Source organism: Meiothermus sp. CFH 77666 (assembly GCF_017497985.1).
Classification (GTDB): Bacteria; Deinococcota; Deinococci; order Deinococcales; family Thermaceae; genus Meiothermus.
Genome location: NZ_JAGDFV010000003.1, coordinates 1 through 54674, shown reverse-complemented (window position 1 = coordinate 54674; position 54674 = coordinate 1). Strand labels below are relative to the sequence as shown.

General features: G+C 61.1%; 59 protein-coding genes and 4 tRNA genes (1 of these 63 running past the window's edge). 34 read left to right on the top strand and 29 right to left on the bottom strand.

Annotation, left to right across the window (positions count from 1 at the left end; translation table 11 throughout):
- On the bottom strand, window positions 1-253 hold the 5' end (the start) of the coding sequence (locus tag J3L12_RS02630) for an endonuclease V (RefSeq protein WP_208013490.1). It extends 446 nt beyond the left edge of the window; the window shows 253 of its 699 coding nt (coding positions 1-253); it begins with the start codon at window positions 251-253; the stop codon falls past the left edge of the window.
- Between the two features lie 207 nt (window positions 254-460).
- Window positions 461-536: transfer RNA gene (locus J3L12_RS02625), tRNA-Arg, on the bottom strand.
- A gap of 43 nt (window positions 537-579) precedes the next feature.
- Here J3L12_RS02625 and J3L12_RS02620 point away from each other — a divergent pair.
- Window positions 580-2433, top strand: a complete 1854-nt coding sequence (locus J3L12_RS02620) for a peptidyl-prolyl cis-trans isomerase (protein WP_208013489.1) — start codon at window positions 580-582, stop codon at window positions 2431-2433.
- Window positions 2434-2562: 129 nt separating this feature from the next.
- Window positions 2563-2979, top strand: a complete 417-nt coding sequence (gene ndk / locus J3L12_RS02615) for a nucleoside-diphosphate kinase (RefSeq protein WP_208013488.1) — start codon at window positions 2563-2565, stop codon at window positions 2977-2979.
- A 54-nt stretch (window positions 2980-3033) separates the two neighbouring features.
- Here the strand turns inward: ndk and J3L12_RS02610 are convergent, their stop codons facing one another.
- The 3 genes from J3L12_RS02610 to uvrB are packed head-to-tail and all read right to left on the bottom strand — an operon-like array spanning window position 3034 to window position 5775.
- Window positions 3034-3375, bottom strand: coding sequence for a DUF86 domain-containing protein (locus J3L12_RS02610; RefSeq protein WP_208013487.1), 342 nt, complete (start codon window positions 3373-3375; stop codon window positions 3034-3036).
- A complete protein-coding gene (locus J3L12_RS02605; RefSeq protein WP_208013486.1) occupies window positions 3372-3755 on the bottom strand; it encodes a nucleotidyltransferase domain-containing protein in 384 nt (127 codons plus the stop codon). The genes J3L12_RS02610 and J3L12_RS02605 overlap by 4 nt, the downstream gene beginning before the upstream one ends.
- A gap of 19 nt (window positions 3756-3774) precedes the next feature.
- The gene (gene uvrB / locus J3L12_RS02600) at window positions 3775-5775 is read right to left on the bottom strand and encodes an excinuclease ABC subunit UvrB (RefSeq protein WP_208013485.1); all 2001 of its coding nucleotides are present in this window, start codon (window positions 5773-5775) and stop codon (window positions 3775-3777) included.
- Between the two features lie 78 nt (window positions 5776-5853).
- Between uvrB and J3L12_RS02595 the strand changes: the two genes are divergently transcribed.
- Window positions 5854-6087, top strand: a complete 234-nt coding sequence (locus tag J3L12_RS02595; RefSeq protein ID WP_208013484.1) for a CopG family transcriptional regulator — start codon at window positions 5854-5856, stop codon at window positions 6085-6087.
- A gap of 115 nt (window positions 6088-6202) precedes the next feature.
- Entirely contained in the window at window positions 6203-6607 is a 405-nt protein-coding gene (locus tag J3L12_RS02590) for a PIN domain-containing protein (protein WP_208013483.1), read from the top strand.
- Between the two features lie 45 nt (window positions 6608-6652).
- On the opposite strand, the gene J3L12_RS02585 is transcribed toward J3L12_RS02590, so the two are convergent.
- On the bottom strand, window positions 6653-9382 hold the full coding sequence (locus tag J3L12_RS02585) for an S-layer homology domain-containing protein (protein WP_208013482.1): 2730 nt from the start codon (window positions 9380-9382) through the stop codon (window positions 6653-6655).
- A gap of 758 nt (window positions 9383-10140) precedes the next feature.
- Here J3L12_RS02585 and glmS point away from each other — a divergent pair.
- Together glmS and J3L12_RS02575 are read left to right on the top strand one after the other, a co-directional pair.
- Complete coding sequence (gene glmS / locus J3L12_RS02580) at window positions 10141-11955, top strand: glutamine--fructose-6-phosphate transaminase (isomerizing) (protein WP_208013481.1); 1815 nt, start codon at window positions 10141-10143, stop codon at window positions 11953-11955.
- 143 nt (window positions 11956-12098) lie between these two features.
- Entirely contained in the window at window positions 12099-12908 is an 810-nt protein-coding gene (locus J3L12_RS02575) for a DUF72 domain-containing protein (protein WP_208013480.1), read from the top strand.
- 5 nt (window positions 12909-12913) lie between these two features.
- Here J3L12_RS02575 and J3L12_RS02570 read toward each other — a convergent pair whose 3' ends face one another.
- The 4 genes from J3L12_RS02570 to J3L12_RS02555 all read right to left on the bottom strand — a co-directional run bounded on the left by J3L12_RS02570 (window position 12914) and on the right by J3L12_RS02555 (window position 16106).
- A complete protein-coding gene (locus J3L12_RS02570) occupies window positions 12914-14089 on the bottom strand; it encodes an MFS transporter (protein WP_208013479.1) in 1176 nt (391 codons plus the stop codon).
- Window positions 14090-14533: 444 nt separating this feature from the next.
- Window positions 14534-14628: transfer RNA gene (locus J3L12_RS02565), tRNA-Ser, on the bottom strand.
- Window positions 14629-14721: 93 nt separating this feature from the next.
- Window positions 14722-14811 (bottom strand) — tRNA-Ser (locus tag J3L12_RS02560).
- Between the two features lie 77 nt (window positions 14812-14888).
- Window positions 14889-16106 carry an MFS transporter gene (locus J3L12_RS02555; protein WP_208013478.1) on the bottom strand — a complete coding sequence of 406 codons (1218 nt, stop codon included), beginning with the start codon at window positions 16104-16106 and terminating at the stop codon, window positions 14889-14891.
- A 97-nt stretch (window positions 16107-16203) separates the two neighbouring features.
- On the opposite strand from J3L12_RS02555, the gene J3L12_RS02550 reads away from it, so the two are divergent.
- From J3L12_RS02550 to J3L12_RS02500, 11 genes are all read left to right on the top strand, one after another.
- Window positions 16204-16890 carry a hypothetical protein gene (locus tag J3L12_RS02550; RefSeq protein ID WP_208013477.1) on the top strand — a complete coding sequence of 229 codons (687 nt, stop codon included), beginning with the start codon at window positions 16204-16206 and terminating at the stop codon, window positions 16888-16890.
- A gap of 450 nt (window positions 16891-17340) precedes the next feature.
- Complete coding sequence (locus J3L12_RS02545) at window positions 17341-17736, top strand: hypothetical protein (protein WP_208013476.1); 396 nt, start codon at window positions 17341-17343, stop codon at window positions 17734-17736.
- Between the two features lie 66 nt (window positions 17737-17802).
- The gene (locus J3L12_RS16880) at window positions 17803-18003 is read left to right on the top strand and encodes a helix-turn-helix domain-containing protein (RefSeq protein ID WP_208013475.1); all 201 of its coding nucleotides are present in this window, start codon (window positions 17803-17805) and stop codon (window positions 18001-18003) included.
- A 12-nt stretch (window positions 18004-18015) separates the two neighbouring features.
- Complete coding sequence (locus tag J3L12_RS02535; RefSeq protein WP_208013474.1) at window positions 18016-18606, top strand: hypothetical protein; 591 nt, start codon at window positions 18016-18018, stop codon at window positions 18604-18606.
- Window positions 18573-19847, top strand: coding sequence for an AAA family ATPase (locus J3L12_RS02530; RefSeq protein WP_347708817.1), 1275 nt, complete (start codon window positions 18573-18575; stop codon window positions 19845-19847). Before J3L12_RS02535 ends, J3L12_RS02530 begins: the two co-directional genes overlap by 34 nt.
- Window positions 19844-20203 (top strand): hypothetical protein, encoded by a 360-nt coding sequence (locus J3L12_RS02525; protein ID WP_208013472.1) that lies wholly within the window; start codon window positions 19844-19846, stop codon window positions 20201-20203. The genes J3L12_RS02530 and J3L12_RS02525 overlap by 4 nt, the downstream gene beginning before the upstream one ends.
- A 15-nt stretch (window positions 20204-20218) precedes the next feature.
- Entirely contained in the window at window positions 20219-20890 is a 672-nt protein-coding gene (locus J3L12_RS02520) for a hypothetical protein (RefSeq protein ID WP_208013471.1), read from the top strand.
- A 36-nt stretch (window positions 20891-20926) separates the two neighbouring features.
- On the top strand, window positions 20927-21157 hold the full coding sequence (locus J3L12_RS02515; protein WP_208013470.1) for a hypothetical protein: 231 nt from the start codon (window positions 20927-20929) through the stop codon (window positions 21155-21157).
- Complete coding sequence (locus tag J3L12_RS02510) at window positions 21157-21582, top strand: hypothetical protein (RefSeq protein ID WP_208013469.1); 426 nt, start codon at window positions 21157-21159, stop codon at window positions 21580-21582. Before J3L12_RS02515 ends, J3L12_RS02510 begins: the two co-directional genes overlap by 1 nt.
- A gap of 64 nt (window positions 21583-21646) precedes the next feature.
- The gene (locus J3L12_RS02505) at window positions 21647-21874 is read left to right on the top strand and encodes a hypothetical protein (RefSeq protein ID WP_208013468.1); all 228 of its coding nucleotides are present in this window, start codon (window positions 21647-21649) and stop codon (window positions 21872-21874) included.
- Window positions 21855-23000, top strand: coding sequence for a tyrosine-type recombinase/integrase (locus J3L12_RS02500; RefSeq protein ID WP_208013467.1), 1146 nt, complete (start codon window positions 21855-21857; stop codon window positions 22998-23000). Before J3L12_RS02505 ends, J3L12_RS02500 begins: the two co-directional genes overlap by 20 nt.
- Before the next feature lie 85 nt (window positions 23001-23085).
- On the opposite strand, the gene J3L12_RS02495 is transcribed toward J3L12_RS02500, so the two are convergent.
- Together J3L12_RS02495 and J3L12_RS02490 are read right to left on the bottom strand one after the other, a co-directional pair.
- Window positions 23086-23162, bottom strand: a tRNA-Arg gene (locus tag J3L12_RS02495).
- 105 nt (window positions 23163-23267) lie between these two features.
- On the bottom strand, window positions 23268-24272 hold the full coding sequence (locus tag J3L12_RS02490; protein WP_208013466.1) for a tagatose 1,6-diphosphate aldolase: 1005 nt from the start codon (window positions 24270-24272) through the stop codon (window positions 23268-23270).
- Between the two features lie 120 nt (window positions 24273-24392).
- Between J3L12_RS02490 and J3L12_RS02485 the strand changes: the two genes are divergently transcribed.
- Entirely contained in the window at window positions 24393-25313 is a 921-nt protein-coding gene (locus J3L12_RS02485; RefSeq protein WP_208013465.1) for a carbohydrate kinase, read from the top strand.
- 31 nt (window positions 25314-25344) lie between these two features.
- On the opposite strand, the gene J3L12_RS02480 is transcribed toward J3L12_RS02485, so the two are convergent.
- Together J3L12_RS02480 and J3L12_RS02475 are read right to left on the bottom strand one after the other, a co-directional pair.
- Window positions 25345-25749 carry a cupin domain-containing protein gene (locus tag J3L12_RS02480; protein ID WP_208013464.1) on the bottom strand — a complete coding sequence of 135 codons (405 nt, stop codon included), beginning with the start codon at window positions 25747-25749 and terminating at the stop codon, window positions 25345-25347.
- A 287-nt stretch (window positions 25750-26036) separates the two neighbouring features.
- On the bottom strand, window positions 26037-27083 hold the full coding sequence (locus J3L12_RS02475) for an NADH:flavin oxidoreductase/NADH oxidase (protein WP_208013463.1): 1047 nt from the start codon (window positions 27081-27083) through the stop codon (window positions 26037-26039).
- Between the two features lie 221 nt (window positions 27084-27304).
- Between J3L12_RS02475 and J3L12_RS02470 the strand changes: the two genes are divergently transcribed.
- The 4 genes from J3L12_RS02470 to J3L12_RS02455 all read left to right on the top strand — a co-directional run bounded on the left by J3L12_RS02470 (window position 27305) and on the right by J3L12_RS02455 (window position 30707).
- Window positions 27305-28450 (top strand): acyl-CoA dehydrogenase family protein, encoded by a 1146-nt coding sequence (locus J3L12_RS02470; RefSeq protein ID WP_208013578.1) that lies wholly within the window; start codon window positions 27305-27307, stop codon window positions 28448-28450.
- A 76-nt stretch (window positions 28451-28526) separates the two neighbouring features.
- On the top strand, window positions 28527-28907 hold the full coding sequence (locus J3L12_RS02465) for a four helix bundle protein (protein ID WP_208013462.1): 381 nt from the start codon (window positions 28527-28529) through the stop codon (window positions 28905-28907).
- Between the two features lie 47 nt (window positions 28908-28954).
- On the top strand, window positions 28955-29701 hold the full coding sequence (locus J3L12_RS02460) for an electron transfer flavoprotein subunit beta/FixA family protein (RefSeq protein WP_208013461.1): 747 nt from the start codon (window positions 28955-28957) through the stop codon (window positions 29699-29701).
- A gap of 67 nt (window positions 29702-29768) precedes the next feature.
- A complete protein-coding gene (locus J3L12_RS02455) occupies window positions 29769-30707 on the top strand; it encodes an electron transfer flavoprotein subunit alpha/FixB family protein (protein WP_208013460.1) in 939 nt (312 codons plus the stop codon).
- 249 nt (window positions 30708-30956) lie between these two features.
- Here J3L12_RS02455 and J3L12_RS02450 read toward each other — a convergent pair whose 3' ends face one another.
- Entirely contained in the window at window positions 30957-31247 is a 291-nt protein-coding gene (locus J3L12_RS02450; RefSeq protein WP_208013459.1) for a nucleotidyltransferase family protein, read from the bottom strand.
- A 253-nt stretch (window positions 31248-31500) separates the two neighbouring features.
- Window positions 31501-34677 (bottom strand): ExeM/NucH family extracellular endonuclease, encoded by a 3177-nt coding sequence (locus J3L12_RS02445; protein WP_208013458.1) that lies wholly within the window; start codon window positions 34675-34677, stop codon window positions 31501-31503.
- 258 nt (window positions 34678-34935) lie between these two features.
- On the opposite strand from J3L12_RS02445, the gene J3L12_RS02440 reads away from it, so the two are divergent.
- On the top strand, window positions 34936-35103 hold the full coding sequence (locus J3L12_RS02440; RefSeq protein ID WP_208013457.1) for a hypothetical protein: 168 nt from the start codon (window positions 34936-34938) through the stop codon (window positions 35101-35103).
- 25 nt (window positions 35104-35128) lie between these two features.
- On the opposite strand, the gene J3L12_RS02435 is transcribed toward J3L12_RS02440, so the two are convergent.
- Both J3L12_RS02435 and J3L12_RS02430 read right to left on the bottom strand, forming a co-directional pair.
- Window positions 35129-35332, bottom strand: a complete 204-nt coding sequence (locus tag J3L12_RS02435; protein ID WP_208013456.1) for a DUF2892 domain-containing protein — start codon at window positions 35330-35332, stop codon at window positions 35129-35131.
- Window positions 35333-35481: 149 nt separating this feature from the next.
- Window positions 35482-35694, bottom strand: a complete 213-nt coding sequence (locus tag J3L12_RS02430; RefSeq protein WP_208013455.1) for a DUF2892 domain-containing protein — start codon at window positions 35692-35694, stop codon at window positions 35482-35484.
- A gap of 125 nt (window positions 35695-35819) precedes the next feature.
- Here J3L12_RS02430 and J3L12_RS02425 point away from each other — a divergent pair, with 125 nt between their 5' ends.
- Window positions 35820-36425 carry a helix-turn-helix transcriptional regulator gene (locus J3L12_RS02425; protein WP_208013454.1) on the top strand — a complete coding sequence of 202 codons (606 nt, stop codon included), beginning with the start codon at window positions 35820-35822 and terminating at the stop codon, window positions 36423-36425.
- Window positions 36426-36480: 55 nt separating this feature from the next.
- Complete coding sequence (gene opgC / locus J3L12_RS02420; protein WP_279381086.1) at window positions 36481-37575, top strand: OpgC domain-containing protein; 1095 nt, start codon at window positions 36481-36483, stop codon at window positions 37573-37575.
- On the opposite strand, the gene J3L12_RS17050 is transcribed toward opgC, so the two are convergent.
- The 3 genes from J3L12_RS17050 to J3L12_RS02405 all read right to left on the bottom strand — a co-directional run bounded on the left by J3L12_RS17050 (window position 37572) and on the right by J3L12_RS02405 (window position 38858).
- A complete protein-coding gene (locus J3L12_RS17050; RefSeq protein WP_208013452.1) occupies window positions 37572-37826 on the bottom strand; it encodes a neutral zinc metallopeptidase in 255 nt (84 codons plus the stop codon). The genes opgC and J3L12_RS17050 overlap by 4 nt on opposite strands.
- Window positions 37827-37976: 150 nt before the next feature.
- Complete coding sequence (locus tag J3L12_RS02410) at window positions 37977-38507, bottom strand: DinB family protein (protein ID WP_243454855.1); 531 nt, start codon at window positions 38505-38507, stop codon at window positions 37977-37979.
- Between the two features lie 123 nt (window positions 38508-38630).
- Entirely contained in the window at window positions 38631-38858 is a 228-nt protein-coding gene (locus J3L12_RS02405) for a hypothetical protein (RefSeq protein ID WP_208013451.1), read from the bottom strand.
- A gap of 273 nt (window positions 38859-39131) precedes the next feature.
- Between J3L12_RS02405 and J3L12_RS02400 the strand changes: the two genes are divergently transcribed.
- Complete coding sequence (locus J3L12_RS02400) at window positions 39132-39926, top strand: enoyl-ACP reductase (protein ID WP_208013450.1); 795 nt, start codon at window positions 39132-39134, stop codon at window positions 39924-39926.
- A gap of 213 nt (window positions 39927-40139) precedes the next feature.
- On the opposite strand, the gene J3L12_RS02395 is transcribed toward J3L12_RS02400, so the two are convergent.
- Window positions 40140-40529 carry a S1 RNA-binding domain-containing protein gene (locus tag J3L12_RS02395; RefSeq protein WP_208013449.1) on the bottom strand — a complete coding sequence of 130 codons (390 nt, stop codon included), beginning with the start codon at window positions 40527-40529 and terminating at the stop codon, window positions 40140-40142.
- 183 nt (window positions 40530-40712) lie between these two features.
- On the opposite strand from J3L12_RS02395, the gene J3L12_RS02390 reads away from it, so the two are divergent.
- On the top strand, window positions 40713-41897 hold the full coding sequence (locus J3L12_RS02390) for an acyl-CoA dehydrogenase family protein (RefSeq protein WP_208013448.1): 1185 nt from the start codon (window positions 40713-40715) through the stop codon (window positions 41895-41897).
- Between the two features lie 93 nt (window positions 41898-41990).
- The gene (locus J3L12_RS02385) at window positions 41991-43055 is read left to right on the top strand and encodes a quinone-dependent dihydroorotate dehydrogenase (protein WP_208013447.1); all 1065 of its coding nucleotides are present in this window, start codon (window positions 41991-41993) and stop codon (window positions 43053-43055) included.
- Here J3L12_RS02385 and J3L12_RS02380 read toward each other — a convergent pair.
- The gene (locus J3L12_RS02380; RefSeq protein WP_208013446.1) at window positions 43042-43869 is read right to left on the bottom strand and encodes a patatin-like phospholipase family protein; all 828 of its coding nucleotides are present in this window, start codon (window positions 43867-43869) and stop codon (window positions 43042-43044) included. The two genes, J3L12_RS02385 and J3L12_RS02380, sit on opposite strands and share 14 nt — an antisense overlap.
- A 122-nt stretch (window positions 43870-43991) precedes the next feature.
- Window positions 43992-44396: a thiol-disulfide oxidoreductase DCC family protein gene (locus J3L12_RS02375; RefSeq protein ID WP_208013445.1), complete on the bottom strand. Its 405-nt coding sequence runs from the start codon at window positions 44394-44396 to the stop codon at window positions 43992-43994.
- Window positions 44397-44570: 174 nt separating this feature from the next.
- Here J3L12_RS02375 and J3L12_RS02370 point away from each other — a divergent pair, with 174 nt between their 5' ends.
- The 3 genes from J3L12_RS02370 to J3L12_RS02360 all read left to right on the top strand — a co-directional run bounded on the left by J3L12_RS02370 (window position 44571) and on the right by J3L12_RS02360 (window position 47617).
- Window positions 44571-44921: a transposase family protein gene (locus tag J3L12_RS02370; RefSeq protein WP_208013444.1), complete on the top strand. Its 351-nt coding sequence runs from the start codon at window positions 44571-44573 to the stop codon at window positions 44919-44921.
- A gap of 36 nt (window positions 44922-44957) precedes the next feature.
- The gene (gene moaA, locus J3L12_RS02365; protein ID WP_208013443.1) at window positions 44958-45932 is read left to right on the top strand and encodes a GTP 3',8-cyclase MoaA; all 975 of its coding nucleotides are present in this window, start codon (window positions 44958-44960) and stop codon (window positions 45930-45932) included.
- Window positions 45933-46030: 98 nt separating this feature from the next.
- Window positions 46031-47617: a DUF4091 domain-containing protein gene (locus J3L12_RS02360; RefSeq protein WP_208013442.1), complete on the top strand. Its 1587-nt coding sequence runs from the start codon at window positions 46031-46033 to the stop codon at window positions 47615-47617.
- A gap of 188 nt (window positions 47618-47805) precedes the next feature.
- Here J3L12_RS02360 and J3L12_RS02355 read toward each other — a convergent pair whose 3' ends face one another.
- A complete protein-coding gene (locus J3L12_RS02355; protein WP_208013441.1) occupies window positions 47806-48240 on the bottom strand; it encodes a hypothetical protein in 435 nt (144 codons plus the stop codon).
- A 231-nt stretch (window positions 48241-48471) separates the two neighbouring features.
- Window positions 48472-49011, bottom strand: coding sequence for an inorganic diphosphatase (locus tag J3L12_RS02350; RefSeq protein ID WP_208013440.1), 540 nt, complete (start codon window positions 49009-49011; stop codon window positions 48472-48474).
- Between the two features lie 271 nt (window positions 49012-49282).
- On the opposite strand from J3L12_RS02350, the gene J3L12_RS02345 reads away from it, so the two are divergent.
- From J3L12_RS02345 to J3L12_RS02335, 3 genes are all read left to right on the top strand, one after another.
- Window positions 49283-50116, top strand: coding sequence for a hypothetical protein (locus J3L12_RS02345; protein WP_208013439.1), 834 nt, complete (start codon window positions 49283-49285; stop codon window positions 50114-50116).
- Window positions 50113-50766, top strand: coding sequence for an outer membrane lipoprotein carrier protein LolA (locus tag J3L12_RS02340; protein WP_208013438.1), 654 nt, complete (start codon window positions 50113-50115; stop codon window positions 50764-50766). Before J3L12_RS02345 ends, J3L12_RS02340 begins: the two co-directional genes overlap by 4 nt.
- A 65-nt stretch (window positions 50767-50831) precedes the next feature.
- Window positions 50832-52289 (top strand): nitrilase-related carbon-nitrogen hydrolase, encoded by a 1458-nt coding sequence (locus J3L12_RS02335; RefSeq protein ID WP_208013437.1) that lies wholly within the window; start codon window positions 50832-50834, stop codon window positions 52287-52289.
- 847 nt (window positions 52290-53136) lie between these two features.
- Here J3L12_RS02335 and J3L12_RS02330 read toward each other — a convergent pair.
- The 3 genes from J3L12_RS02330 to J3L12_RS02320 all read right to left on the bottom strand — a co-directional run.
- Window positions 53137-53727, bottom strand: a complete 591-nt coding sequence (locus J3L12_RS02330; protein ID WP_208013436.1) for a dihydrofolate reductase family protein — start codon at window positions 53725-53727, stop codon at window positions 53137-53139.
- A gap of 150 nt (window positions 53728-53877) precedes the next feature.
- Entirely contained in the window at window positions 53878-54405 is a 528-nt protein-coding gene (locus J3L12_RS02325) for a hypothetical protein (RefSeq protein ID WP_208013435.1), read from the bottom strand.
- 60 nt (window positions 54406-54465) lie between these two features.
- On the bottom strand, window positions 54466-54674 hold a 209-nt coding region (locus J3L12_RS02320; protein ID WP_208013434.1), incomplete at its 5' end, for a hypothetical protein.

Genomic DNA, 54674 nt, shown 5'->3' with positions numbered 1-54674 from the left:
AGGGAAATAGCAGGGCCTCGTCCATTTGCGCCGTGGCGACCTCGAGCACCTCCCCCTTCTGCTGATCCCACAACACCGCCACCGCCACCGAGGGGCCTTTTTGCTTGGAAAAGCGGGTCGGGTGGGAAGCATCCAGAGCAGCGATGTAGCGAGCATCTTCGGGGTTCCCCCCTACGATCACCGCTCCCGCCAGCAACTTTTGCATCGCGGCGGCTTCACGCAGGTCTTTGGGCTGGGGAAAGAGTGTGGGCATTTGCAGTTTTTGGCACTTGCGGGCCTGGCGATCTGAAGCCTGACGTACCCTACGGGTTGCAAAGCCCCATCGCTGGATATGCTACAATCGCCTCTTGGTGTAGGTTCGCTGACGCTTAACCCTGGTCTTACCAAGTCGGGGTACAAAAAGCTCAGTGGGGCGATGCTACCGGAAAAAAAGGCCGGGCTACGCCCGACCCAATAAAGATGGCGCACCCGACAGGACTCGAACCTGTGGCCTTTCGCTCCGGAGGCGAACGCTCTATCCACTGAGCTACGGGTGCATAAGCACAGAGAAGGGTAGCACCGCACAGAGGAGGCAGTCAAGTGTTTGGAATCAACAGAAGGGTCGTTGCCATTATCTTTGGGGTTCTCGCCCTGGCTTTTGTGGCGGGTTCGGTTCTGCTGTTTACGCCCCAGGGCCAGCGCAGCACCCGGGGCAAGACCGAGTTCACCGTGAATGGCCGCCCGGTCTACGAGCTAGACCTGGCCCGGGCCCAGCAGAGCGACCCCATCCTGAGCACCAACCCCCAAGGGCTACTAAGGAATCTTGCGAACGTAAACTTTGGTGAGCATTTTGTCGTCATCAACGCGCTGATGCAGGATACGGCCCGTATCGGGGTTTCCAGTGGTGAGCTCAAGAAGGAATTAGACACCATCAAAGAGCGCTTTGGCCTGCAAAAGAAGGAAGACTACGACCGCTTCCTGGCCCAGGTGGGTTACACCGACGCGCAACTGCGTAGTGAACTGCGCAATCAGATCCGCATCAACAAGCGCCTCGAGGAGCTTCAGAAAAAGGCCGAACCCACCGAAGAGGAAATGCGCCTTTACTTCGAGCTGAACCGCGACCGGTACAAAAACGAAGAGCGCGTACAGGCCCGCCAGATTGTGCTGGACGACAAGGCCACCGCCGACAAAATCTATGCCGAGGTCAGCGCGCCCGGCGCCGATTTTGCCGCCATTGCCAGGGCCAACTCCAAGCTCAACGCCGACCAGGGCGGTGCCCTGGGTGCTGAGGCCGGCAAGAGCGAACCCGGCCCGGTCACCCGGGTGGTCTTCCCCAACGCCGTGGCTGATGCCGTGTTCAAACTGCGCGATGGCCAGATCAGCAAGCCCATCGAGGCCGGAGGCCGCTTCTACATTGTGAAGGTGGAGAAGTACCTGCCCGCAGGCGATGTGAAGTTTGAAGAGGTCAAGGATCGGGTCAAGGAAGATGCCAAGCGCATCAAAGGCCAAGGTGCACAGGAAGCCTACATCGAGGAGCTGCGGGCCAAGGCCAATGTGAAGTTTGCCGAAGGGGCTAGCTTCAAGTTCGAGAACCCGGTGGTAGCCAGGGTGGGCGAGACCGAGATCAAGCTAGGCGAAGTGACCCAGAATGCCTTTTCCAACCCGCAGTTGCCCCAGTTGTTGCAGCAGGGCCTGGGGGAGCTGGCCGTCCAGTTATTCATACCCCAGACGCTCGAGAATCTGATCACGCGCGAGGTCATTTACCAGGCCGCCAAAGGGCTCGGTCAGCCCTTCTTCGGCTCCAAGGCCGACATCGCCAATCAGGCCCAACTCTGGCAAACCCGCAATGTTGCCGTCTCGGATGCCGACGTGCGCAAGTTCTACGACTCCAACCTGAAAGATTTCGTTATCCCGGCTTCGGCCAAGGTGCAGGCGGTGAACTTCAAGAAGGAAGACAAGGCCAAGGCCGATGCCTTCCGGGCGGCGGCCCTCAAGGGCGGCAAGCTGGAAGACCTGGCCAAGGCCAACGGCGGCACCGTGCAAGACTTTGGCGTGGTTAACCCCGGCACCATGCCGCCCGTGCCCAACCGGCTGGTATTCCTGACCCGAGGCAGCTTCCCCAAAGGCCCGCTGGGCGAGGTGAGCGAGGTGGTGAAGCTCGAGGACGGCAGCTACCAGGTGCTCATCATCAACGACCGCAAGGCCGAGGTATTGCGGCCTTTCGAGGAGGTTAAGGAGGAAGCCCGTCAGCAGGTGCTGGCCACCCGCCGGGCCGAAGCCGCCCGCAAATGGGTCGAGGAAGCGCGCAAAAGCATCAAGGTAGAGAACAACCTGCAAAAGGTGCTGGCCTCGCTCACGCCGAAAGAAGAACCCAAGCAGGAAGAACCCAAAACCAACAGCAACCAGCCGGGCAGCAACCCCTCCACCCCGGCCAACCCGCCGGCCAATCGCTAGTTCTGCCTGATTCACGGCCCTCCCCAGCCTAGGGGAGGGTTTCGCTATGAACCCCAGCTACAGGAAAATCGGCAGGCGGCGACGCAGACCTTCTGCAATTGGCCTCGAGCGTGTAAACTCTTCTGCGGTATGGAACGCACCTACATCATGGTCAAACCCGACGGCGTGCGCCGTGGCCTTACAGGCGAAATTATCAACCGTATCGAGCGCAAGGGCTTCAAGATTGTGGCCATGAAGAAAATGGTCATTGCCCGCGAGACCGCCGAAACCCACTACGGTGAGCACAAAGGCAAACCCTTCTTCGAGGGGCTGGTCAACTTCATCACCAGCGGGCCGGTGGTGGCGATGGTGGTCGAGGGCCCAGGGGCCATTGCCGAGATGCGCCGCCTGATGGGGGCTACCCGCCCCTGGGAGGCTGCCCCCGGTACCATCCGGGCCGACTTTGCCACCACGGTGGACGAGAACATCATCCACGGCTCCGATAGCCCCGAGAGCGCGGCCCGCGAGATCGGGATTTTCTTCAAGCCCGAAGAGATTATCGCCTAGTGCCGACGCCGCTACTTACCCTTCCCGGCGGTGGTGGGCTCTTTTTGTCCCGATCTAGCCCAAGTCAGACCCGCACTCCAGCAGCCGGGCCACCTCCAGACGCACTGTCGGTAAGCTGTTCTGGATTACGTCCCAGACTACTTCTACCGCCACCTCGTCGTAGTCGTAGATGAGCACATCTCGAAACCCTGCCAGGCTGCGCCAGGGCATCTGGGGGTGCTGAACCCGAAAGGCCGGGGAAAGGCGCTTGGTGGCCTCACCCATCACCTCGAAATTGCGAATCACTGCGTCACGGATCAGCTTGGAGGTTTGCAGGTCTTGTAGGCTATGGGCGGTTTCAAGGATAAAGTCGGCAGCCTCGAGGATCTGTCGCAGGTAAAGCCTGGGGTTTTTCACAGCTCAATGGCCTCGGCCCAAATGCTTTCCTGTACCTCTGGGTGAAGGTAGCCTGCTTCTACGACTTCGACCGGCCTACCAAGGAGGGCCTCGAGGCCTTCCTTGAAGTCCAGCCGGTCTTCCAGCCTGGCCCGGGTAAACTTGGCAAGAAAATCCACATCACTTCCTGCCTGGGCTGCTCCTCGAGCCACCGAACCAAACTGCCACAACCGCTCTACCCCGCAACGCCGGGCCAGGGCCTGAATGGGCTCGCGTAGGGCCAGCAGCGCCTCCCTTGTCACGGGAGGACGGGTACGGGCCTCGAGCTCCCTCAAAAGCTCTTCAAGCTGGGCCGGGCTCAGGGCCTCGAGGTGCTTGAGGATGCGCTCGCGAACGGTCATACCTTCAGTGTACAAAAGCCTAGCGCCGACGCCGCCGCTTACCCTTCCCGGTGGTGGTGGGCTCGGGCAGGCCCTTGATACGGGCCTCGAGTGAACGCATCTGGTCGCGCAGGCTGGCAGCTTTCTCGAAGTCGAGGGCTTCGGAGGCGGCCCACATCTCGGTCTCGAGCTGCTCCAAGAGGCTTTGTAGCATGGCGGGGTCGTCCAGCACCACCTCGGCGGCCTCGGCCTCGTAGTCCTCGGGCTTGACCATCTTGCGCACCGATTTCTGGATGGTAGCGGGGGTAATGCCGTGCTCGAGGTTGTAGGCTTCCTGGATGGCCCGGCGGCGGTTGGTCTCGTCTATGGCGGCCCGCATCGAGTCCGAAACCGTGTCGGCATAGAGAAAAACCTCGCCCCCCACATTGCGCGCCGCCCGCCCAATGGTCTGAATCAGGGAGCGCTCGGAGCGCAGGAAACCCTGCTTGTCGGCGTCCAGAATGGCCACTAGCGAGACCTCGGGCAGGTCGAGCCCCTCGCGCAGCAGGTTGATACCCACCAGGGCATCGAAGTAGCCCAGGCGCAGGTCGCGCAGGAGGGCCTGGCGCTCGAAAGCGTCGAGCTCGTGGTGCAGGTAGCGGGCCCGCACCCCGTGCTCCACCAGGTAGGCTGTGAGCTCCTCGGCCATGCGCACGGTCAGCACCGTCACCAGGGTGCGCTCGCCCCGCGCTGCACGGGTGCGGATGGCCCCCATCAGGTCTTCAATCTGGCCCACGGTGGGCTTGACCGTCACTTGGGGATCCAAGAGGCCGGTGGGGCGGATAATCTGCTCGACCACCCGGCCCGAGACCTCGAGTTCGTAGGGGCCGGGGGTTGCGGAGACAAACACAATCTGTCCGGCCCGCTCCAGGAACTCGTTCCACTTGAGGGGGCGGTTGTCGAGGGCGCTGGGCAGGCGGAAGCCGTAGTCTACCAGGGTTTTCTTGCGCATGTAGTCGCCGTTGTACATCCCCCGAAGCTGCGGCGCGGTGACGTGCGACTCGTCGAGCAGCACCAGGTAATCGTCGGGGAAATAGTCAAGCAGCGTGTAGGGCGCTTCGCCCGGCGCCTTGCCCGACAGAAAGCGGCTGTAGTTCTCGATGCCGGGGCAGGTGCCCATCACCTCGAGCATCTCGAGGTCGTAGAGGGTGCGCTCCTTGAGCCGCTGGGCCTCCAGGAGTTTGCCTTCGGCCTCGAAGACCTTCAGGCGCTCCTCCAGCTCCTTCCTGATTTCCGGGATAGCCTGCTTCAAGCGCCACTCCGGCGTGGCGTAGTGGCTGGCCCCCAGCAGTACAAACCCCGGCAGGTCTTTGAGCCGCTCGCCCGTAACCGGATGCACCACCGTTACGCGGTCAATGGTGTTGCCAAAAAGCTCGATGCGGATGGGCTCCTGCTCGTAGGCCGGCCAGACCTCGAGCACCTCCCCTCTGGCCCTAAAGCGCCCCGCCTCCAGTTGCAAGTCGCCCCGTTCGTATTGCAAATCCACCAGCCGCTCGATCAGGGCCTCGCGGGGGTAGTCCTGCCCCACCTCCACAATCAGGCTCATGTTTTTGTAGTCTTCAGGGCTGCCCAAACCATAGATGGCCGAGACCGAGGCCACCACAATCACATCGCGCCGGGTGAGCAGGCTGCGGGTGGTGGAGTGGCGCAGGCGTTCAATTTCGGGGTTGATGGCGGCGTCTTTCTCGATGTACAGGTCGCGCCCGGGCACGTAGGCTTCGGGCTGGTAGTAGTCGTAGTAGCTGATGAAGAACTCCACCGCGTTTTCGGGGAAAAGCTCGCGGAACTCGGCAGCCAGTTGGGCAGCCAGCACCTTGTTGGGCGCCAACACCAGCGCGGGGCGGTTCAGGCGGGCAATGATCTGGGCCATCGTGATGGTCTTGCCGGTGCCGGTAGCCCCCAGCAGGGTCACGAAGCGCTCGCCGTCGCGCAACGCCTCGATCAGCCCCTCGATGGCCTTGGGCTGGTCGCCTTTGGGTTCAGGGCCCTGGTAGCGGAACATAGATTATCAGTCTACCTTTAGCCCGTATGTTCTGTTCATACCAGAACACAATCCTGCTAGGTATGCTAACATAAGCATATGAAGCGAACCACGATCTACCTCGACCCTGAGCTGGAGATTCATCTCAAGCTCGAGGCCCGCCGACAAAAGAAGCCCATGGCCGAGGTTATCCGCGAGGCCCTCCGCAAAAGCCTTCCCCCCAGGCCCCGTTCTAAGTATGCAGGTGCTTTCGATAGCGGCCATACCGATGGGGCCGAGCGCTTCGAGGAAATCCTGGGTGAACTGGGTTTTGGCGATGAGGAGAACAGTTAAGTTGCGTCTATGTGAGATCTACAGAAGAATCCAGACTGCGACAGAAAATCATGTTCCGGGCGCAATACCTAAATGATTTTCGATCGTGCCATTATCCAACGGCGGGAGGTATTTGGTGGTTCTTGTCCTGGACAGCGGAATACTGGTAGCCTACTACGACCGCCGTGACTCCTGGCACAACTCGGCGAAAACCCTCCTCGATGAGGCGGATCTATTGATTTTACCCACGCCAATCATCCCAGAGGTGGATTATTTTCTAAGCCGTCGCATGGGATGGCAGGCACCTTTGGCGCTCCTAGACGACATCACCTCGAGGGTGTATCAGCTGGCCGAACTATCCCTGGATGGATACGAGCGGGTATTGGAGATCAACCAGCAGTATGCCGATCTCCACCTGGGGTTCGTAGATGCCGCTGTTATCGCTATTGCCGAAGAGCTGGGCCTGGGCCGTATTGCCACAACGGACCGACGGCATTTTGGAGCCGTAAGGGCTAAAATCCCACTGGTGCTTCTTCCATAAAAAAAACCCCGCCCTTCCGGGCGGGGTAGTGCTTGCAGACAGGTCTTACCAGCTGAAGCTGTAGGAGATGCGGAAGCCGTAGCTCCGGTTGTCGGTACCGCCAGTGCTGAGGACACCGGTGTGGTAATCAAGCCCGATACCGGCGTAGCGGTAGGTGAGGAGAAGGCCCGAGAGGGTGAAGTCCACCGCACCGGTGTTGTCAGAGTAGATGTAACCGGTGGTGTGGTCGTAGAGGTGATCCTCGACACCCAGGGTGGCAGCAGCCGCATTCAGGCCGGTACCAGCATAGTTAGCGTACTTCACAGCCAGCGTACCACCGTTGAAGAAGAAGTTGGCCAGGCTGACACCGGCGTACCAGTAAGTTTCGCTGCGGCTAGGCCCACCGATGTTGGAGTTACGGGTTACGAAGCTACCCTCAATGCTGGGGTTGATAAAGCCCAGGTTGAAGGTGTCCGTCTTGAGCTGAGCCCCAAACTTGATTTCGCTACCGGTTACACTACCTCCCGCCGCGTCGAAGAAGAAGAGGGGGGTAATGCCAAAGGGCCCGAACTTGGCTTCGTACTTGGCGCCAATGAGAATGTCACTGCGGTCGTAGTCACCAGCGGCAGCAGTCTCGAGCTGGCGGTATTCGCCGAACAGATCCAGGCCCCTGATCAGGGCGTTGGAAGCCTTGCCGTCATGCGAGAGCTTAATGCCGTACTTGCTGTCGAAGCGATCGCTGCCGGTTTGGAGTACGCCACCCGAGTCGGTTACATTGTAGTAGTAACCAAACAGGCTCAGGCCAGCAAACAGGGGAACCGTGGCATCCACACCCAGGCTGTTGCGAATGCTGGCAGCCGTCTCAAAGAAGTCAGCATCGCGGTCATACTGACCCGTCACGCTGACAAAGCCCAGGCCAATCGTACCCTTCACCCCAAAGCCGCGCTCGTTGTCGTCGTAGGGGCGCTTGTTGTCGCGGCTGGTCTGGAAGTCAATCGAGAGACCAGCGTTGTTGGCGTTGTAGCCGCTCTCAGCAAACTGCGGGTCAATCGCACGGGCGTTGGCCTCAATGCTGACCGGGCCCAGGCTGGTCGAAAGCTTGATCACCGAAGCCTGGTCAACAGCAGCGGAGTTGGAGAAGTCCCAGTTTGCAACCGTCACAGGCTTGGTTGCTACGTACTCAGCTTCCAAGCCGAGGAAGCCGAAGAGCTTGCCGTTCAGATCCAGGGCAAAACCGGCACGGCCAGTGGCAGCCTCACGGAGGTTGTATTCAGCATAGCTCAAACCAGCAGTCAGCCCAAACAGATTGACCGTGGAGCGCAGACCGAAGTAGTCGCGCACACCGCCGGAGTTGCCACCCACTACAAAGTTGCTGTCACCCGTACCGCCAAATACCACCGTGTAGGTGGGGCTGAAGGGGGCTTTACTGGCGCTAAAGTCCACCTTGAAGCCACGGCCCAGACCACCAGTGTAGTTGGGGTCGGCGTTGGACATGAAGTAGTTGGTGAAGCGGAAGGCGTTGAAACGGTTGTAGGCGATGGTAAAGGGCTGGCCGTCGATGTTGCCGCGCACCGAAGCTACCATCACCTGCGGGATGCCCGAGGCTACGTTCTGGGTGAATCCAACGGTGGGCAAGCCATCCTCGAGGCGAGGAGCACCATCCTGGGTCCAGCGGAGCTGGATGCGGGCCTCCTGGAAGTTGAAGCCAGCAGTGCTGCCAGGGGTACGTGCTACCGTGAAGGTGGTGATGATACGAGCGCGGTTGTCGCCGCCGTTGTTGAAGTCGGCATCGTCTACGGTCTGGCCGTTGTCGTTGGCGTCCCAGGTGTAGTCGTCCCACACGTTGGAGTACAGGCGACGGACGTCGTAGTTGGTGCCGGTGGTGTAGTTGTAGCCGTAGCGCCCGGTAATGCTACCGGTCAGGCTGGGGCGGGTGCCTTCCACCGCGGCCAGACGGCTGTCAAGGCCGCTCACGCGGGTGTCCAGCGCGCTCACGCGGTCGGAGAGGCGCACCAGGTCGGCCCGCAGGGCGGTGGCGAACTCCTGGATGGCCGCCACGTCTTCACGGTTGGCAAAGCTGTCGAAGTCCACATCGCCCAGTTGCTTCTCGAGGGCGGTCACGCGGTCTTGCAGGCTGAGCACGTCCTGGTTCAGCAGTACGGCCAGCTCGTTAAGGGCGCGGATGCTGTCGCCATCGGCCTCAATCTGGGTCTTGAGGGCGGCTACATCGCCTTCCACACGATCCAGGCGCTCGGCCAGGATCTGGGCCTGGGCCAGGGCGGTGTCGGCGGCCACCGAGGCAGCTTCCACACGGTCGGCCAGGTCGGCCAGAGCGGCTTCGTCCATGCCACCTTCGGGCTGGGCAGGCTTGGCCTTCAGCTCTTCGATGGCGGCCTCGAGGCGGGCAATGTCGTCCTTGGTTGCAGCGTTGTCTTCCAGGGCCGACACGCGCACACCCAGGGCAGCCAGCTCGGCAGCCAGCTCCTGCACCGCGTTACGGATGGCGGTCATGTCCTCTTCGCTGAGGCCCGCGCCTTGACCCTTGACACACTCGCCACCCTGCTGAATCTCGGTGAGCAAGCGCTGGAAGATCAGGGCGGCCTGGTAGCGGGTCAGGTTGGTGTTACCACGGAAGGTTCCGTCGGGGAAGCCCGTGATAAGACCGCAGGCCGCGATGCGCTCAACGGCTTCTTTGGCCCAGTGTCCGGCGGGTACGTCGGAGAACTGCGCCTGACCGAAGCCTAGACCGAGCACGGTCAGCAACCCAGCCAAGTAAACTACTAGCTTCTTCTTCATTCTGCCTCCTCAAACTCTCATGTTGCGCCTAGATGGACGCACCACAAGAACCTGATGTTGCGGAGGCGCAGGATTCTTTTAGGGGCGAGTTGCCGCGTTTCCTCTCCCAAAAACCCCTTGCATCCGCAACGGACGCCCGGTGAAAGGCGACCCCTTTCGGGGCTCAAAAAGCTCTCACCTTGCGCATCCGGGGGGCATCATACCCGTGTGTTTATCGGGCTGTCAAGTATGAACGGGCACGCAGACGAAAAAACAGTACAATGAATAGGGGTTTATTAACCCCGGAAAGGAGGCCAAACTACAAAGTGAGGAGCGCAGGGGGTCAGGGGGCTTCAGCGGGAGCGGTTAGCAAAAACTTACCGGGCTCCCACCTGGCAAGCCATGCCTGACCTTACGAGGTGGCGGTCTCTATAGAGATAAGCAGACAACTGCGAAAGATCGAAGTTCCGCGGATGCCGCCAGGGCGTGAACCCCGCCCTCTCCGCTGGCCCCCAGAGGGATTGGGAGCCAGACCAGCTCGACGGGAAAGCCAGCAGCGCGAGCGCTGGACAGCCAACGAGCAGGGTTCAACGGGAAACAAACGATTGACGGGCACCAGGACACCAGCCCGGCCAGCCACACTGGCCAGGTACCTGCTTGTTAGGGAGGCAGGGCTCTGTTGGTTTGGTGCAAAAACGGGTGGGTTGGCCCTTCTGTTGGTCTAAGGTGGAAGTGGGGTTGACTCGAGCTAACTACGAACCTGAAGTGAGGTTTACGACATGTGTGGAATCGTGGGATATGTGGGTTTTAGAGATGCGTCGGACGTGATTTTAGACGGGCTCAAACGCCTGGAGTATCGGGGCTACGACTCGGCAGGCATCGCGGTCAAGGTCAACGGGCATCTGGAGGTGGTCAAGAAAGCGGGCAAGCTCCAGGTGCTGGCCGATAGCCTGAAGGAGCACCGCCTGAGCGGGCAGTTTGGGGTGGGGCACACCCGCTGGGCCACCCACGGGGCCCCCACCGACCCCAATGCCCACCCCCACATGACCGAAAAGGGCGAGATTGCAGTAATTCACAACGGCATCATTGAGAACTACCTGCCCCTCAAGGAGGGCCTGATTGCCCGGGGGCACACCTTCAGCTCCGAGACCGACTCGGAGGTGCTGGCCCATTTGATCGAGGAAAAATACCAGGGCGACCTGGTCGAGGCGGTGCGGCTGGCCCTCTCGGAAGCCTACGGGGCCTATGCCCTGGTGGTGGCCCACCAGAACCACGAGGAGATTGTGGTGGCCCGTACCGTGAGCCCGCTGGTGATTGGGCTGGGCGAGGGGGAGAACTTTGTGGCCTCGGATGTGCCGGCCCTTTTGCCCTATACCCGCCGGGTCATTTTTTTGCACGATGGCGATATGGCGGTGGTGCGCCGCGAGGGGGTACAGGTCACCGACCTGGCCGGCAACCCGGTGGAGCGGGAAGTGGTAACGGTGGAGTGGAGCCTCGAGGCCGCCGAAAAAGGCGGACACCCCCACTACATGCTCAAGGAGATCTACGAGCAGCCCCGGGTGCTGGAAAACACCCTGGGGGGCCGCCTCTACGAAGAGGAGACGGGGGTGGAGCTAGGTCTCAAGCTCGAGCCCACCCGCTACGACAAGGTGCACATTGTGGCCTGCGGCACGGCCTACTACGCGGCCTGGGTGGGGAAGTATCTGCTGGAGGCTTTAGCCCGGGTGCCGGTGGAAATTGAGGTGGCCTCCGAGTATCGCTACCGCGACCCGGTGGTGGACGACAAAACCCTGGCCATCTGCATCAGCCAGTCGGGCGAGACCATAGATACCCTCGAGGCCATCCGAGAGGCCAAGCGCAAGGGGGCCGGCACCCTGGGGGTCATCAACGCTAAGGGCAGCAGCATCACCCGCGAGGTGGACGACACCCTCTACATCCACGCTGGCCCCGAGATTGGCGTGGCCTCGACCAAGGCCTACATCGCCATGCTGGCGGCTATGGCCATGCTGGCGGTGTGGATGGGCCGGGCCAAAGGCACGCTGAACGAAAAAACCGCGCGGGAACTCCTGAGCGAGATGCGCAAGCTACCCCGGCTGGTGGAGGAAGCCCTGGAGCAGCGCCCCCAGATTGCCCACATCGCCGAGAAGTACCACCAGGCCCAGGACTACCTGTTCCTGGGACGGCACATCCAGGCCCCCACCGCCTACGAAGGGGCCCTCAAGCTCAAGGAAATCAGCTACATCCATGCCGAGGCCTACCCTGCCGGCGAGATGAAGCACGGCCCCATCGCCCTGATTGACGAGCGCCTGCCGGTGGTGGTGCTCGCGACCCAGAGCCCCTTCTACGAGAAAACCGTCTCCAACATCCAGGAGGTGCGGGCTCGAGGCGGGCGGGTGATTGCGGTGGCCAGCGAGGGCGATACCGAGGTACAGAAGTTTGCCCAGGACGTGATTTACGTACCCAGAACCCACCCTTTGCTGGCCCCGGTGGTGAGTGTGGTGCCGCTGCAACTTCTGGCCTACGAGACCGCCGTATACCTGGGGCGCGACGTGGATCAGCCCCGGAACCTGGCCAAGAGTGTGACGGTGGAGTGAGCTCCCTCTGTACACGCGCTATCGCTCTGATAGCGCGTTTTTTGTTGATCTTATGGCCTGGTGGGCTCGAGCGGTTTCCGTGACGTGGAATGAAGTACGATAGAACCGCCTTCAGCTTTGGGCCTTCGGCAGTTCGGTCAAGCATGGAAATCTACCTCGGCACCGGCGGCTACACCAATGAAGACTGGGTGGGCCTCTTGTACCCCCCCGAGGCCAGAAAGGACGAATGGCTCTCCATCTACGCGCGAACCTTCAACGCCGTGGAGCTGAACTCCTCTTTCTACAACATACCCGGCCTCAAAGCCTTCACGGGGATGCTCAAACGCAGTGAAGGACGGGTGCACTGGGCCGTCAAGATTCACCAGCGCATGACCCACGAGCGAAGCGCTACCGACGACGACTACCGGCGGCTTTTTGAATCTGTGGCCCCGCTGCGCGAGGCTGGGGTGCTGGGGCCCTTTCTGGCCCAGTTTCCCCAAAGCTTTCACCGCACCCCCGAGAACCGCAAGTACTTTGCAGCACTGGCCCAGCGCTTCGCCGACCAAACCCTGGCCCCCGGCGGTCTGGCGGTGGAGTTTCGCCACGCGTCCTGGGACAACGAGGAAGTACGCCAGGCCTTCTGCAAGGCAGGCCTGACCTGGGTTAGCACCGACTATCCCCCCCTCCCCGGCCTGCCCAAAAACGAGCTGCACCTCACCGGCGAGATCGCCTACATTCGCCTTTCCGGGCGCAACAAAGCCAAGTGGTACGAGGGCAAAGACCAGGCCGAACGTCACGACTACCGGTACAGCGAAGAAGAGCTGCACTTCTGGGTGCAGTCGCTGCTGGCAGCCCTCGAGCACCATACCCTGACCCAGGTCTGGTTCATCTTCAACAACACCACCAAAGGCCACGCCCTGGTAAACCTGGAGATGCTCAAGAAGCTGCTGGAGGAAGCCGGGCTCCACCCCTAGAGGCGCTACTGCCCGCTTGCCAGCTTCGGCCTGCTGAAGAAAAAGACCATAGCCAGCCCAATCAGGAGTGCCGAGAACATATAGGGGTAGGCCGGAGAGAGCCCGTACAGCGAGGTGCCGACCACCGGCCCCAGCATCCGGCCCAGGGCCTGCGCTGCGCTAGAGAGGCCCGCTACCGCACCTTGCTCGTCGTCCGAGACCGCCAGCGACTGAGCCGCCGTGAGGCCAGGGCTGGTCATGGAACCCAGCCCCAGCAGCACCAGCGAGACGGTAAGCCAGCCAAAACTGGGCGCAAACACCAGTCCCAGGTAGCCCAAGAGCAGCAGGGGCAACCCCAGACTCAGCAGGGCCCTGGGGGGCCACCTGACCGCTCGCACCCAGACTCCCTGCACCAGCACCCCCACCACCCCGAATACCACCAGGGCCAGGCCCACCGTCTGCGCGGTCTGGGCAGGGCTGAGGGATAAGCGATCCTGGTACAAGAAGGCCACGGTCTGCTCCATGGCGATGGAGGCCAGGTTAATGCTCAAACCCACCAGCAACAAGGGCAGGATGCGCGGGTCGGCCCAGGAAAGCCGGGGCGGGCTCTGGGGACGGGCCAAGGGCCGCGACTCGGGAAGAACCCTCCACACAAACAGCGCATTCAAGACCGCCAGGCTGGCCGAGAAAACCACCGGCGCCAGCAAACCAAAATGAGCCAACCCCGCCCCAATGGCCGGGCCAAAGATGATCCCCAGGCCAAAAGCCGCCCCCAGAATGGCAAAGCTCTGGGTGCGCTGATCTCTGGGGGTGATATCGGCCAGGTAGGCCTGGGCCGTGGGCAGGGTGGCCGAGGAAAAAGCACCGCCCAGCAGCCTTGCTGCTAACATCGAGCCAAACAGGCTCCACCCCAGTAGTACCTTCTGGTAGCCTAGCCAGGCAAAAAAGGCGAATAAAAAGAAGCTGACCGCAAACCCCACGATGCCCAACAGCAGGATGGGCTTGCGCCCCACCACCTCGCTACGGCGCCCCCAGTAGGGCGAGAGCACAAACTGCATCAAGGCATAGCCGGTGGAAAATAGCCCAACCTGTACCTCGCTCAGGCCCAGTTCGCGGGAAAGCGGCCCCAGAACTGGGAATAAGACCGACAGACCTAGAATGCTGTTGAAAAGAGTAAGAAAAAGCAACGTGAGCGGTTTCACCGCCGAATAGTGTATCGTCTGAAAAAGAAATTTTTCCGGGTTCATGTTCAAATCGGTTATGGAGGATGCTTACAGCGCTCCTTACAGACGTGGCCGCCCATTCCGGCGACCACTGTTCTGTCCAGGACAAAGGATACTATGTCCGTAATGGCTCGATATTTGTGAAGAGCGATCTAAACTCGTCAATTCGGATTCAATATCAAAAGTTACCAGGCAAACACTGTGAATAAGCTGTGGATAACTCTGTGGATAACCTGTGGATAACTCCTTGGTAGTTTCCAAACTTCACCCTGATTGCTGGTTTACATTGCGAGAAATACACCGTCCTGGCGGTCACTTTGGCAAGGCCAGACATTCGCAGGAAACGCTTCGGCTGCCCACCAATTGCAAGAGGCCAGGGAGCTACATCCCTGACCTCTATGCCCTGTTTTATGGGCCCTGCTCTGGCGGAGGAGGGGGGATTCGAACCCCCGATAGGGACTTTCGTTCCCTATAACGGTTTAGCAAACCGCCGCCTTCAGCCACTCGGCCACCCCTCCAGTTGGGTTGTGGGTTCAGGGGGCACGTCCCCAAAAACCGCAAACGTTACTTTAGCACAAAACCAGACGTTTGAAACCCCAGGCCCGACCTTCTGGCGGAGGGAGAGGGATTCGAACCCCCGGTAGGCTTGCGCCTACAACGGTTTTCAAGACCGCCGCTTTCAACCACTCAGCCATCCCTCCACACTCTGGCTGTGCGCCCTCCACCCGGTCAAAGCGCTCTACTACTATGGGATGGAGAACCAGGCTTGTCAAGCAACTCAGCGCACCGAGCGAATCTGGCGAACCAGCACGGTGCCCAGCACAAAACACACCGCAGCAATCAGGAATAATACGGTGTAGCCCGAGCCCGCACTTTGACGGTTCAATGCATCGAGCATGGCCCCAAAGCCCCCCGCCAGCACCTGTGGTAGCACAATGGAGGTCTGCCAGATACCCATATCGGTGGCGTGGGCCTGGGGGTTGGGCAGCACATCCGAAACCAGTGCCCAGTCCACCGCCAGGTAGGCCCCATACAGCAACCCAAACACCACGGCTAGCACTATTAGCACATCGTAGCGGGGCAGCAACAAAATGGGCAGCATCAATACCGCCAGCCCCACCCCCGCAATGTAGATGATGGGCTTGCGGCCTTGTTGGTCGGAGATGCGCCCCGCCGGAACCGCTGAAATGGCGGCCCCTACAGAAATGAGCAGACCCAGCAGGGCCACAGCCTGGAAGGCTTCGGTGGCCAGGGTCTGGCCAAACGCCTGGAAGATTTGCACCACATCGGCCAGGTAGTACTGAAGGTAGGTCTGTACCATGTACTGCGCCAGCATGACCAGGAAGCGGGTGAACCAGACCCAGCGGAAATCGGCGCTCTGCCAGGGAGCCAGCATGCTTTCCAAAAGCCCCCGCCTTTGCGGCTGCAACCCCGGCACCTCCCGAATCAGGCTCAGGATCATCCCGGCGGCCAGCAAGTTGACCAGGGCAATCAGGAGGAACTGCCACTGCAAGTTGGCCAGCAAAAAGCCCACCACCCCCGCCACTACCTGGCCCCCCACCTGGAGGGTGCCCAGCCAGCCCGAAGCCACTCCGCGTTCCCGGCGGGCCGTAAGGTCGGGGATCAGCGCCGAGTAGGGGCCGGTGGCCATATCGTCGGCCAGCTGGAGCAACAAATAGGCCACCACCAGTTGCCAGTAGCTGCCCGCATAGGCCATCCAGACCAGCGAGCCCGCCGTCAGGATGGCCCCCAGGGCCAGAAAGGGCATTCGGCGCCCCACCCGGTCGGAGATGTAGCCCCAGATGGGCGGCCCAATGAAGGCCATTACCGCGCCCAGGGCAAACAAGAACCCCAGCCGGGTAGCGCGTTCAGGTTCAGGCACCAACTCGGCCACCCTGGCCGGCAGCAGCACCAGCAGAATCAGAAACCACTTGAAGCTACTCGCGAACCAATAGGAAGAGAGCACCAAGTACCAGGGGTTGGTGTGGGCACGCATTTGGCCCAGTATACGGGTTGATCAAACGCGATTTTTTAGCTTTCGGCTGATCGGAATCCTGGGTTGCCCAAGAATGAAAAAGCAAGGAGGGAAAAACATGGAGCAAGCAACCCTGGTGATTACTGAGAGCGACCTGGTTTTCGGCGAGGATAAGACCCAACTGGCCCACGATGCTTGGGGCCGGGCGTACCGCGTGAAGCGGCTTGCGCGGCCACAGATTCAGGGCGAGGTGCTGCGCTCTATTCTGGCACGCGCGGTTGGGATTGGCAGCCCTCGAGTGAGCGTACTGGTTGACGAGCGCCTCGAGCCCATCGGGATCGTCGTCCCGGTGCTGGAACTGAGCAAGCCAGTAGACCGCAATCACCCTGAGCTTCTACGGGCCATCTCGGTGAAGGCTGCTCTGGGCGATGAAGATTTACTCGAGGCCGGAACCATACTGCAAAACCTGGCCACAGACCCCGCAGGCAGGCTCTGGGTGCTGGATTACTCCGAATCCCGACCAGAGAAGGTGACGCGCTGGTATGAGGGTAACCCCGAGACCCTGGCAGTCTTGTTTTCGCTCAGCATTTACAGCCGCTACCATTTTGAGCACCTGCCCCTGACGGTGGAGTCCTGGCGTGTAGCTGCTCAGACTGGTCTGGACGCCTTCGATGGCCCAGGGCTGCGGCTGTTGGGGGATGTGCGGTCGCTTAACCAGAGCCTAAACAAGCTTGCCGAACAAATACTCGAGACCTTTCTCAAGGAGCCCATACCCACCCCCAGCCCGGCGAAAACCCTCGCCTGAGTCGGCCCCCAAAATCGAGGCCGAGCGCGTGGGCCATGCCAACCCGAACATCACCCTGGGGGTGTACCGTCACCTGCTCCAGCCCGGGCGGCAGGGCTTTGTGGTTGACCCGGAGGACTTGCCCTAACCCAGGGGTCAAAACGAAAACCGGGGCTTGGAATAACCCCGGTTTTCTTCGTCCTGTACTTGGCGGGCGCGGCAGGATTCGAACCCACGACCTACTGATCCGTAGAAGTTGAGAACCCATCACAAGCTATCACATAAAATCAATCTCTGTACCATGAATACGGGGTTTTCATCACTTCACGTCACTCTGGAATACTTCCGGTTTGGGGTCAAAACTGGGGTCAATTGGGGTCAAAAATGGGGTCAAAATATCAGGATGTGACCGCATGCGGTAATAACGTGCTGGACTTGTTTTCTTGAGGTTGCGTGTGGTAGTATTGGGCCATGCGGGACAGGGCGAAGCGTGAAATGGCGCAGATGGTGGCCGAGGCCGCCGCCGGGCTTCACGCCGCCCTCCAAAATTTTTACGCTCTCAGGGGAGCTTGGCTGCTGGCCCAGGCCCTACAACAGGCCGCCCGCCGCATCCCTGGGGTTGTCTTCACCGATCGGGGCAACAAATTGGCACAAAAAGGGGCAAAGATGCTGGACGCGCTAGGCCCCAAACGCGCTTTGCGCGCATTTTGGGAGTTGCTGATGGCAGTGCTGCTCGCGGTCATTCCCGAGGCCGAGAATGACCTCGAGCCGAATCTACGCCCTGCTGACCTGCCTCCGATGCCGCCCATCCCCCCACCACTAACCCCTCACAAACAAACGATTTTCGTTAACGCTCCTAACGCCTGAAACCTGCTGTTCTCGGCTTTAGGTTTCTGGCCGGGCTCATGCCCGTGAAAGTTGGAGCGTAAAACAATGCTTAACGAAAAGCTGGTTTTTAGCGTCCCTGAGCTTGCTCAGACGCTTGGAGTACATAAAAACCATGTGTACAACATGATTTCTCGCGGTGAACTGCGTGTGGTGCGGCTGGGGCGCGTTGTGCGTATCCCCAGAGTAGAACTCGAGCGCTTGGGCCTGCTGGCAAGGCAAACCCCCGCCGGGCCGGGCGGGGAGTAGGGGGGAATTGCTATGCCGCATTCGGATCTTAACATATCGCGCGCCGACCTGCTAAAGGCCGCCGCCGCGCTTGCGATTGAAAACTTCGAGGTTCACACGCCCCCGCCGAACATGCTGGGTGCCGGGATTGTGCTGGCTGCATATCGTCCTGGTGACGGTGAGGGCTTCATGCTGAGCGCTGCTGAAGTCCGCCTCGTCGCCCAGCATGGCATCGCCGCGCTCGATCCCCATAACCAGGGCGACGATGTGCCTCGCTGGCAACGCCCGGACGCAAAAAACCGCGAGAGGGCCTACGTCGAGGCCGCCCTTGCCCGCGCCATTGCCGAGGTTTCCACCGCACCGGTGGGCAACCGTAACAACGTGCTAGCACGGGCTGCCTATGGACTCGGAAGGCTCGAGGCCCTGGGCCTTGACCTCGAGAAGGCCCTCCAGGAGCTCATCCAGGCTGCCGCCGCCGCCGGGCTGGAGGTGAGGGAGGCCGAAACGACCGCCCGCCGTGCGCTTGCGAAGGGGGCCTTGAACCCCCTCGAGCTGCCGGATCGGGAACCTCAAAAATCGCAGCGCGGTCAATGGCACAAAAAATCCGGCTGGGAGGTGGAATGATGCCATTTGCCCCTCTGACCTTCCCCCAAAGGGTTCCGCAGCCTACCTGGGCCGTTGATAGACTTTTCCCACTGGGTCATGTGAGCCTGGTGTTTGCCCCGCCCGGGGTCGGGAAAACCCGCCTCGCAAGCTATTTGGCTGTTCAGGTAGCCCGTGAGCAGGGTCACTTCCTGGGCCGGGCCGTCAGGCCGGGCCGGGTGCTCATCCTGGACGCGGATGACCCGACCGGCTTTGGCTACCAGACCTGGGTTAATCGATTCCTAAACGGCTACCCGGATGCTAGCCGCGATAAAATCGAGCTCCGCGCGATTACTGGGGGCTTAACCCCTGAGGATGTGGACGCCCTGGCTGACGAAATTTGCCACGGCTTCACGCTTATCGTGCTGGACACCTTCGCGTCCGCATTTTTGGGCCTGGATATTATGAAGGCTCACCACGTACAGGCCGCCTTGACGGGCCTGGCCGGGCTCGCCAAGGCTTTGGATGTGTCCATTTTGCTGCTTGACCATGTGGGAAAACTCCAGCCGGGCGAAACGGTAGCAGGAAGGGGGGCCTACGGCAGCGCAGCTAAGGGTTTCGCCCCCCGAGCGGTGTTTGCTCTAGACCGCGTCCCGCCCAAAGAAGTCAATGGCGCGGATGTCCTGCGGCTGACCTGTACCAAAATGAGCTATGCCCCAGAGCCGGCTCCGGTAGGTTTTTCAATTGCGCTGGAGAACCTGGACACCGTCGCCCGTGCCTATGTGGTCGCCTTGCCAGAGGCTTCGTCCCTGATTGACAAGGCCAAGGTTGCCATGCTCCAGGCCCTCAAGCTGGCCCAGGGTGTGCCCATAAACCGGCAGCACCTTCTAACTATTGCCGTTCAAAAGGCCAATTGCACTGAACGCTGGGCCGCTTCAGCGCTCAAGGAGCTCGAGGCCGACCTGGGGCCGCGCCTGGCAGTGCAACACCTGGGCGGTCGCGGTAACCCGCTAGGCTACACCTTATTGCCGGATTTGATGAACTCAAAGCTATTTGATGAAGTCGGGACTTCATCAAATGAAATCCCGTCTGAGACGGTAAAACCCCTATTTGATGAACTGATACCCGGCATCAACAATAAAGTTCATTCACCGTTAGAGCCACTTGCTACCAGAAACACTTCATCAAATGGGGAAAATAGCGTCCAGGACAGCGAAGGATTTGATGAAGTGCCCACTTCATCAAATCCTCCCACTTCATCAAATCTCGAGGTGGAGTTATGAACCACTGGCAAGCCCTTCGCCCTCATTTGCCCAAACTGGCAACCAAGCTGGATACCTACCGCCCGCCCCTGCTACGGGTGGTGGTGGACGATGTGACCGTCCTGGTGACGGTGCTACCCCTCAGTGAGGCCCTGGAGGCCCATAGCAGGTTTTCCGGCATGCCCAGCCTGACCCTGGAGGACTGGCTGGACGAGATGCTCAAGAAGCTCGAGCGGCTGTACCCCTACCCTTCCCACAGCGTAGAAGTACATGCCCAGTGGCCTGGCAACCCCCCGCGCCTGGAGCGCATGGCCCGTATCAGGCCCATCTACCCCTCCACCCCCCGACCCCAAACCCTAGATGTTGTTCAACCCTGAACAAGGAGAATCATCATGACCAAGTTCGCTAACCCTGCCAACCTTGAGAACGAGATCCGCACCATCGCCAAGGACATGACCCCCAGCACCGAGCGCTTTGTGCTGGGCATCCTTCAGGACGCTGAGGCCGCCCTCGAGCGCTTCCAGGCCCAGGCCAACGCCCTCCAGAAGGATGAGCGGCTCCGCGCCGACTACAAGGCCGCCCGGCTCCTGGAGCTCAAGGCCGAGCTTCGGAACCGCATCGAAGAATTAAAAAACAGCTTCCAGGCCCGCCTCCAGGCCATGCAGACCCTCCCCTCCAGCCTGACCCCGGAGCCCATAAACGACGTTCAGGTCCTCGCTGCAAGGCAGGATGCCGAGTCTTTCCTGGGCGTAACCCCTGTAGCCGACCTCCCCATCACCCTGACCCGACTGGCCGGGGAAGCCCTGGAACTGGGTCTGTTGCCCCTGGCCGACCTGTTGACCTCGAACTGGGCCCGGCTCTATCTCAAACACCGGGGCGTACCCGAGCACCTGGTAAACAGCCACCTGAACATGCCCGAGCACGTAAACCTCCGGGAGAGAGTCATCGCCGCCAGGCTGCCCCAGGAGAAGCGCAGCGCCCTCGAGGGCTACTTCAAGGACGTGAAGCTCTTAGCTGAGGTTGCCGTGTATCTGCCGTACTACTTCCGCGAGAAGCAGCAGTGACCCCCCTGGGGGGTCACGCTTATCAGGAGTGCAGTTATGCCCATGAGAGCGACCAAAAACAACGACATCGCCAGGGCCGGAACCGCGCTCAGGAAGGCCCTCAAAACCGCCGAGCACCTGCTAACCGACCCCGACCCCCAGACCCAGCTTAGGGCTGTGCATGCCGTCGCCCAGGCCGCCGGGGTGCTGGTGCGGCTGGCAGAGATGAGCGACCTCGAGCAGCGCATCCTGACCCTCGAGCAGGCCCAGCTAAAGAAGGTGGTGTGATGGAAGCCAGAATCAAGAAGCTGGAGGTTACTACCCACAAGGCCCATCAGCAAGCCTGGGCCGTGTTCGAACACTACTGCCAGATGCACTTGTGGGCTATGGAGCCCATCAAAGAGGTGTTCATTCAGAAGCTGCTGCAAGCAGGCCAAGACCCCCAGGCCACAGTACAAACCCTCTGGCCGGACGTGATTCCAGGCTTTGACCCTGAACCCTGGGCAACCTTTCTGGATCAGGCCCAGCTACTCCAGGAGCAGGCCGATACCGACCTGACCATCTGGCCTTCTGACCTGCCTACACCCCCGCAGGAGCCGCCCGGTCTGTGGGAGAAGCTGCTCGAGCTCCGAAACAGCCCAGACGAGCAGGAAGTCATGGCGACCGGGTTTGGCATCATGGCCCTCTCGTATGCTCGAGCGGTGAGAGGGTAGGAAGGGAAAAGCGCACTTATGGAGATAGGTGCGCTTTTATTCTGTCCCGTGATATAGTAGGGCTATGCCTAAAGGTGAGCATCTACACAGGGTCAGACCCTCCAAAGAGAAGCGTCTGGCCGCGCTGGGCTGGCAACCCCTCGAGGCTGGGGAGGTCAGTCTGCACATACGGGTTAGGGCAAACAAGGCAGTTATTGACCGTTTCGCCGCCCTGAGCGCCAAAGAACGGGGCCGGGTGGTGGAGTTGGGGCTCGAGGCCCTGGAGGTGGAGCATGCCCAGGCTGACCAATAAGCCCAGGAAGCGCAAGGATGGCCGCTATGAAGTGCGCCTGAGTATCCCTGAGAACGGGAGAAGGGTGCGTATCTCCATCTACGGCAACACTGCCCAGGAAGCGGAACGCCTGGCCCGTGAGGTCAAGACCAAAGCCGAGCGAGGGCAGTTTAGCCGGGACAGGACGACCGTCACCGGCTTTGTGAAAGCCTGGCTCGAGCGCAGAACCCAGGAGGTCAGACCCCGAACGGCTGAGGCTTACCGCTATGAACTGGGCCTGGTGCTGCCCAGCTTGAAAGACCCCCAGGCCCCTGACCCCCTGGGGGCCCGACCCCTCAAGGATGTGACCCCTGCCCATATCCGGGAGCTCCTGGATGACCTGGGCAAACGGTGCAGTATCCGCACCGTAAGGCAGGCTCGAGCCCGGCTGCACTCCATCTTTGAGGAAGCCCTGAGCCTGGAGCTCATCCACCGGAACCCGGTAGCGCCGGTGAAGATCAAAGCCCCCCGTGAGGCCAAAGCCAAAGCAGGGAGGGCCCTCGAGCTCCACGAGGTGCAGGCCCTGCTCACCGCCCTGGACGCTCACAGTGACCCCAGAACCGCCCTCTCGTTGCGCCTGATGCTGGCCTGTGGGTTGCGCCTGGGCGAGGCCCTGGGCTTGCAGTGGCAGGATGTAGACCTCGAGGCCGGGGTGCTCAAGGTATCCAGGGCCTACAGCGCTGGGCGCATTACAGGCCCCAAGACCCACACAAGCGCCCGGACTGTACCCATCCCCAGGGCCACGCTGGAGCGGCTGAGGGCCTACCGGGACTGGTGGAGGGAGAAGCTGGGGGCCTACCCACCCCAGGGCATGTGGGTATTTGCCGGAAACAACCTGGATAAGCCTTTGGAATACCGGGCCCCTGCTCACCTGCTGACCAGGGTTGCGAAAAAACTGGGAATCCCCCACGTCCGGGTGCATGACCTCCGGCACAGCTACGGCTCCCACCTGCTGGCTAATGGCGCACCCCTCGAGCTGGTATCCGAGCGCATGGGCCATGCCAACCCGAACATCACCCTGGGAGTGTACCGGCATCTGCTCCAGCACGAACGGCAGGGCTTTGTGATTGACCCGGAAGACCTGCTGCAACCCAGGGCGCAGGCCTAGGGGTCAAAAGTTTATTGGGGTCAAAACCTGGGGTCAAAACGAAAACCGGGGCTTGGAATAACCCCGGTTTTCTTCGTCCTGTACTTGGCGGGCGCGGCAGGATTCGAACCCACGACCTACTGATCCGTAGTCAGTCGCTCTATCCAACTGAGCTACGCGCCCAGGGACGACGCCGGTGAGGGTCACCAAACGCGTCCCGTAGGGTAGCACAGGCGCCCAGAGCTGTCAATAAACAGGCTACTCTGATGATTCATCCAGTTGGGCAGGCTAACCCCTGGCCGCTTCCAGGCTGCCGTAGTGCGTCCACCAGGGCTTGGCGCCCCTGGCCAGCACTTCGTTGAGCATCTGGATATTCTTCACACCCTGGTCGGCAAGCCAGTCCTCGAGGGCTGCCAGCCCCTGTTTAGCGTAAACCGGAATGCCATCCTGCCAGGTAGCCCGCCCACACAACACCCCGCTAAAAGGCACCCCCGCTTCGGCAGCCATCTCGAGCGACTCACGGAAGACCGCATCGCTTACCCCTGCCGAGAGGTAAATAAAGGGCTTGCCGGCAGCGCTGGCGGTGTCCTTGAGGAACTGCAGGGCCTGGGCGCGGGTGTAGGCTTCCTCGCCCTTGAAGCCCAGGGTGCCGCTGGTGTAGGCAATGTTGAAGGGCAGCTCCACCTTGAGCACGTCCACGCCATAGCGGTCTTTGGAGAACTCCTCCATGTACATGGCCACGTAACGGGGCTTGGCTTTGGCCAGCTCGAGGCCCTCACCCAGCTGGTCGTTGTAGGCGATGGGCTCGAGGAAAAAGGGCATCTCCAGGGCCGCGCACTCGGCCCCTACCCGCTCGATGAAGGCGTGCTTGATGGCATTGATTTTGGGGTCGTCTTCGGGGTTGTAGTAAAGCAGGATCTTCACCGCGTCGCCGCCCGCTTCCTGAATGCGCCGTACGCTCAGGTCGGGCAGCAGATCCGGCAAGCGACCTGGAACGGTGGTGTCGTAGCCCGACTTTTCGTAGGCCAGCAGCACACCGGTTCGGGGAGCTTTGTGCTTCAGTGCAGGCAGGCCATACTCGGTGTCGATCAGAATCGCCGAAGCATAGGGGGTGAGGATTTTGACCACGGCGGTTTTGAACTCAGTGAGTTCGGCATCGCTCACCTCCGCCCCTCTGGCCTTGGCAATGGCCTTGCGCAGCGAACCCCGCTGATCCATCGCCGCCGCCGCAATCACACCCTGGTCGTCGGCACAGGCCTGTATCCGTTCAAACTTTCCTTTGCTCAGTCCCATAGTTATCTCCGTGCTCAAGTTTACCCCAAACCCCACCACAGGCCCGCCTGGCGGATGGGCTTACAGCACGGCAAAGTCCGGGTTAGACTGCTGCCATAGATCGCCTGCTATGGAGGAAGCATGCTGATTGTCGCCGGAGAAGCCCTGATAGACATGACCCCCACTGCCCACAACGGCGGTACTGCTTATGTTCCCCATCCCGGCGGTTCGCCGTACAACGTAGCCATGGGGGCGGGCCGGCTGGGCACACCCACCGCCTTCTTTGGGCGCATTTCGCGGGATGCTTTCGGGCAGTTGCTCAAGCGCCATCTAGCCGCCAGCAAGGTAAGCCTGGAATATGTCAGGGAGGGCCAGGAGCTCACCACCCTGGCCTTGGTCTCCCCTTCCGAGTCGGGCGAGTTTTTTTCGTTCTACTGCGAAAATACCGCCGACCGATTGCTCTACCCCGAAGATCTGCCCACCGCCCTCCCCCCCCAGGCGGCCCTGCACTTTGGCTCCTACTCGCTGGTGCTGGAGCCGGGGGCCTCGAGCCTCGAGCTCCTGATGCGGCGCGAGGCCCGGCGACGGCTGATCACCCTCGACCCCAACGTGCGGCCCTTCCTGATTCCGAGCCGCGAGGCCTATCTCGAGCGGCTTTTGGGCTGGCTCGAGCAGGCCGACCTGGTCAAGGTCAGCCAGGCCGACCTCGAGTGGCTCTATCCGGGCGAGAACCTGGAAACCATCGCCCAGGACTGGCAGAAGCAGGGCCCGGTATGGGTCATCGTGACCCGTGGGGGCCAGGGAGCTTTTGCCGTGAGGGGCCAGGAAATCATCGCCGTTCAGGCGCCCAGAGTGCAGGTGGTGGACACGGTAGGCGCCGGGGATGCGTTCATGTCCGGCACCCTGAGCTGGCTGTGGCAGAGTGGGGTCTGGTCTCGTGCCGCACTGGCCTCGCTCAACAGTGCGCAGATAACCGCTATGCTAAACTTTGCCGCTCGAGTCGCAGCCATTACCTGTACCCGATCCGGCGCCAATCCCCCCTGGCGCGAAGAGGTTGTCTGAGCTTCGCGTTACTCACTGTGTTGTGCTCGGGTCAAAGCCGGTACTGCTCCTCCGAGACCTGCTCCAGCCAATCGGTGCTCACCCCATCCACCGCTGCCTGAATGGCCAGATGGGTCATGGCGTGGGTCGCACTTGCCCCGTGCCAGTGCTTCTCACCAGGGGCAAAGTAGATGGTGTCACCCGCTTTCATCTCGCGAACCGGCTCACCCCAGCGCTGAAACCAGCCAATCCCGGCCTCCACGTGCAAAACCTGCCCTTTGGGGTGGGTATGCCAGGCGGTGCGGGCCCCTGGCGCAAACATCACCCGCAGCACGTGCAGGTGCATGGGCGCCGGGGTGACCACCAGCTCGCTCAAATACACCGTTCCGGTGAACCATTCGGGCTTGCCGAGGCGGGTAGGGGCCTGGGGCACAAAGGTTTTCCAGGGGTTTTCCATAGCTCAATTTACCGCCGATGGTCTATAGCCCATAGCTGATAGCCAGTGGCCGGGAAGCAGAACACGCCTCTTTATTGTGGGTGGGGCTGTTGCGAGGAGCAATCCAGGTTGGGCGTGCAAGGCGAATGACCGATACCCACCACAAACACTTCGCATTGGGCTGGTCTTTGCACAACGCCCTCGAGTACGAAGATCCAGTCCAGGCTCGAACCGGCCTCTGGCCTGCGACCTGCGCAAGGCACTGGCATTTCTGCAACGGGGTACCACGCTCGTCCCAGGAAGCAGCCTCAGAAAGCCCGCTCGTACTGCACCGGCCAGACCCTTTCACCCAGGGCTTGCGCGGCGCGGTAGGGCCAGTAGGGCTCTCGGAGCAAAACCCGGCCCAGGAGAATCAGGTCGGCCTGGTTGGCCTGAAGAATGGCCTCGGTTTGTAAGGGCTCGGTCAGGAGGCCCACCGCGCCTGTGGATAAGCCTGTGGACAACCGAACCTGGGCCGCAAAGGGCACCTGGTAGCCAGGCCCCACCGGAATTTTGACGCCCGGAATGGCCCCACCCGAAGAACAGTCCAGCAAATCCACGCCGCGTTTTTGCAGTTGCTCCGCAAACGCCACGGTGTCGGCGATGTCCCAGCCCCCCTCGACCCAGTCACTGGCCGAGACCCGCACCAAAAGCGGCAATTCCTCCGGCCAGACCGCTCGCACCACCTCCACGACCTCGAGCGCAAAGCGCATGCGGTTCTCCCGGCTGCCCCCGTAGCGGTCGCTGCGCCGGTTGGTAAGGGGCGACAGAAAGGAATGCAGCAGATAGCCGTGGGCCATGTGCAGTTCAATCAGTTCAAACCCCGCCGCAAGGGCCCGCCGGGCCCCCTGCTGGAAAGCCTGGCGTATCTGCTCCAGACCCGCTTCATCCAGTTCCTGCGGCACCGGCCAGCCCTCGTGGAAAGCCAGGGGGCTGGGGGCCACCGGTGTCCAGCGGTGCAGGGGCTTGCCACCCTGCCAGGGGCTGGCCGTACCGGCCTTGCGGCCCGCGTGAGCGAGCTGGATGCCCGCCACCCCACCCGCTGCCCGGATGCGCTGGGCCAGTGCCTGCAACCCCGCTACATGCGCATCCGACCAGATGCCCAGGTCATCCGGGCTGATCACCCCCCGGGCCTCTACCGCCGTGGCTTCCACCATAATGAGCCCCACCCCGCCAACCGCCCGCGTGGGGTAGTGCAGCAGATGCCACTCGGTTACATGCCCATCCTGGCCCGAGTACTGGCACATGGGCGACATGGCCAGGCGGTTTTTGAGGGTCACCGAACGCAGTTTCAAGGAGCTGAACAGCAGGCTCATGGCGCGGATTCTACGCGGTGCGGTGGTTTGGTTTGTGGATTTACATACATAACGCTTTTTCTTCACCAGGCCCGTGATACGATAGACAGGCCAGGCAGGAAAAAGTTATACTAAGTACAAGAAGCTTTTGTAAGGAGGTGAACCAAAGCCGAAAGCTAACAGCCGACAGCCAGGAGCAAACCGCTTTTTTGGCCTGGGGCTTTAGCCTTCCGCCTTCCGCCATGCCGATTGACTTTAGCCTGACCGACGAACAAAAGGAACTGCAAAAACTGGCCCGCCGCTTCGCCAGGGAGCAGATTGCCCCCATCGCCGCCGAGTACGACGCCAAAGAGGAAGTGCCCTGGGGGGTGGTGGAAAAGCTTTACGAGGTGGGCCTGCTGAACGCCATCATCCCCGAGGAATACGGGGGCCTGGGGCTGGGGATGCTCGAGGAGGTCATTATCGGGGAGGAGCTGGCCTGGGGCTGCATGGGCATCTACACCATCCCGATGGCCTCCGACCTGGGCATCACCCCCATCCTGCTGGCCGGCAATCACGAACAAAAGCAGCGCTTTTTCAAAAAGCTCACCGAGAAACCCGCGCTGGCCGCCTTTGCCCTCTCCGAGCCGGGCAATGGCTCCGATGCGGCGGCGCTGCGGACACGGGCCGTGCGCGAGGGCGACCACTACGTGCTGAACGGCACCAAAACCTGGATTTCCAACGGCGGCGAGGCCGAGACGGTAGTAGTCTTTGCGACCATTGCCCCCGAGCTGCGCCACAAAGGGGTAATTGCCATTGTGGTGGAGAAGGGCACCCCCGGCTTTACCGCCCACAAACTGCACGGCAAGATGGGCCAGCGGGCCAGCGGTACCTATGAGCTGGTCTTCGAGGACTGCCGGGTGCCCGCCGAGAACCTGCTGGGCCAGGAGGGCGATGGCTTCAAGATTGCCATGCACACCCTGGACAAGACCCGTATTCCGGTAGCGGCGGGCAGCGTGGGGGTGGCCCGGCGGGCTTTGGAAGAGGCCACCAGGTACGCCAAGGAGCGCGAAGCCTTTGGCAAGCCCATTGCCGACTTCCAGGCCATCCAGTTCAAGCTGGCCGAGATGCTGATGGGCATCGAAACCGCTCGCGCCTACACCTACTACGCGGCCTGGCTGACCGACCAGGGGCTGCCCCAGGCCCACGCCGCCGCCATTGCCAAGGCCTACGCCTCGGAAATGGCCTTCGAGGCTGCCAACCAGGCCATCCAGATCCACGGCGGCTTTGGCTACATGCACGAGTACCCGGTGGAGAAGCTTTTGCGCGATGTGAAGCTAAACCAGATTTACGAGGGGACAAATGAAATTCAGCGGCTCATCATTGCGCGGCATATTTTGAATTCGTAGCTTATTGCTGATAGCTAATAGCGAGAAACTTCGAAAAGCCTTGAATTTGGGTGCTATTCACGGGAACACCGCGTCTATGCTGAACGAGAAGAGTTACTTTGGGTTTGAAAACCTCGAGGTCTACCACCTGGCCTCGGAGTTGGTTGTAAGTATTTACAAAGCGGCAGAGCAGTTTCCCAGCAAGGAGCAGTTTGGGCTTACTTCACAGGTATGCCGTTCCGCCAACTCGATTTGCCTTAACATTGCCGAGGGAAGGGGCCGAGGCTCCGAGAGGGATTTTCTCAGATTCTTGTACATGGCCAGGGGCTCCTTGCTGGAGACAGTGAGCGCGGTGCATTTAGCCACCCGGCTGGGTTTCCTAAGTGCTGAATCGGCCAGACCCCTTTACGAACAGGCCAGCCTTTTGAACGGCAAAATAAATGCTTTGATACGAACCCTCGAGGCCGCTTCAACGTAAGCTATCGGCTATCGGCCATTAGCGCCGAAACGCAGTGGAGGCATAAGATGAAATTCATAGCAGTCATCCGGCAAGTACCCGACGGCGAGTCCCGCCTCAAGATTGAGGGGGGCAAGGTAGACCTCTCCGGGGTCACCATGATCCTCGACCAGATGGACGAGTGGGCGGTGGAGGAGGTCATCCGGCTCCAGGAAAAACACGGCGGCGAAAGCGTGGTGGTGGCCCTGGGCCCGGAGCGCTTCGAGGAGGCCATCCGCACCGCGCTGGCCATGGGCATAGACCGGGCCGTTCACCTGGTGGCCGAGGGCTACCTGGACCCCATCACCCAGGCCGAGGCCCTGGCCGAGACCCTGCGGGCCGAGGCCCCTACCCTGGTCTTTACCGGCGGGCAGCAGGCCGACTGGGACTCCCAGGCGCTGGGTGCCGCCATCGCCGAGGCGCTCTCCTGGCCGGTGGTGAGCTGGACCACCCAGATCGAACTCGAGGGCGAGTCCCACGCCAAAGCCAAGCACGACCTCGACGAGGGCGCCGAGGTGGTGCGGGTGGCCCTGCCTGCCGTCTTCACCAGCCAGCAGGGCCTCAACGAACCCCGCTACCCCACCCTGCCCGGCATCATGAAGGCCAAGCGCAAGGAACTCAAAAAGGTGCCCATCAGCGCCAGCAGCAAGGTGGCCATTGTGGAGCAGACCATCCAGGAGCGCACCCGCCTGAACAAGCTGCTGGACGGCAAAGACCCCGTGGCCGCCGCGCACGAGCTGGTGCGGCTTTTGCACGAAGAAGCAAAGGTAATCTAGCCGATAGCGCATAGCCGATGGTCAATCGCTTTTTCGCCATCGGCCATCCCGCACATATGGAGGTTGCATGATCCTTGTAGTTCTAGAACACGACGGCCAGCGCCTGCGCAAGGGCGCTCTGGAAGCCATCAGCCGGGCCCGGCAGCTCAGCAGCCTGGGGCCCCTTGCAGGCGTGGTGATTGGCGAAAATACCGCAACGGTGGCCCAGGAGGCCGCCCAGTACCTGCCCACCGTCTACGCCGCCGAGGTGGGGCCCTACACGCCCGAGAAGTGGGCCGAGGCCGCTTATGCCGCCGTCCAAAAAAGCGGGGCTCGGGTGGTCGTTGCCACCGGAGGCCGCCAGGGCCGCACCTGGACGGCCCGGCTGGCCTACAAGATGAAGGCCGGGCTCCTGGAAGACACCCTGGAAACCAGCACCGATGGTCAGAGCATCCTCGGCAGCCGGTATAGCTTCCTGAACCGCGTCACCGAGCGCCAGCAGGCCCCCCTGCCGGTGGTCTTCACCGCCAAACCCAATACCACCCCCCTGGCCGAGCCAGAGGGTAGCGGCACGGTGGAGACCCTCGAGGTGAGCGTTCCCGCCGGGGTAGAGGTGCTCGAGCGCCTGAGCGAACAAAAGAAAGGCGTCTCGCTGACCGAGGCCACCGTGGTGGTTACGGGCGGGCGCGGCCTGGGCAGCCCCGAGGCTTTTGCAGGGGTGGAGGAACTGGCCGGTGCGCTGGGCGCGGCGGTGGGCGCAACCCGTGCGGTGGTGGACGCGGGCTGGCGGCCCTATGGCGAGCAGGTGGGCCAGACCGGCAAAACCGTGCAGCCCAATGTCTACATCGCCCTGGCGGTTTCGGGCGCGGTGCAGCATCAGGCCGGTATGAACAAGAGCAAGTACATTGTGGCGGTTAACAAGGACGCCGAGGCCCCCATCTTCAAAATTGCCGACTACGGCATTGTGGGCGACGTGCACCAGGTACTGCCTGCGCTCATTGATGCGGCGAAGAAGTTGAAGGACTGAGAGCGGTTCCCACGAATACCGCCTACATAAAAACTCAATTGTAGGCGGTAATTTACGCTCCCGCATGGGAACGTAAATGTGGGAAACGCGATGAGGCAAGCTTCAGCCCAGGGGCAGGCTCAGACTTGCCCTTCCTGCATTTGCTCGAGCGGCCCTACCAGGGCCGGCAGGTCGTGGATTACGGTTTGCCACAGGGTAGGAATGTCCAGACGAAAATACTCGTGAATGGCAATGTTGCGCTCTTGCCAGTTACGCGGCGCGCACCACCTCGCGCATGACCCGCTCACGAATGCTTGGCTTGAGGCTGTCCGGTGTACCCAAATCAACCTTCTGGCCCAGCCATTTTTCCAAAGCAAACTGAATACTCAGAAACTCAAAATAGCCCATTGGCCGGCTCAGTTCCACCAGAATATCCACATCGCTTTCCGAACGGGCCTCGTTGCGAGCAACTGAGCCAAACAAATAGACCGCCGAAACCCCCAGGCCTTCCAGGTCAGCTTTGTGGGCTTGAAGGATGGCAAGAACCTCCTCGCGGCGCATTGATAACAGTCTAGCACGTGCTTCCAGTGTAGTTGTGGCAGACCAGAAGTTGAATGAGGGCAAAGCTCAAAAACCCAAACCCAGCGCAGCGACAGGTAACCTCGAGCTCCTCGGCCAGATAAGCTGCTTACTGCAATGTTGCGTCCATACGGATCAAAGGGCTTCGGGTAGAAAACTGGCTGGACGAGGGATAAGCCTATCAGCAAAACTCGAGTGGGGCCAGTTGACCCCACTCGGTTCCCTTGATGGGCGGCTACTTCACAAAGTTGAAGTTGGCCCGGTAAGTAATGCCATCGGTGTAGCGCACCACCAGTTGGCGGCAGCTACCGGCCCAGGCTTTCTCGGTTTTCCAGGGGTAGGTGTAGCGGTCTTGCAGGGGGTCGTAGCTGAGGCCGCCGTTGCTATTGGTGGGGTTGGTGCCGTTCACCGCAGCGGTCGAGCCGCACGGGATCACCTGCCACCTGGGGAACCCCGGCGCAAAGATGTTCAGCCCCTTATTACCCCCCAGGCTGAAGATAAGCGGAATGGACTGGCCCGCGTTGACGTTGTTGTAAGCCGGGAACGGGGCCACGGGGCCAAAGAACCAGGCCCCCGGAGCAGCCAGGTTCAGCCCCACCACCACCGGGTCGTGGTCGGAAACACGGAACTGGTCGGGCGCGTAGAGCACCGCTTGCAAATTCGGGGTTTTGAAGTCGGTGTTGTAGTCGAGCACACTGGGCTCGTCGGCGTTGATGTGATACTCGGCCACCCCGCTCACCTGTGCGTTAAGCGAGGCCGAGGCCAGGGCATGGTCGAGGTAGCCCCACTGCCCATCGAACACATACGAATAGGCATCCGGGCCCAGGCGGGTCTCGAGCAGGTTCACAAAGCCCGCGTTCTTGAGGGCGGTGATGGGGTCTTCCTGGGCGTAGGCGTTGTAGTCGCCAATCAGGAGCACGTCCGGGTCGGCAATGCCGGTGGGGTGGGTGGCCAGCCAGGCCGCGAGCTGCTGCGCGGCATTGGTGCGCACCGCATTGCAGTTGCCCTGGCCGTCGCCCTGGTCGGGCAGGTCGCAGGCCGAGCCCTTGCTCTTGAGGTGGTTCACATTGACGATGAAAATGGCCCCATTGGCGTTTTGCTGGAAGGCCTGGGCCAGCGAGGCCCGGTTGCGCGGGGCGCTGTCGCCGCCGTTCACGAAGGCTGGGGTATTGAGCACTGCGGTCTGGCCCACCGGGGTCACGCGGGCCGGCTTGTAGATCAGGCCCACCTTGATGGCATCGGTGCCCAGGGCATTGACCTGGCCGGTAGCCGCGTCGGCGTTGATGAAGGCATACGTCCCCGGCGCAGTGGCTTCGTTGAGTTTATCCACCAGGAAGGCGATGGCGCTGTCGGGGCCGTAGCCGTCGTTCTCGAGTTCATTAACCCCCAGCACATCCGGGTTCATGGCCAGAATGGCCGCGACCGTCTTGGGCCACTGCCGGTTGAACTCGGCCAGAGTATCGGCTCCACGGCAGTCGGTGGGCGCACCCCCTACCCCGTTGGTGCAGTTGTCCACCGTGTCCGGCAACCCGTCAAAGGTGTTGAAGAAGTTAAGCAGGTTCATGCCCACCACCTTCAACGTACCGCCCACTTCCGGTGCAGTTGTGGGGCGCGGGTTGGCCGCCACAAAGTTCACATAGCCGTTCAAGGCCCCGATAGGCCGCACCCGGTAGGCGTTGCCGCTGGCGGCGTTGCCCGCCCAGGTATAGGTCATCACCCCCACAATGCCCGTGGCGGTGTCGCCGCCGCGCAGGGTGTTGGAGGCCGATAGCGGCAGGCCGTTGCGGGCGAACAGGATGGGGTCGGGGTTCTGGTTTTGCAGGGCATCGTCCAGGATGATGCGGTTAAGGTTGTTCTGGGCTTGCAGGGCATTGGCCGCAGCACCGGGCGTGGTCACATGGGTGGGCTGTTTGAGCCGCCCACCCGACGAGAGCACCACCTGCCCGAAGCGCCCCAGCTGGAAGTGCTCGGTCACGTAGAGGGTCTGGGGCAGCCGCACCAGCATGCCCTCGTAGCGCTCGGCATCGGTGGGCGAGGCAAAGGGCAGGGTGACGTCCACCGGCGCAACGGTGGCGGTGCCGCACTTGGTGAGGGTGGTGGCGCTCACCTGGGTCTGATCCTGGAACTCGCCTGCGGTTCCGGTCACCCGCACCACATCCCCCAGCGAAACGTTATCGTTGTTGCCGTTGAACACGAAGAGGCCATCGGAGGTGTTGGGGTCTCCATCGCCACTGACGTCCTGGATGTAAAAGCCGCGCAGGGCCGGGGCGGGGCCTTCGTAATCGCCCACCACCACGCCCTTGGTGACCACGCTGCCGGTAATGGCCGCCGTCAGGCCACTCCCCTGAATCTGGTAGATGGGGGTATGGGGCAGGTCGCAGACCGAGACCGGGTTGAAGGTCAGCACAAAGTTGGCGGCCAGGGTGTCGGGGGGGTCGAGGGGATCCACATCCGACACCTGCGCTGCAAAAACCGTGAGCGTACAGCTCTCGCCCGAGGCGAAATCGGTGTTGGGGTTGATGACGAACTGCGTCGAGGTAGCATTGGGCGTGACCGCCGCATCGGCCACCGTGCGGGTTCCGCTGGTGGAGCAGGTAATTTCAAACCAGTTGCCGCTTACGTTCACCGGCTCGCTGAAGGTCAGGGTCAGGCTGTCGTCGGGATTGATGGTGCCGCTCGAGGGTGGAACCGAAGCGACCACACTGGGCGCGGACTCGCCGCAAAAGTTGCGGGCGGAGGCAGTATTGCGCGGGTTGGGCGCAGCCGCTTCAAAATCGCTGGCGTTTTGGTCGGTTTCGGTACAGCCGTTGCCCTTGCGAAGAGCAGCGGTGGTGTTGGAAAGGGTGGGTGCAGCCCCCGAACCCTCAAAGAAGTTGGCATTGCCATAGCCCACCAGATCCACGATTTGGGCGAGCTGTGTAGGTGAACAGGTGGTAGAGCCGCCGTTGCAGCCTAGGGGAGTCGTGCTCGAGACGAGCGCCACCTTGCCCGCCGTTGCGGCCATGGCAATCGGGGTGGCATCCACCAAATCCGGTGTCGGCAGGGCCACCCCCGCCGTACCCCCCGCCTGCTGTACGAGGTAGTACTGTCCGGGCTGGAGGGTTACGTTGGGCAACTCGGTGAGTTGTGCGCTGCTGGCACCAAAGTTGCCCGTGCCGGTGGCACTGGCATACTGAATAGACCAGCCATTCAACGAAACCGGCGTGGTGCCCCGATTGAACAGCTCAACAAAGTCGTGGGTGTAGGGCGCACCGCTGTTGCCACCCCCACCATAGACCTGGCTGATCACCACACCATCGGAAATGGCCTGAGTGGCGAGTTTGGCCTGGGGTTGGGCGGGCGGGGCCTGGGTACAGGCTGAGAGCACAATCAAGACGAGCGATAAAGCACCCACACGTAGAAATGGCTTCATACTTCCTCCTGGCCGAACTGTATGAACCTGCCGTCAGGGCAGTGTTGCCAACAAGCCCGGACAAAAAAATGGTCAGGCATAGCCTACCGCAAAGGTACGTTTCGTTCGACATTACCTTGGCATGTCTGCCCGGGCTGTTTCGCCTGATACGAACCTTAGCCAGATACCCAACTTTCAGCGAACCAACGGAGAACGGCTGCGATAGCGGCACAAGGGTCATCGAATTTAGCAACAAAACCACCTGTCATTCCGAGGCATTTGATTGCCGGGCCGGTGGGGTGTGCGCTCTACCAGGCCCAGGGGCCTTTGGCGCTGTTTTTGCTGGTGGTGTTCTTTTTCTCGCTGGCCTTCTGGTTGCTGCGGGGGGCTCGAGGCGCCATCAACACCCCGCCCCATGCCCTGACCCAAAGCAAAACCCCGGCCTGAAAGCCGGGGCGAGGGAGGAGCGCGTTCAGGTCGCTTTTCCCCGGGTATTGACTTTGAACACCGCCCAGATGGGGCAGAAGTTGAGGGTAGCGGTGACCACCATAATTACCCCCAGCAGCCCAAACACCCAGGCCCAGATGCCGCTGCTACCGAAAAAGGCAATCAGGAAAAACACCACCGCCAGGATGTAGCGAACCAAGCGATCTGTGCTGCCCACGTTGGGAACCATAGCTTCCTCCTTATCGGAAACGGCCCAATCAGCCGACCTAGGCTCCTACTGGTTTGGTTCAGATTGGCCCGATTCCAGCCTACATTCTACTTTTTGCCCGTCGAGCGAACTGTGGTCGAGTGCAGGCTGCCTCCCTAGCAGTAGCAGTACTAGGCCTTGCGCTGGGGAGCGGGGCAGGTGTTGATGCCCAGGAGGGCGTACAGGGGGCAGAAGCCGATGGCTGCCGTCAGCAGCATGACTACCCCCAACCCGGCGGCCACATAGACCCAAACCCCACCGGCCACCGTAAAGGCCAGCATGAAAAACACCGCTGCCATCACCAGGCGAATGATCCGGTCGGTTGTACCTTCGTTGGGTTTCATCTTCTCCTCCTCTGAGCCGGTACGTTCAGGAAACGCACCGAATCTCTACCGATAAGGTATACTTCGTTTAGTGCTATTTCAATAGCAAAAATAGTGAAAAATAAACGAAGCCCCCTGGAGCCACTATGAACACCCTCCGTCCCCTGATGGAATACCTCAAACAACACGGCCCCAGCACCATCAAGGAACTGAAGGCGCACCTGGGCCTGAGCGAGACTGCTGTGCGGCACCAATTGCACAGCCTGGAAAAAAGCGGCTGGCTGGAACGGGAAGAGCGGCGCGAGGGCAGGGGCCGCCCAACCACGGTCTACCGGCTGACCCAGGCCTCGGAGGGCCTCTTCCCCAAACGCTACCCCGAACTGCTGGATGCGGTACTGGCCGAAGCCGAGCGAGAGCAAGTCCTCGAGAGGCTGCTGGAGGGGGTAGCCGAGAGCATGGCGGCTGAGCTAAGGCGCAAGCTCGAGGGCCTCGAGGGCCCGGCCAAGCTCCGTGCCCTGCTAACCTACATGGACTATGGCGACATGCTGGGCACCCTCGAGGAAACCCCGGCGGGGTGGGAGCTCAAAGCCTACAACTGCCTGTACTACGCCACCGGACAACGCTTCGAGTCGGTATGCAACCTGCCCCCCAGGGTGATTACCAAGGCCACCGGCCTGCCCGCCGAGCGCCCCTTCTGCCAGCGAGACGGGCACCGGGCCTGCCACTTTTTCATTGCCAATCGCTCGCCATAGCGCAAGCGCTTTTTGACCCAGCGCTTCACCCCAGAAAGTCTATGCTGGGTAGCGTATGGTCTCCTGGTTGCAGTCTTGGGTATATTCCAACTCCACTGGCCGCGATTTACGGATAGATTGGCTGCGGGGCTTTTGCCTGTTCGCGATGGCCATTGACCACATCGGCGGCGAATCGTTTTTGTATGTCTTTTCGGGCCGGCTCAACTTTTACATCAGTGCTGCCGAGGGTTTTTATTTCATCTCCGGCCTCACCCTGGGTATCCTGGCCAGCCGCCAGACCCTCCTGCAATCCCTCGAGCGGGTTTGGTCGCGGCTGCTGGTGCTCTACCGTACGGCGGTTCTGATTGCCCTGGGCTTCATGACCCTCAGCCTGCTGGGGCTCAAGGTCTGGTACGACCCCTGGAACAAAGAACAAAACCTGCTGGAGTTCGTGGCCGGTGTTTTCACCCTGCAGGATGGCTACAACGGCTCGGAGATTTTAGGGCTGTATGTCTGGTACATGTTGTTCGCCCCCCTGGCCTTCTGGCTCTTGTATCGCAAGCAGGGCTGGCGGGTGCTGCTCGTTTCGGGGGTGGTGTACATCTTGAGTCAGGTGGTTCCCACCGTGGTAGGGGCCCCCATTGCCTCGATCTTCATGCCGGCGGCCTGGCAAATTTTGTTTTTTGCTGGACTGGTGGTGGGGTTCCACCGCCTCGAGCTAGCCCAGTTCTGGGCCCAAAGACCCCGGCTGCGCGATGGCTTGGGGGTGGGGGTTTTACTGACGGCTGCTGCGTTTATCGTCGTTCATGCCCAGGGCTGGCTGCCCTGGCTGGATCGTTCGGTGCTAGGCGATGCCAACACCGAACCATTAGTATGGCCCAGGTTGCTGTTGGTTGCGCTCTATCTGCAAGCCTTTTATATCCTGGTCACCTGGTTCTGGCTGCCGCTTTCCCGTGGGGTGGGCTGGTTTTTGATTCCCTTGGGCTCGGCCTCGCTGTGGACTTTTACCGCGCACCTCATCGCGATGGTTCCGCTCTATAACCTGCTCGACTACTGGGAGGTCACGCAGAACCCCTGGTGGGGCACCGGGCTACAACTGCTGGCCCTGGGGGGCATCTGGGCCTCTATTCAGCTCTATCGCCGGTGGCGCAAGGCAGGAGCCGCCGGTTAATTGCGGAAGGTATCGCAGCGGTTCGGGTCGCCGCTCTGGAAACCCCGGTTGAACCAGCCCACCCGCTGCTCCGACGAGCCGTGAGTGAAAGTCTCGGGCACCATATAGCCCTGTGAGCGAATCACTTGCGGGAGCCGGTAGCCCTGGCTCATCTGTTCCCATGTGTCTTCCAGGTCGCCCACAATGGAGCGCATAAACCGGCCCTCCCGGTCATTGGCGGGCTTGTTTTGGGGGGCCGGGGTGGTGGTCACGGACCCGCCCTGGAGTTGGGAAAGAATGTCGGTAGGGTTCACCCCAGACAGCAACCCCCAGCAAGGCCAGTATCACCGCTCCCAGGCGGGGGCTGCGTCCCCGGCGGTCTTCCACATTCTAGCGCTTACGCAGGTCTTCCCATTTTATATTCACGCCCCTAAGCGCTCTTGAATTTGCCGCAAATGATGCTGCTCATGGTAGACCAGGGTTTGCAGCCAGCCCAGGGCGGTCAGGTCACCAAAAAAGGGGTGCGCGTAGGTGGGGGGGTGCGGCAGGCGTTCTCCGCTCTCGGCCACCTCGGCCAGCACCCGTTCACGCACGGCCTGCAGACGCTCCAGCAAAGCTGCACGGGGCAGCCCCCCCTTGGGCTCCATCAGGGGTGGGGCCAGGGGGCGGCCATCGGGGCGGGTCTGACCGGGGGGGGAAGGGGGGAAAGGCTCGGCCTCGCCCAGCCCCACCCTGCGCAAGCGACGAATAATTTTGCCCGCCGACTCTTCCACCAGCGAAATGTGCTCTAACACCTCGGCGGGGCTCCAGACCTCTGCACTGGGCCGCTGAAAAAGCTGCTCGTCGGAAAGCGTCTCTACCAGATGCAACAACTCCCGCCTCGAGCGCTCCAGATGTTTGAGGCAACTTGAGGCATCACCGTAGCGGGCCAGCATTTCCTGGGCTGTCGGCATGGGGGTATTGTAACGAACCGGAGCAGGAGACACCAAAGCCCGCAGCTCGAGGCCATATCGGTTGCCTATAGTCAAGCAAAAAATGCGACCCCGTAGGATCGCGTGGAAAGGATCGTCTCGACACTAGACCTTATCGAAAGCTTCTCGCAGCTTGCTACTCATGGGGAGGGAGATCAGACCCTTGAGGTAGAGTTCGTGTACGGCATCTACCCCGGCAATCTGTTGCAACTGCTCGAGGGTCACCTGTACATCATGGCCTGGGAGGTGAACCTTGACCTGGTTCATGGTGCCTGGAACCCACTCGCACTGGATACCTCCCACATTTGCCACCCCTTGTTGCAGCGTCTGCATATCTACCTCCCTTGTGCCGGAAGACACTCGAGCCTTATCAAATGTTTATAGCCCGACGAATATCAATGGCGGTAGTGAGAAATGTCCCACTATTGGTAATAATCTAAACTACTCGTTCTATGCAGCATTGTAGCGAGTTTTTATGAGGATTGGTTCAGAGGTAGAAAAGCCGCCAAAGGAGCGCTTTTCCAAAAAAAACGAGTGGGATTATTGCGTGGCATCTCGCCACAGGATTGGCAAGCCTCGAGGGGGTACGGGTAAGATACGGGGGTTATGGTCTCCATTGACTTATCTGGTAAGAAAGCCCTGGTGATGGGCGTGACCAATGAGCACAGTCTGGGCTGGGCCATTGCCGAAAAACTGCATGCTGCAGGCGCTGAAGTGGCCTTTAGCTATCAAGGAGAGCGGCTGCGCGAAAAGCTGGAAAAATTGACCGCAGGCCGGCCCAACCAGCGCCTGTACCAGGTAGACGTGACCGATGAGACCGCCCTCAAGGCCATGTTCGCCGACCTGGGGAGCGCCTGGGGGGGGCTGGATTATCTGGTGCACTCCATTGCTTTTGCGCCCCGTGCAGCCATGGAAGGGCGTTTTATTGACACCACCGCCGCCGACTGGAACACCGCCCTGCAAGTTTCGGCCTACTCACTGGTGGCGGTAGCCCGCCAAGCCGAGCCGCTCTTGCGTGAGGGGGGCAGCCTAATCACCCTGACCTACTACGCTTCCGAGAAGGTGGTGCCCAAATACAACGTGATGGGCATTGCCAAGGCCGCCCTGGAAGCCAGCGTGCGCTATCTGGCTTACGAATTGGGAAAGAAGAACATCCGGGTCAATGCGGTCAGCGCGGGGGCCATCCGTACCGTGGCGGCCATGAGCATTCCCGGCTTTCGCAAGATGGTCGCCAAGTACCACGCCACCGCCCCCCTGGGGCGCATGATTACCCACGAGGAGGTGGGCAATCTGGGCCTGTATCTGCTCTCTCCCCTGTCCAGCGGAACCACCGGTCAGACGGTGTACGTGGATGCAGGTTACAGCATCATGGGCATGAGCTTTGATGAAGAAGGAGCCTGATCTTCATTGCAAACCATGCAAGAACGAATCGAAAAGAAACGGGGCTGGCCCATATTTTGAGCCACCCGACTACAAGAAAACCTTGTCCTGAACAGAACAGTGACCGCCTGGATGGGCGGCCACGTCTGTAAAAAGCGCGATAAACCCGCTTTGGTTTTTCATTACAACATGGTCAGCGGCCTGGTCATCAGTCGAGACCCATGCACCAGCGCCTTAGCGGCGCTTGCGCCCGCCCTTTCCACCCCCCGGCTTTTTGCTGCCGCCACCGCCACCAAAACCCCCTGAGCCGCGCAGAAAGCTTTTGAGTTTGTTTTCAAACTCGGGAGCCTGGCGGGGCAAGCGCTTGGGCCGGGGGGGCTCAACGGGGGCCGGGGTGAGCTCCTTGATGGAGAGGTCGAGGCGACCCTTATCGTCGCGGCCCAGCACCAGCACCGAGACCACATCGCCTTCATTCAGGTGGTCGCGGATGTTCTTGACAAACTCGTGGGCTATCTGCGAGATGTGCACCAGTCCCGATTCCCCCGTGGGAAACTCGATAAAAGCCCCAAACTCCATGATTCGCGTGACGCGACCTTCTACGATTGCACCGGCTTCAAGCTCCATTCAAGCGTTCCTCCGAAACGACACGAAATCCCTTTACACAAGTGTACTAAAGCTGTGGGGGATTCACGATGCTTCACTATATCATCTGATCTTCAATTCATCACGAACTCATCCTCTATTTTGTAACGCATTTCCAACACCAAATAAAAAAAATGATATATTGAAAACACGGAGGAGTTCCAAATGATCGCAGACCGCCCCCAGAACTTGTGGTTCGAGCTAGATAGCGAGGAGCGCCAGATTATCGGTGCGCTGCGGGATTTCCTGCAAGCCGAGGTAGCCCCCACCGCCACCGAGCGCGATGAGACGGGGGCGTTTCCCTTTGAGATTGTGAAAAAGCTGGGCGAGATGGGGGTCATGGGGGCCCAGGTACCCGAGCAGTACGGCGGGGCCGGGCTCTCAACGCGCATTTTTGCCCGCATCATCGAAGAAATTGCCGCTGCAGATGGCTCCTTAGCCCTGACGGTAGCCTCACACAACAGCCTCTGTATCGGCCACATCCTGCTGGCCGGCAACGAGCAGCAGAAGCGGCAATTCCTGCCCCGGCTGGCCTCCGGGGAGGTGCTGGGGGCCTGGGGTCTGACCGAACCCGGCAGCGGCTCTGATGCCGCCGCCATGCGCACCAAGGCCGAGGAAACTGCTTCGGGCTGGGTGCTGAATGGCTCCAAGCAGTTCATCACCCAGGGGTCGGTGGCAGGCATCTATGTGGTCAACGCCCGTACCGACGCCGCACCCAGCGAAGAGAAGAAGCACCTGGGGCTCTCGGCGCTGGTGTTCGAGGCGCCCATTCCGGGCTTGCGCATCGGGCGCAAGGAAAAAAAGCTCGGGCTGAACGCCTCCGACACCGCTCAACTAATTTTCGAGGATCTTCACCTGCCCAAAGAAGCCCTGCTGGGCGAGCGGGGCAAGGGCTTCTACGACGTGATGAAGGTACTGGAGGGAGGCCGCATCGGCATCGCCGCCATGGCGGTGGGGCTGGGGCGGGCCGCTCTGGAGTTCGCGGCCAAATATGCCCTCGAGCGTGAGCAGTTTGGCAGGCCCATCGCCGAGTTCCAGGCTGTCTCGCACAAGCTGGCCGAGATGGCCACCGAACTCGAGGCCGCACGCCTTTTGTACCTCAAGGCCGCCGAGCTGCGCGACGCCGGCAGGCCCTTTGGCCAGGCTGCCGCCCAGGCCAAGCTCTTTGCCTCGGAGGTAGGGGTGCGGGCCTGCGACGAGGCCATCCAGATTCTGGGCGGCTACGGCTACATCAAGGAGTACCCGGTCGAGCGCTACTGGCGCGACGCCCGCCTGACCCGCATTGGCGAGGGCACCAGCGAGGTGCTGAAGGTCATCATCGCCAAGAACCTGCTGGCACAGTACAGATAGAGGGCTCAGGGGGCAGGGCACAGGGGACTGTCTTCAGTCCCTTTTGCCCTTCTCCTCTCCCCCACAACGCTCCTCCCCTGCTATCCTTTCTCCGTGTACGAACTGTTCAGGCCCTGGCTGTTCCGCCAGGACCCCGAGGCCATCCACGAGCGGGTGATGCACGGCCTGGCCTGGCTGGGGCAACGGGGGCCCAGCCTGGAGCTGGTGCGGCGGCTCTGCTCGGTGCAGGATGAGCGCCTTCAGGTGCAGGCGTTTGGCCTGCGCTTTCCCAACCCCATCGGGCTGGCGGCGGGCTTCGACAAAAACGCAGTGGCGGTACGGGCCTGGCCTGCGCTGGGGTTTGGGCATGTGGAGATTGGGTCAGTGACGGCGCTGCCTCAGCCGGGCAACGACAAACCCCGCCTTTTCCGGCTGCCCCAGGATCAGGCCCTGATCAACCGCATGGGCTTCAACAACGAAGGAGCCGAGGCCATTGCGGCCCGGTTGAAGCGCTTACAGCAGACCTTCGGCAAGCTCCCGGTGCCCCTGGGCATCAACCTGGGGAAGTCGAAACTGACCCCCCTGGAAGAAGCCCCGAAGGACTATCTGCAAAGCCTGTCTGTCCTCTGGCCCTATGGCGATTACTTTGTTGTTAACGTCAGCTCGCCCAACACGCCGGGGCTGCGGGCCTTGCAGGACAAAGACCGGCTGGAAGAGCTGCTCGCGGCGCTGGTGGGCTTCGTGCAGGGCCACAAACCCTTGCTGCTCAAAATTGCGCCCGACCTGACCTGGACGCAGATAGACGAGATTCTGGCGCTGGTGGAGCAGTACCGGCTTTCCGGGCTTATCGCCACCAACACCACCACCAGCCGCGCAGGGCTGACCACGCCCACAGACGAGGCCGGCGGACTTTCGGGCCGGCCGCTCGGGGCACGCTCGCTCGAGGTACTCCGGTACCTGCACACCGGGCTGCAGGGCCGTTTGCCGATTATCTCGGTGGGGGGCATTTTTAGCGCAGCGGATGTGTGGGAGCGGCTCTCGAGCGGAGCCAGCCTGGTGCAGGTGTACACCGGCTTCGTTTACGAAGGGCCCCTGATGATGAAAAAGCTGTGCCGGGGGCTGCTGGAAAGAATGGAGCGCGAAGGCATCCAGACGCTCTCTGCGCTCAAGCCTCGATAGCCAGCAATTCTCTTATTTCCTCGAGCCTGCCCAGGGCTGCCGCCTCTCCGTCCTGGATGGCCTGCTCGAGCTGCTGGAAGCTGAATAGCCCGATGCCCTCGAGCTTGGGCCGTAGCACCAGGTCGGGGCGCGATACCGCCAGCTTGACCTCGGCCAGCCGAATCTGCATGATCTCGATGGCCCGGTACACGTTCTGAATGGGGTTGGCGTCAATGCCCCGGCGGAAAATCTGTTCCCACCAGCTTTTCTTGTGGGGCTGTTCACGCAAGACCTCGAGGGGGGTCACATCCACCGCAATGACCCGTTCGGAACCCAAAAAGCGCACCAGGTCTACCGGAATCTGGTTCAGGATGCCCCCATCGGCCAGGAGCTGATGCCCCACCCAGATGGGGTTGATGGCCCCCGGATAGGCTATGGAAGCCCGAATGGCCTGGAAGACATCCCCCTGGCGAAAATAGACCTCGGTGCCGGTGATCAGGTCGGTGGCGGTGATGCCAAAGGGAATGGGAAACTCCTCCATCTGGCGGGGAATGTGGGGCTCCAGAAAGCGCACCAGCTCGCTGTAGTTGAGCATGTCGCTCAAGGGGTTCCAGTCCAGAAAGCGCCAGAAGGAGGTTTGTGAGAGGAGTTCCTGCACTTCGTCGGCGGTGTGTCCGCTGGCAAACATGGCCCCCATCAGGCTGCCCATGCTGGTTCCGGCAATCGCGCTGGGCCGAAACCCCTCCCGCTCCAGGATCCGCATCACCCCAATGTGGGCATACCCCCTGGCCCCTCCACCCCCCAGGGCCAAGCCAAAGCGTTTGCAATCGGCCATACCCCCAGGCTACGCCACAGTTCGGTTTTGTACCACCGGTTGAGCAGAAAGCTTAAAGAAGGCCGATGGTCTATAGCTCATAGCCGATGGCGGGTATGGATTTGCACTCGAGCATCTCTGGCTTATGCATCCAGGAAGCGCTGTTTGAGTTCTGGGGTGGGCACCATACAGCGCTCGAGCTTGCCAAACACACGGTAGCGGTTTTTTGTCACCCTACGGTAAACCCAGTCCCGCAGTCGCTTGGGTAAAAACCAGAGCAGCGCAGGGATGCGCCAGACACCGCCCAGCCGGTAGAGGATGTGAAACACCGCGTCTGACTCGAGCCAGACCTTATCGCCCTCCAGCACCACCACACTGTCGGCCAGGGCCTGCGAAATGGGAATGTTGTGCTGGGCCAGCAGTTTCTGCCCAACCTCGGACTGCTGCGAAGCGAACCGGAAACGCCCCGATGGGTCATGGCGAATGATGAACTGCACGGTGCGGTTGCATAAATTGCACACGCCATCAAACAGCACGATGACCTTCATGGCTTCAGCTTAGTTCGGTTTGGCTCGAGGGAGTGTGGATGGGGTTGGAAAAAGTTGCCGAATGCCCAAAGCTGAAAAGGATCGTACCGTTGATCTTCGATCTCTAACGACAGTGAAGTCTTCAACCCTGACGCTAGGCCCTCGACAACTTCACAGGCTTTTATCACATTCTGCATGAAGGTGACCATACAGATTCCCAGCCCGATTCCCTACCTGATGGAAGTACCCGATCTGCGAGCCCACAACACCACCTACGATTGGCGCTTGTTGTTCATGCTGGTGCTGATGGGGCTGGGGAGTGGACGCACCAACCTGCTGGCGATTGCCCAGTGGGTGCAGGATCAGCGGGATTGGCTGCTCAGTCTGGGCCTGGATCGGCGGGCCAGTGGTCGGGCCCTGCCGGCACAGGCCACCCTCTATCGGTTTGTGTGGGCCTGTACCGGTGGTTATCGGGGTAGGGGTGTATATGACAAGAGCCTAGACAACTTCAGGGATATTTGTAACCTGCCCTGTACCTTAGGCTAACCGTGTTGCTAGAATATGCAACACGGGGTAGGTACAGTGAAACTACTGGACAACTACGGGCGCCTCATCAAAGACCTGCGGCTTTCGGTCACGCCGCGCTGCAACCTGCACTGCCTGTACTGCCATCCGCTGGGTTGGGAGCAGTCGGAACCCCCCGGCACGATTTCGGTAGAGGATACCCGCCACTTCCTCGAGGCCATGCAGATGCTGGGCCTCGAGTCGGTGCGCTTTACCGGAGGCGAGCCGCTGGTGCGCAAAGAACTGCCCCAGATGATTGCCGTGGCTCACGAACTGGGCATTCCGGACATTGCCATCACCACCAACGGCCTGTTGTTCAAACGCAAGGCCAGGGAACTGGCGGCTGCCGGACTCAAACGCATTAACCTCTCGATGGACGCTGTAACCCCCGAGGTCTTCAAAGCCATGACCCGGGGCGGGCAGGTCGAGAAGGTCTGGGACGCCATCGAAACCGCCTGGGAACTGGGGCTGCACCCGGTCAAAATCAACGCGGTGATGATCCGGGGTATGAACGACGGGGAGGTAATTCCCCTGGCCTCGCTCACGCTGGACAAGCCGCTGGAGGTGCGCTTTTTGGAGTACATGCACCTCGACAACTCCAACCCCGAACTGTACCGGCAGCGCTTCATCGCCGGAGCCGAGACCAAAGCCATAATCGAGGCCCACTTCGGCCCGCTGGAGAAGGTAGACCACGACCCCACCGCTCCCGCACGGGTCTACAAGATACCCGGAGCGGTCGGCAGTATCGGCTTCATCAACCCGGTAGCCGAGCCTTTCTGCTCCAAGTGCTCCCGCTTGCGCCTGACCTCCGACAAAAAAATTCGCCCCTGCTTGCTCACCGACCTGGAGATGGACATCGCCTGGGCCTTCGTGGCTCCCAACCCGGTCGAGGCGCTGGTAGATGCCATTCTGCTGGCTACTGACCGCAAGCCTGCGTTTGGCAACACCCTCCCTACCTTGCGCGAGCGGGTGATGATCGGGATTGGGGGGTAGCATCTCAAGCCAGTCCTCGAGCCAGAACACGGGATAATGCTCCTCGAAATGGTCGGAGCGCACCGTTCTCATGATCCCAGCGGCCTACACTGGAGGCCATGCGGTTTCGTGCATGGCAATTTTTGCTCTTACTGCTTTTGTTGGGCTTCCTGACCGCCTGCCCTGCGCCGGTGGTGGAAATTGACCCCAAGGGGCCCATGCAGGTCTGGGCCACCGGTTCCCTGGAGCGCATCCGCCCCGAAGACCCCGCCCGGCCCAACCAGTCCCTCGAGCTGTTCGCGGCCAGGGGCGAGACCGAGTCGTTTCAGATTGTGCTTGGGGGCCCCAAGGGCGTCAAGGCGGCCAGCATGGAAGTTTCCGACCTGCGCGGGCCGGGGGGCGCGGTTATCGGCCAGAACCACCTCACCCTTTACCGCCAGCACTACGTACAGGTCTGGGAGCCCAGCCCCAGTCTGGAAGACCCCAACCGTTCGCAAGGCGCGGGCTGGTATCCCGATGCCCTGATTCCCTTCAGCGCCCCAGGCGGACGGTTCAAGGCCATCCCGGTCGATGTGAACCCTGGGCGCAACCAGCCGTTCTGGGTGGACGTATCGGTACCGCGCAATGCAGTGCCGGGCCAGTACAGCGGCACCTACCGCGTCACCGCCCAGAACGGCACCCTGGAGGGTTCCTTCCGCCTGACGGTCTGGAACTTCGAACTGCCCCAGCGCCCCAGCCTGCTCTCCTTTGTGCCCTTGTGGAACACCAAGACCAAAGCCGCCCGCCTCGAGCTGCTCAAACACCGCCTGATGCCCGGAAGGGTCGAGCCTTCTGAGGTGCGGGAGTTGGTAAACGACTATGGCCTCAACAGCATTGACCTGGGCTTCTGGAGCGGGGCCAACGCCCAGACCTGCCGGGCCCGGCCTGCGCCCCCGGTGGCCGAACTGGCTGCAGCCCGCGCGGCCCGTCAGTCTGACGTGCCCATTTACAATTTCGCCTTCGACGAGCTCGACGTCTGCCCCAACAACCTGCTACCCGAGATCCGGGCCTGGGCGAATAACCTGCGAGCCGCCAACGTTCTGCACCTGAGCACCCTGCACCCCCGCCCCGAGCTGCTCGAGGATGGCAACGGCAGGCCCCTGGTAGACATCTTCGCCATCAATGCCGAGATGTACGAAGAAGCCCGGCGCACCAGAATCTGGGAAGCTGCCCAGGCCAAAGGCAGCAGCTTCTGGTACTACACCGCGCTGCTCAACCGCAAAACCCCTTATGCCCCCCAGTGGCTGCTGGACTATAGCCCGCTCAACTGGCGCATTTCCAGTGGCTTTTTGGCCTACAACCTGGGCTTCAGCGGCATCCTGGGCTGGGCCGCCGATTTTTACGATACCAGCCGGGGCCAAGACCCCTGGACAGATGTGCGCTACTTCAACGCAGGCCGGGCCTATAACGGCGATGGGTTGTGGTTCTACCCAGGTCGAGAGGTGGGTTTGCCCGGCTCCATTGTGCCCTCCATCCGGGCCAAGTGGCTGCGCGACGGCATCGAAGACTACGAGTACTTGAAGCTCCTGGGTGAGCGGGGCCTGAGCTTGCGGGTGGGCACGGTGGCCGAGGAGATGGCCCGCAGCATGCGCGACTGGCAGCGCGACCCGGCTTTGCTCGAGGCCGCCCGAAGGCGCATCGGGGAAGCCCTGCATCAGGGCCGATAGAGCGGTTTTACGCTCTTCACAGACGTGGCCGCCCACGAAAACGAGAATGTGTCTGTGTCCAGACACATGTTAGGGCCAGGCCCGGCCCACGGGTGCTTGGGTTTCGAGTTTCCAGGCAGCTACTGCTGTGTCCAGAACAAAGCTTTCTTGTAACCGAATGGCTCTAAATTGGTGAGTTGCGTTCTAAATTACGCCATTACGCCGTAGTTGTAGGTTTCGTTCCGCCCGTTTTTGTCCACAACGGCCCACCAACGATGTTCAGAGAGGGCGGGCATCTGGAGCAAGAACACCCAGAACTTACTGGGGTTCTCGCCGCCATCGGGCTGGAGGGGGCTCTCGGGGGTGATGAGCGTGAGCTGGGAGTCGCCTGCGTTCATGAAGTCTCTGACGGCGTTTTGCAGTTCGTCGGTATCGGGATCATCGCTAAGGTCGTAGGCTGAGGGATCGGCCTCTATCAGGCCCAGGGGGCTTTCGTCATCCTCCCCGTCTTCGATAAAGCTACGGATGGCCGCTTCCAGGGCCTCGAGGAAACCCTCCTCGTCGCTCACTGAAGGTACCTCAACACTCAGGTCGGGCACTTCCAGCGCCTTCAGTAAGGATTCGATTCGCTGCTGCAAGGCCATAGGTAGCTCGTTTGATTACATAACCACAAATGCCCCTGGGCGGTCAAGCCAGTTCAACCCGCGCATCCCAGGCACGGTGCAACCGTTCGGTGCGACCTTTTCGGCATTTGAGGGGTTGCTGAAAGCCCACAGCCGAAGGCCGAGAGCATAGTGAAACATACCCGGTTACGGCTCTAAACCGGAGGCGTATAACCCTACTCGAGCCAAGCATTCATCACGATTGTTGGCTTGCTAGCGGTCTTTCACCTCTTTGAACCGCTCGATGCAGGCCTGCACCTCGGCCACTGCACCGGCCTTGTCCTTCCAGCCCGAAACCTTGACCCACTTGCCCTTGTGGGCCTCCAAAGCCTTGTAGGTCTCGAAGAAGTTCTGGATTTCCTGTTTATGGGCGGTGGGTACATCGGCCAGGTCGCGGATGTGGTCGAGGCGCGGGTCTTCGGCCACCACCCCGATAATTTTGGCGTCGCCGCCTTTTTCGTCTTGCATGTCTACCATCCCCACAATGCGCACATCCACCACCACCCCCGGCAGCAGGGGGTAGGTGGAGAGGATGATGCCATCCAGGGGATCGCCATCCTCGGCCAGGGTGGAGGGGATGAAGCCATAATCGCCGGGGTAGAACTGGGCCGTGGGGAGTACCCGGTCGAGCTTGATGGCCTCGAGGTCGGGGTCGTATTCGTACTTGTTGGAAGACCCGCGCGGTACTTCAATCACCATATGGACAACTTCGGGCGCTTTTTTACCAACGGGCAGGTTCTTGAGGTTCGCCATAGCGTCCCCATTCTGACATCCAAAGCGCTAAAGAGGTAGCTACAACGCATATCGCACTCTTTAGAAACCTGGCTGCCCATGAAAACGTCGCCCAGGCCCGGACGCATGTTACGCACCCAGGCGTGGGCCTGGCCCACGGGTGCCTGGGCTTCGAGTTTCCCGGCAGCCCCTGTTCTCTCCAGGACAGGGCATTCCCATAGCCGGATGGCTCAAAATATGCGAAGAGCCTAAACTGTTGGGGCACTCCCTCTATTCCAGGGAGGCATCTCTTATGACTGCGCAAAGACTTTTACCGATAGCGCTGACCGTGGTTCTTCAGCTTTCGGCTTTGGGCCTTGCCCAATCCCTCACCTTCGGGCTCTACGGTCGCCTATCGCCCGACTCCCTGACGCCCACGCTCGAGGCCACCCTGCCGCTGGGGGCGTTTGACCTCGAGGCCCGCCTCCAGCGCGATGCACTGGGGCTGGGGCTGGGGAGCGCCCTCGAGTTTAGCGCCCTGGGGCGCCTGAGCTATGGCCTGCGGGCCAGCCTGGGGTTCGCGGGCTGGGGGGTCGAGGGCCGCATCGGCGGAACCTTCGGGCCGGTGGCAGCCAGCCTGGAGGCGGGGTATAGCAGCACCCTGCGCTCGCAGTTGTGGGTGGGCGAGGAGGCCGAAGGGGGGCTCAAACTGGGCTTCTGGGGGCGCTACCGCCTGAGCCCGCGGGAAACTCTGGGCCTGGGGCTGGGCTTCAAGCGCAACCTGGCCGACCTTGCCAGCGGCTCGGGCGAGCTCAGCTATGCGTTGCGCCAGGAGCAGACCTATACCTTCGGGCTGGGGGTGGACGATTCACGCCTGTACGGCATTATTGGCTGGCGGGGCGAGCTCGACGAGGCCGGGACGCTGCTCGAGGCCACCCTGCGGGCCGGGCAGTACAACCGGCTGGAAGCCGCCCTCACCGCACCCCTGGACGAAGAACTCAACAATCTTAAGCTGCGCCTAACCGTGGCCTACCCCTGGGCAGCTACCCTGGGGCTGGAGGCGTACCGCTTCCGCGCCGATGCAAGCTACAACGGTGGGTTTTCGCTCTGGCTACGCTACATGCTCAGTTTTGGAGGCCATGAATGAAGAAGTTGCTGGCAATCGCCCTCTTATCCCTGGGCCTGGTGGCGGCCCAGAGCATCGCCGAAATCACCCGCCAGGTGCAGACCAACCTGGATCGCTCGCCCTGGGAGGCCACCATCACCGGCAAGATTCAACTGCCCGACGGCAGCAGTCAGGACACCGAGTTCCGGCTTCAGGTGATTCCGGGTAAGGAGCAACTGGCCCGGGTAGAGTTCAAGAAGCCCGCCGCACTCGAGGGCAACTTTGTGGTCATCTCGGACAAGGAGGTCTGGAACTACCTGTTCCTGACCAACCAGCTCATCATCCAGCCCCGCGCCAAGGCCCGCATAGAGGGCCTGGGGGTCAACCTGACCGACCTGGGCGACTTCGACCAGCTCACCGAGCGGGTCACGCTCAGGCTACTGGGCGAGCAAAACACCCCCGCCGGGGCCGCCTGGCGCATTGGCGGCACCCCCAAGGACGCCTCGCTGGGCTTTGCCAATATGGAAATTCTGGTGCTCAAGGCCGACCCCCGCCCGGTTTCCATCACCCTGCGCGACAGCAGCAATAAAGTGCTGGCCGACCTCAACTTTGGCAACTTTCGCCGCGCCAGCCTGACCCCCCAAATCCTCCGCAAGCGCCCCGCCGACGCCGAGGTGTTGCGACGCAACTGAGCAAGCCCGCTACCGCCTGCCGACAAGGTAATGCCCTGGTAACAGAGCGGGGCTACAAATAAAGCGTGAGCGGCCTGCTGCGCCTCCTGCTGGGCCTGGGCCTTGCGGCCCTGAGCGGGGGGCTCTTGGTGCTGGCCTATCCGCCCTACAACCTCTGGCTGCTGGCCTGGGTAGCCCTGCTGCCCATGCTGCTGGCGCAGTTCTGGCTGATGCCTGCAAGGCTCTCGAGCCTGGCCTCGGCCACCACCATGGGCCTGTGGGGCCTGGGCTACTTCGGCCCGGTGTTTGGCGGCAGTGGGCTCTACATGGAGTGGCTCCCCCTGGCCATTTTTCTGATTGCCCTGCTGGGCGATATGGGCGTGCGGGCCTTCCACGAGCGCACCGGCTACCGCTACTTTGTCTGGCAGGGGGTGAGCAACTGGGTGGGCATCGAGATGATCCGGGGCTTTGTGCCCATCGCCGCCACCTGGGGCTTTATCGCCTATACCCAGCACACCCAGCCCTGGCTGATCCAGCCCGTCAGCGTGTTCAGCATCTATGGCATGAGCGCCCTGATTGTGCTGGTGAACTTCGTGCTGGGGCAGGGGCTGCTGGGACTGCTGCACAAAGAAGCCCCTCTCTCGCCCCTTCGGGTGCGGCGCTGGCTCTGGGCCGGGGGGCTGGCGCTCTTGGGCTGGGTGGGCCTCTCGCTCTGGCTCTACCGGCCCGAGGCGGGCACGCTGCGGGTGGCGGCCATCCAGCCCCCCACCTCCCCCATCCTGGCCCAGAACCGCGGAGAGACTGCCCTGGCCGAGGCCACTTTCGTCCGCATGAAGGAACAGACCCTCGAGGCCGCCCGCCAGGGCGCCCGGCTCATCGTCTGGCCCGAGGGCGCCTTCACCTTCGACCCCCAAACCGAAGACCGCCTGGGCCTGGTAGCGCTGGCGCGGGAAAGCCGGGCCTATCTGGTGGTGGGCTATGTGGTGGTCGTGGGCGAGCGAATCTTCCGCAACGAGGCCACAGTTATCAGCCCAGAGGGCCAGTTTCTGGGCGTCTACGGCAAGGATCACCCGGTGCTCTTTGCGGGCGAAACCAGCCCCACCCGGGGCACCTACCCGGTCTACCACACCTCCATAGGCCGCCTGGCTACCCTCATCTGCTACGACCTCGACTTTACCGACACCGCCCGCAAGATGGCCCGCCGGGGTGCTCAGGTGGTGGCGGTTCCCTCGCAGGACTGGGCCACCATCGCCGACAAGCACTACACCCACCTGGTCTTCCGGGCGGTGGAGAACCGCCTCAGCATGGTCAAGGCCGACGGCGGCTTTGACTCGGCCATCCTCGACCCCTGGGGCCGGGTGCGCTCGCTGGCCAGCTTCCCCCAGAGCGGAGAGGCCACCCTGGTTGCCGATGTGCCCCTGGGCCGGGCCAATGCCCCGGCGGTGCGGCTGGGGGACTGGGTGGGGTGGCTGGGATTGCTGGGGCTGGTGGGGTTTGCCCTGGCAGATCCGCTCAGTCGGCGGAAGTGGAAGATGGTGCGGTGAGCCTTCTCGTAGCCGTGCGTCCATCTCGGTCGCAAGCTTGCCGCTACCGAGAGGCACACTGCGCGGGGTTTCGTCCCTGAGCCTTTGTATGCCCTTGCATAAATCGCCGACAATAGTACCTCACAGCAGCTAAGTTGCGTATGTATAAGGTTTAGAGTCGAATCCGGGCTGCGCTAGATAATCATGCTCCTGGCGCAATACCTGAATGATTTTCGACCATCCCAGTAGCCAAAACATAAGCGGGAGGTACTTAACGCTCAGGGTAACCGGCGCGCGGGTTGGAAGCATTGTACAAACCATCGCCACTTTCCCAGCGCGTCCGGTTGACCCGGTGGTTAGGAATTGCTATCTATGCCCCGAAGCACAAGCCCGCAAGGCAATTAGGGCAGAATTGAATGCACGAATTGCTCGGTTCAGTGAGTCTACAAATTCCTTCGCTGAGTATGCATCCCTTGCACGTCGAGCATGGGATGCCGCAGTATCGAATTCGATGTGTGCCATATAACATTTGCAGTTCATCGCGGACATTGCAGCGTCATCGAGGGCTCTCTTTGCACGCCTTGCATAGTCCTTGGCGGCATCAAGGTTGGTTTCGTTTGCGGCCCGTTGGAGCTTTGTACGGGCATCGTCAACATTCATTACAAGCATGTCGCAAGTAACGGCATATGCATCGGAAAGCGCCAAACATAACGCCATTGAAATGAGCACGAACTTAAAAAGGGGGTAAATATAGACTCGCATCGCTTTAGGCCCTCCCGTTCAAATGTTGCCCAACGCCCAGGTTCAGCCGCGCGCAGCGCGTCGGCTGCAACCCGTTGTTAGCCAGCCAGCGAAGACAGTATAGGCACTAACGTGCACGCACATATCGGCAGACCAGCGCCCCCGAGCTTGCCTTAGCAGTCGACATCAACTCGAACGACATCGCTTTTCCGTTTGCGGGAAAGATTGTCTTACCCCCGCCGAGGGTCACTGGCGCGATCGTCAGCAATAACTCATCGACAAGGTCAGCAGCGAGCAACGACCGAACCATCGCTGCGCTGCCGTACACGTAAATGTATCCCCCTGGCTGCGCCCGCAGGTCGGAGACTTTTTGCAAGAAATCGTCACCACGAATGATCGTCGTCGGATGCCACGTGATGTCCTTGTCGCTGAGCGTGTTGGAGACCACGTACTTCTGCACCTTGTTGATCCAGTCTGAGAACGGGTCTCCCGAGCGGCTTGGCCAAGCGGCGGCGGACGTTTGATAGGTGCGGTGTCCTTGCAAGAGCGCGTCACTCTGCTTGGCGAGGTTGTCAAACGTGCCGCCAATCACTTCTGGGTCAAAGTATTTCAAAAACCATCCACCATGGGCGAAGCCACCGTCCGTGTCTTCCTGCGCCCCGCCTGGAGCCTGGACAACACCGTCCAAGCTGATGAATTCAGTGATAAGCGTTTTCATGGGGTCTCCTGTTTATACGACTGTGGGATCTGTGCTGGCTAACGGCTTGCGCATCACCCGCAGGCGAGCCGAGCGCAGCGAGGCGAAGCCTGTCGGGTGCATGCGCTGGTTAGCCTGCCGTATCTGATTGAAATGCGCTTCTCGTAAATGTCATCCTTTCCACAATGCAACATACATCCAATCTGGAAAATCGCTGACAGCCGTTACTGGTCTCCAATGTCTCAATGTGCTTGGCAACGACGCTACGGCTTTGTTCCACTCCTTTGAATCAGGAGCGGGATAAACGAAAGCGACCACCCACTTGTTTGGGCTGCCAATCTCGTCCAACTTTTTGAAATCTTTTATTAGTCCAACGTGGTCATCTCGGAAGTAAAAGTGCAAGTTGCGGGGAGTTCCTGCCGCTTGGCTGATACACAGCGCTTTCAGTTCGCAAAGGTGCTCTTGTCCTTGAATGTAAAGCCTGAAATCAACTTGTTTTCGCTTGCCATCTTTCGGCGAGGAGACATTTGCTTCACGCTCAAACTGTTCAATTACGCGGCTTGCTCCAAGTCGGTTGAATAGGACAAGCAACTCTGCTTTGAACCAGCCTTCAATGCGACTATCCGCTTGGGCAAAAGTCGTGAAGTGCTCTTGCTTGTCCAGAAACCACTTTGAAATGTGAGGAAGTAATACTTCCATTTGGCTCACCGATTATTGGGGCGAAAGGCAGGCTAACTAATAATTAATCACTGGTGCTAGTCACAAAACGATGTCAGCTATACACAGGTCTGGGGAAGCAGCGATGAGGTTCAGGGCGATGATGAGGTAAGCCCACCAAGCAGTAAAGCCAAGTTCAGTACGGTGATGGCGTTTCTTGGCACCGAAAAAACGGGTTAGTTGAGACAACAACCTTTCGATGGACATACGCTCTGACCAGGTCTTATGGGCGCAGAACTTGAGACACGCCG

Excerpts from the sequence above, each read along its gene's own strand:
- J3L12_RS02480 (WP_208013464.1), bottom strand. The coding sequence starts at position 25,749 with ATGGAAAACCCCTGGAAAACCTTTGTGCCCCAGGCCCCTACCCGCCTC.
- J3L12_RS02520 (WP_208013471.1), top strand. The coding sequence starts at position 20,219 with ATGACCAAGTTCGCTAACCCTGCCAACCTTGAGAACGAGATCCGCACC.
- opgC (WP_279381086.1), top strand. The coding sequence starts at position 36,481 with ATGGTCTCCTGGTTGCAGTCTTGGGTATATTCCAACTCCACTGGCCGC.
- J3L12_RS02475 (WP_208013463.1), bottom strand. The coding sequence starts at position 27,083 with ATGAGCCTGCTGTTCAGCTCCTTGAAACTGCGTTCGGTGACCCTCAAA.
- J3L12_RS02350 (WP_208013440.1), bottom strand. The coding sequence starts at position 49,011 with ATGGCGAACCTCAAGAACCTGCCCGTTGGTAAAAAAGCGCCCGAAGTT.
- J3L12_RS02325 (WP_208013435.1), bottom strand. The coding sequence starts at position 54,405 with ATGGAAGTATTACTTCCTCACATTTCAAAGTGGTTTCTGGACAAGCAA.
- J3L12_RS02330 (WP_208013436.1), bottom strand. The coding sequence starts at position 53,727 with ATGAAAACGCTTATCACTGAATTCATCAGCTTGGACGGTGTTGTCCAG.
- J3L12_RS02395 (WP_208013449.1), bottom strand. The coding sequence starts at position 40,529 with ATGGAGCTTGAAGCCGGTGCAATCGTAGAAGGTCGCGTCACGCGAATC.
- J3L12_RS02425 (WP_208013454.1), top strand. The coding sequence starts at position 35,820 with ATGAACACCCTCCGTCCCCTGATGGAATACCTCAAACAACACGGCCCC.
- J3L12_RS02485 (WP_208013465.1), top strand. The coding sequence starts at position 24,393 with ATGCTGATTGTCGCCGGAGAAGCCCTGATAGACATGACCCCCACTGCC.
- J3L12_RS16880 (WP_208013475.1), top strand. The coding sequence starts at position 17,803 with ATGCTTAACGAAAAGCTGGTTTTTAGCGTCCCTGAGCTTGCTCAGACG.
- J3L12_RS02455 (WP_208013460.1), top strand. The coding sequence starts at position 29,769 with ATGATCCTTGTAGTTCTAGAACACGACGGCCAGCGCCTGCGCAAGGGC.
- J3L12_RS02435 (WP_208013456.1), bottom strand. The coding sequence starts at position 35,332 with ATGGTTCCCAACGTGGGCAGCACAGATCGCTTGGTTCGCTACATCCTG.
- J3L12_RS02465 (WP_208013462.1), top strand. The coding sequence starts at position 28,527 with ATGCTGAACGAGAAGAGTTACTTTGGGTTTGAAAACCTCGAGGTCTAC.
- J3L12_RS02345 (WP_208013439.1), top strand. The coding sequence starts at position 49,283 with ATGACTGCGCAAAGACTTTTACCGATAGCGCTGACCGTGGTTCTTCAG.
- ndk (WP_208013488.1), top strand. The coding sequence starts at position 2,563 with ATGGAACGCACCTACATCATGGTCAAACCCGACGGCGTGCGCCGTGGC.
- J3L12_RS02410 (WP_243454855.1), bottom strand. The coding sequence starts at position 38,507 with ATGCCGACAGCCCAGGAAATGCTGGCCCGCTACGGTGATGCCTCAAGT.
- J3L12_RS02605 (WP_208013486.1), bottom strand. The coding sequence starts at position 3,755 with ATGACCGTTCGCGAGCGCATCCTCAAGCACCTCGAGGCCCTGAGCCCG.
- J3L12_RS02375 (WP_208013445.1), bottom strand. The coding sequence starts at position 44,396 with ATGAAGGTCATCGTGCTGTTTGATGGCGTGTGCAATTTATGCAACCGC.
- J3L12_RS02585 (WP_208013482.1), bottom strand. The coding sequence starts at position 9,382 with ATGAAGAAGAAGCTAGTAGTTTACTTGGCTGGGTTGCTGACCGTGCTC.
- J3L12_RS02505 (WP_208013468.1), top strand. The coding sequence starts at position 21,647 with ATGCCTAAAGGTGAGCATCTACACAGGGTCAGACCCTCCAAAGAGAAG.
- J3L12_RS02405 (WP_208013451.1), bottom strand. The coding sequence starts at position 38,858 with ATGCAGACGCTGCAACAAGGGGTGGCAAATGTGGGAGGTATCCAGTGC.
- J3L12_RS02460 (WP_208013461.1), top strand. The coding sequence starts at position 28,955 with ATGAAATTCATAGCAGTCATCCGGCAAGTACCCGACGGCGAGTCCCGC.
- J3L12_RS02430 (WP_208013455.1), bottom strand. The coding sequence starts at position 35,694 with ATGAAACCCAACGAAGGTACAACCGACCGGATCATTCGCCTGGTGATG.
- J3L12_RS02575 (WP_208013480.1), top strand. The coding sequence starts at position 12,099 with ATGGAAATCTACCTCGGCACCGGCGGCTACACCAATGAAGACTGGGTG.
- J3L12_RS02550 (WP_208013477.1), top strand. The coding sequence starts at position 16,204 with ATGGAGCAAGCAACCCTGGTGATTACTGAGAGCGACCTGGTTTTCGGC.
- J3L12_RS02530 (WP_347708817.1), top strand. The coding sequence starts at position 18,573 with ATGGCACAAAAAATCCGGCTGGGAGGTGGAATGATGCCATTTGCCCCT.
- J3L12_RS02340 (WP_208013438.1), top strand. The coding sequence starts at position 50,113 with ATGAAGAAGTTGCTGGCAATCGCCCTCTTATCCCTGGGCCTGGTGGCG.
- J3L12_RS02355 (WP_208013441.1), bottom strand. The coding sequence starts at position 48,240 with ATGGCCTTGCAGCAGCGAATCGAATCCTTACTGAAGGCGCTGGAAGTG.
- J3L12_RS02555 (WP_208013478.1), bottom strand. The coding sequence starts at position 16,106 with ATGCGTGCCCACACCAACCCCTGGTACTTGGTGCTCTCTTCCTATTGG.
- uvrB (WP_208013485.1), bottom strand. The coding sequence starts at position 5,775 with ATGTTCCGCTACCAGGGCCCTGAACCCAAAGGCGACCAGCCCAAGGCC.
- J3L12_RS02545 (WP_208013476.1), top strand. The coding sequence starts at position 17,341 with ATGCGGGACAGGGCGAAGCGTGAAATGGCGCAGATGGTGGCCGAGGCC.
- J3L12_RS02470 (WP_208013578.1), top strand. The coding sequence starts at position 27,305 with ATGCCGATTGACTTTAGCCTGACCGACGAACAAAAGGAACTGCAAAAA.
- J3L12_RS02510 (WP_208013469.1), top strand. The coding sequence starts at position 21,157 with ATGGAAGCCAGAATCAAGAAGCTGGAGGTTACTACCCACAAGGCCCAT.
- J3L12_RS02500 (WP_208013467.1), top strand. The coding sequence starts at position 21,855 with ATGCCCAGGCTGACCAATAAGCCCAGGAAGCGCAAGGATGGCCGCTAT.
- J3L12_RS02445 (WP_208013458.1), bottom strand. The coding sequence starts at position 34,677 with ATGAAGCCATTTCTACGTGTGGGTGCTTTATCGCTCGTCTTGATTGTG.
- J3L12_RS02390 (WP_208013448.1), top strand. The coding sequence starts at position 40,713 with ATGATCGCAGACCGCCCCCAGAACTTGTGGTTCGAGCTAGATAGCGAG.
- J3L12_RS02370 (WP_208013444.1), top strand. The coding sequence starts at position 44,571 with ATGAAGGTGACCATACAGATTCCCAGCCCGATTCCCTACCTGATGGAA.
- J3L12_RS02450 (WP_208013459.1), bottom strand. The coding sequence starts at position 31,247 with ATGCGCCGCGAGGAGGTTCTTGCCATCCTTCAAGCCCACAAAGCTGAC.
- J3L12_RS02535 (WP_208013474.1), top strand. The coding sequence starts at position 18,016 with ATGCCGCATTCGGATCTTAACATATCGCGCGCCGACCTGCTAAAGGCC.
- J3L12_RS02490 (WP_208013466.1), bottom strand. The coding sequence starts at position 24,272 with ATGGGACTGAGCAAAGGAAAGTTTGAACGGATACAGGCCTGTGCCGAC.
- J3L12_RS02525 (WP_208013472.1), top strand. The coding sequence starts at position 19,844 with ATGAACCACTGGCAAGCCCTTCGCCCTCATTTGCCCAAACTGGCAACC.
- J3L12_RS02380 (WP_208013446.1), bottom strand. The coding sequence starts at position 43,869 with ATGGCCGATTGCAAACGCTTTGGCTTGGCCCTGGGGGGTGGAGGGGCC.
- J3L12_RS02360 (WP_208013442.1), top strand. The coding sequence starts at position 46,031 with ATGCGGTTTCGTGCATGGCAATTTTTGCTCTTACTGCTTTTGTTGGGC.
- J3L12_RS02515 (WP_208013470.1), top strand. The coding sequence starts at position 20,927 with ATGCCCATGAGAGCGACCAAAAACAACGACATCGCCAGGGCCGGAACC.
- J3L12_RS02400 (WP_208013450.1), top strand. The coding sequence starts at position 39,132 with ATGGTCTCCATTGACTTATCTGGTAAGAAAGCCCTGGTGATGGGCGTG.
- glmS (WP_208013481.1), top strand. The coding sequence starts at position 10,141 with ATGTGTGGAATCGTGGGATATGTGGGTTTTAGAGATGCGTCGGACGTG.
- J3L12_RS02595 (WP_208013484.1), top strand. The coding sequence starts at position 5,854 with ATGAAGCGAACCACGATCTACCTCGACCCTGAGCTGGAGATTCATCTC.